This is a genomic window from Photobacterium pectinilyticum (genome assembly GCF_024357955.1).
Classification (GTDB): Bacteria; Pseudomonadota; Gammaproteobacteria; order Enterobacterales; family Vibrionaceae; genus Photobacterium; species Photobacterium pectinilyticum.
Genome location: NZ_JANEYT010000008.1, coordinates 32,762 through 90,100 on the forward strand (window position 1 = coordinate 32,762; position 57,339 = coordinate 90,100).

General features: G+C 51.0%; 56 protein-coding genes, 14 tRNA genes and 1 other RNA gene (1 of these 71 running past the window's edge). 14 read left to right on the forward strand and 57 right to left on the reverse strand.

The genetic code is table 11. The annotated features are described in order from the left end of the window. Positions 1-2: 2 nt before the first annotated feature. From NHN17_RS05335 to pncC, 20 genes are all read right to left on the reverse strand, one after another. A tRNA-Arg gene (locus NHN17_RS05335) sits at positions 3-79 on the reverse strand. Positions 80-126: 47 nt separating this feature from the next. Next, positions 127-203: transfer RNA gene (locus NHN17_RS05340), tRNA-Arg, on the reverse strand. A 41-nt stretch (positions 204-244) separates the two neighbouring features. Further along, a tRNA-Ser gene (locus NHN17_RS05345) sits at positions 245-337 on the reverse strand. Between the two features lie 10 nt (positions 338-347). Beyond that, positions 348-424, reverse strand: a tRNA-Arg gene (locus NHN17_RS05350). Between the two features lie 87 nt (positions 425-511). Then, positions 512-588: transfer RNA gene (locus NHN17_RS05355), tRNA-Arg, on the reverse strand. Between the two features lie 50 nt (positions 589-638). Beyond that, a tRNA-Arg gene (locus NHN17_RS05360) sits at positions 639-715 on the reverse strand. A gap of 53 nt (positions 716-768) precedes the next feature. Further along, positions 769-845 (reverse strand) — tRNA-Arg (locus NHN17_RS05365). A 41-nt stretch (positions 846-886) separates the two neighbouring features. After that, positions 887-979 (reverse strand) — tRNA-Ser (locus tag NHN17_RS05370). 10 nt (positions 980-989) lie between these two features. Beyond that, a tRNA-Arg gene (locus NHN17_RS05375) sits at positions 990-1,066 on the reverse strand. Positions 1,067-1,119: 53 nt separating this feature from the next. Further along, positions 1,120-1,196, reverse strand: a tRNA-Arg gene (locus NHN17_RS05380). 41 nt (positions 1,197-1,237) lie between these two features. Continuing rightward, a tRNA-Ser gene (locus NHN17_RS05385) sits at positions 1,238-1,330 on the reverse strand. A 10-nt stretch (positions 1,331-1,340) separates the two neighbouring features. After that, positions 1,341-1,417: transfer RNA gene (locus tag NHN17_RS05390), tRNA-Arg, on the reverse strand. A gap of 53 nt (positions 1,418-1,470) precedes the next feature. Beyond that, positions 1,471-1,547 (reverse strand) — tRNA-Arg (locus tag NHN17_RS05395). Positions 1,548-1,579: 32 nt separating this feature from the next. After that, positions 1,580-1,672: transfer RNA gene (locus NHN17_RS05400), tRNA-Ser, on the reverse strand. Positions 1,673-1,877: 205 nt separating this feature from the next. Further along, on the reverse strand, positions 1,878-2,075 hold the full coding sequence (gene csrA, locus NHN17_RS05405; protein ID WP_107349901.1) for a carbon storage regulator CsrA: 198 nt from the start codon (positions 2,073-2,075) through the stop codon (positions 1,878-1,880). Positions 2,076-2,160: 85 nt separating this feature from the next. Further along, the gene (locus tag NHN17_RS05410) at positions 2,161-3,351 is read right to left on the reverse strand and encodes an aspartate kinase (RefSeq protein ID WP_255041096.1); all 1,191 of its coding nucleotides are present in this window, start codon (positions 3,349-3,351) and stop codon (positions 2,161-2,163) included. 16 nt (positions 3,352-3,367) lie between these two features. Then, complete coding sequence (gene alaS / locus NHN17_RS05415; protein ID WP_255041097.1) at positions 3,368-5,992, reverse strand: alanine--tRNA ligase; 2,625 nt, start codon at positions 5,990-5,992, stop codon at positions 3,368-3,370. Between the two features lie 270 nt (positions 5,993-6,262). Beyond that, a complete protein-coding gene (recX, locus tag NHN17_RS05420) occupies positions 6,263-6,724 on the reverse strand; it encodes a recombination regulator RecX (protein ID WP_255041098.1) in 462 nt (153 codons plus the stop codon). 86 nt (positions 6,725-6,810) lie between these two features. Next, positions 6,811-7,857 (reverse strand): recombinase RecA, encoded by a 1,047-nt coding sequence (recA, locus tag NHN17_RS05425; RefSeq protein WP_255041099.1) that lies wholly within the window; start codon positions 7,855-7,857, stop codon positions 6,811-6,813. 134 nt (positions 7,858-7,991) lie between these two features. Then, positions 7,992-8,468, reverse strand: a complete 477-nt coding sequence (pncC, locus tag NHN17_RS05430) for a nicotinamide-nucleotide amidase (protein WP_255041175.1) — start codon at positions 8,466-8,468, stop codon at positions 7,992-7,994. 278 nt (positions 8,469-8,746) lie between these two features. On the opposite strand from pncC, the gene mutS reads away from it, so the two are divergent. Further along, positions 8,747-11,323: a DNA mismatch repair protein MutS gene (gene mutS / locus NHN17_RS05435; protein WP_255041100.1), complete on the forward strand. Its 2,577-nt coding sequence runs from the start codon at positions 8,747-8,749 to the stop codon at positions 11,321-11,323. 92 nt (positions 11,324-11,415) lie between these two features. Here the strand turns inward: mutS and rpoS are convergent, their stop codons facing one another. The 13 genes from rpoS to rlmD all read right to left on the reverse strand — a co-directional run bounded on the left by rpoS (position 11,416) and on the right by rlmD (position 25,335). Next, positions 11,416-12,408 carry an RNA polymerase sigma factor RpoS gene (gene rpoS, locus NHN17_RS05440; protein WP_255041101.1) on the reverse strand — a complete coding sequence of 331 codons (993 nt, stop codon included), beginning with the start codon at positions 12,406-12,408 and terminating at the stop codon, positions 11,416-11,418. A gap of 56 nt (positions 12,409-12,464) precedes the next feature. After that, entirely contained in the window at positions 12,465-13,364 is a 900-nt protein-coding gene (gene nlpD, locus NHN17_RS05445) for a murein hydrolase activator NlpD (protein ID WP_255041176.1), read from the reverse strand. Between the two features lie 65 nt (positions 13,365-13,429). Beyond that, complete coding sequence (locus tag NHN17_RS05450) at positions 13,430-14,059, reverse strand: protein-L-isoaspartate(D-aspartate) O-methyltransferase (protein WP_255041102.1); 630 nt, start codon at positions 14,057-14,059, stop codon at positions 13,430-13,432. Positions 14,060-14,064: 5 nt separating this feature from the next. Continuing rightward, on the reverse strand, positions 14,065-14,811 hold the full coding sequence (gene surE / locus NHN17_RS05455; RefSeq protein ID WP_255041103.1) for a 5'/3'-nucleotidase SurE: 747 nt from the start codon (positions 14,809-14,811) through the stop codon (positions 14,065-14,067). Further along, positions 14,792-15,856, reverse strand: coding sequence for a tRNA pseudouridine(13) synthase TruD (truD, locus tag NHN17_RS05460; protein WP_255041104.1), 1,065 nt, complete (start codon positions 15,854-15,856; stop codon positions 14,792-14,794). Before truD ends, surE begins: the two co-directional genes overlap by 20 nt. A gap of 63 nt (positions 15,857-15,919) precedes the next feature. Beyond that, a complete protein-coding gene (gene ispF / locus NHN17_RS05465; protein ID WP_255041177.1) occupies positions 15,920-16,393 on the reverse strand; it encodes a 2-C-methyl-D-erythritol 2,4-cyclodiphosphate synthase in 474 nt (157 codons plus the stop codon). After that, on the reverse strand, positions 16,393-17,091 hold the full coding sequence (gene ispD / locus NHN17_RS05470) for a 2-C-methyl-D-erythritol 4-phosphate cytidylyltransferase (RefSeq protein WP_255041105.1): 699 nt from the start codon (positions 17,089-17,091) through the stop codon (positions 16,393-16,395). Before ispD ends, ispF begins: the two co-directional genes overlap by 1 nt. Positions 17,092-17,133: 42 nt before the next feature. After that, on the reverse strand, positions 17,134-17,406 hold the full coding sequence (gene ftsB / locus NHN17_RS05475) for a cell division protein FtsB (RefSeq protein ID WP_255041106.1): 273 nt from the start codon (positions 17,404-17,406) through the stop codon (positions 17,134-17,136). Positions 17,407-17,646: 240 nt separating this feature from the next. After that, positions 17,647-18,948, reverse strand: a complete 1,302-nt coding sequence (eno, locus tag NHN17_RS05480; RefSeq protein WP_255041107.1) for a phosphopyruvate hydratase — start codon at positions 18,946-18,948, stop codon at positions 17,647-17,649. Positions 18,949-19,027: 79 nt separating this feature from the next. Continuing rightward, complete coding sequence (pyrG, locus tag NHN17_RS05485; RefSeq protein ID WP_255041108.1) at positions 19,028-20,668, reverse strand: CTP synthase; 1,641 nt, start codon at positions 20,666-20,668, stop codon at positions 19,028-19,030. A gap of 198 nt (positions 20,669-20,866) precedes the next feature. After that, on the reverse strand, positions 20,867-21,676 hold the full coding sequence (mazG, locus tag NHN17_RS05490) for a nucleoside triphosphate pyrophosphohydrolase (RefSeq protein WP_255041109.1): 810 nt from the start codon (positions 21,674-21,676) through the stop codon (positions 20,867-20,869). Between the two features lie 81 nt (positions 21,677-21,757). After that, the gene (gene relA, locus NHN17_RS05495; RefSeq protein ID WP_255041110.1) at positions 21,758-23,983 is read right to left on the reverse strand and encodes a GTP diphosphokinase; all 2,226 of its coding nucleotides are present in this window, start codon (positions 23,981-23,983) and stop codon (positions 21,758-21,760) included. Between the two features lie 32 nt (positions 23,984-24,015). Next, entirely contained in the window at positions 24,016-25,335 is a 1,320-nt protein-coding gene (gene rlmD, locus NHN17_RS05500) for a 23S rRNA (uracil(1939)-C(5))-methyltransferase RlmD (protein ID WP_255041111.1), read from the reverse strand. A gap of 153 nt (positions 25,336-25,488) precedes the next feature. Between rlmD and barA the strand changes: the two genes are divergently transcribed. Further along, on the forward strand, positions 25,489-28,281 hold the full coding sequence (gene barA, locus NHN17_RS05505) for a two-component sensor histidine kinase BarA (protein ID WP_255041112.1): 2,793 nt from the start codon (positions 25,489-25,491) through the stop codon (positions 28,279-28,281). 193 nt (positions 28,282-28,474) lie between these two features. On the opposite strand, the gene acpS is transcribed toward barA, so the two are convergent. The 11 genes from acpS to rpoE form a co-directional block, all read right to left on the reverse strand. Then, positions 28,475-28,855, reverse strand: a complete 381-nt coding sequence (gene acpS, locus NHN17_RS05510) for a holo-ACP synthase (protein ID WP_255041113.1) — start codon at positions 28,853-28,855, stop codon at positions 28,475-28,477. Beyond that, complete coding sequence (gene pdxJ / locus NHN17_RS05515) at positions 28,855-29,586, reverse strand: pyridoxine 5'-phosphate synthase (protein ID WP_255041114.1); 732 nt, start codon at positions 29,584-29,586, stop codon at positions 28,855-28,857. The genes acpS and pdxJ overlap by 1 nt, the downstream gene beginning before the upstream one ends. After that, positions 29,583-30,293, reverse strand: a complete 711-nt coding sequence (gene recO / locus NHN17_RS05520; RefSeq protein ID WP_255041115.1) for a DNA repair protein RecO — start codon at positions 30,291-30,293, stop codon at positions 29,583-29,585. Before recO ends, pdxJ begins: the two co-directional genes overlap by 4 nt. A gap of 8 nt (positions 30,294-30,301) precedes the next feature. Further along, entirely contained in the window at positions 30,302-31,207 is a 906-nt protein-coding gene (gene era / locus NHN17_RS05525; RefSeq protein WP_255041116.1) for a GTPase Era, read from the reverse strand. Continuing rightward, positions 31,204-31,878, reverse strand: coding sequence for a ribonuclease III (rnc, locus tag NHN17_RS05530; protein WP_255041117.1), 675 nt, complete (start codon positions 31,876-31,878; stop codon positions 31,204-31,206). The genes era and rnc overlap by 4 nt, the downstream gene beginning before the upstream one ends. A 10-nt stretch (positions 31,879-31,888) precedes the next feature. Further along, entirely contained in the window at positions 31,889-32,788 is a 900-nt protein-coding gene (lepB, locus tag NHN17_RS05535) for a signal peptidase I (RefSeq protein WP_255041118.1), read from the reverse strand. Between the two features lie 163 nt (positions 32,789-32,951). After that, positions 32,952-34,748: a translation elongation factor 4 gene (gene lepA, locus NHN17_RS05540; protein ID WP_255041119.1), complete on the reverse strand. Its 1,797-nt coding sequence runs from the start codon at positions 34,746-34,748 to the stop codon at positions 32,952-32,954. 78 nt (positions 34,749-34,826) lie between these two features. Next, positions 34,827-35,321 carry a SoxR reducing system RseC family protein gene (locus NHN17_RS05545; RefSeq protein ID WP_255041178.1) on the reverse strand — a complete coding sequence of 165 codons (495 nt, stop codon included), beginning with the start codon at positions 35,319-35,321 and terminating at the stop codon, positions 34,827-34,829. Continuing rightward, positions 35,321-36,295, reverse strand: a complete 975-nt coding sequence (rseB, locus tag NHN17_RS05550; RefSeq protein ID WP_255041120.1) for a sigma-E factor regulatory protein RseB — start codon at positions 36,293-36,295, stop codon at positions 35,321-35,323. Before rseB ends, NHN17_RS05545 begins: the two co-directional genes overlap by 1 nt. A 14-nt stretch (positions 36,296-36,309) precedes the next feature. Continuing rightward, complete coding sequence (locus tag NHN17_RS05555; RefSeq protein ID WP_255041121.1) at positions 36,310-36,969, reverse strand: RseA family anti-sigma factor; 660 nt, start codon at positions 36,967-36,969, stop codon at positions 36,310-36,312. Positions 36,970-36,992: 23 nt separating this feature from the next. After that, on the reverse strand, positions 36,993-37,571 hold the full coding sequence (gene rpoE, locus NHN17_RS05560) for an RNA polymerase sigma factor RpoE (protein WP_255041122.1): 579 nt from the start codon (positions 37,569-37,571) through the stop codon (positions 36,993-36,995). A gap of 409 nt (positions 37,572-37,980) precedes the next feature. Here rpoE and nadB point away from each other — a divergent pair, with 409 nt between their 5' ends. Further along, a complete protein-coding gene (nadB, locus tag NHN17_RS05565) occupies positions 37,981-39,597 on the forward strand; it encodes an L-aspartate oxidase (protein ID WP_255041123.1) in 1,617 nt (538 codons plus the stop codon). A 77-nt stretch (positions 39,598-39,674) separates the two neighbouring features. On the opposite strand, the gene NHN17_RS05570 is transcribed toward nadB, so the two are convergent. Both NHN17_RS05570 and NHN17_RS05575 read right to left on the reverse strand, forming a co-directional pair. Beyond that, on the reverse strand, positions 39,675-40,103 hold the full coding sequence (locus NHN17_RS05570; protein ID WP_255041124.1) for a protein YgfX: 429 nt from the start codon (positions 40,101-40,103) through the stop codon (positions 39,675-39,677). Next, positions 40,072-40,332, reverse strand: coding sequence for an FAD assembly factor SdhE (locus NHN17_RS05575; RefSeq protein WP_255041125.1), 261 nt, complete (start codon positions 40,330-40,332; stop codon positions 40,072-40,074). The genes NHN17_RS05570 and NHN17_RS05575 overlap by 32 nt, the downstream gene beginning before the upstream one ends. Before the next feature lie 285 nt (positions 40,333-40,617). Between NHN17_RS05575 and ygfZ the strand changes: the two genes are divergently transcribed. From ygfZ to NHN17_RS05590, 3 genes are read left to right on the forward strand one after another with little or no spacing between them, the layout of a single operon-like run. After that, the gene (ygfZ, locus tag NHN17_RS05580; RefSeq protein ID WP_255041126.1) at positions 40,618-41,598 is read left to right on the forward strand and encodes a tRNA-modifying protein YgfZ; all 981 of its coding nucleotides are present in this window, start codon (positions 40,618-40,620) and stop codon (positions 41,596-41,598) included. Between the two features lie 3 nt (positions 41,599-41,601). Continuing rightward, entirely contained in the window at positions 41,602-42,063 is a 462-nt protein-coding gene (locus NHN17_RS05585; RefSeq protein WP_255041127.1) for an aminoacyl-tRNA deacylase, read from the forward strand. Positions 42,064-42,074: 11 nt separating this feature from the next. Continuing rightward, positions 42,075-43,013: a LysR family transcriptional regulator gene (locus NHN17_RS05590; protein ID WP_255041128.1), complete on the forward strand. Its 939-nt coding sequence runs from the start codon at positions 42,075-42,077 to the stop codon at positions 43,011-43,013. Between the two features lie 82 nt (positions 43,014-43,095). Here NHN17_RS05590 and nqrM read toward each other — a convergent pair whose 3' ends face one another. Genes nqrM through NHN17_RS05605 form a run of 3 tightly spaced genes read right to left on the reverse strand, consistent with a single transcriptional unit; the run spans position 43,096 to position 44,071 of the window. Beyond that, positions 43,096-43,293 carry a (Na+)-NQR maturation NqrM gene (gene nqrM, locus NHN17_RS05595; RefSeq protein WP_255041129.1) on the reverse strand — a complete coding sequence of 66 codons (198 nt, stop codon included), beginning with the start codon at positions 43,291-43,293 and terminating at the stop codon, positions 43,096-43,098. Then, positions 43,290-43,766 (reverse strand): NifB/NifX family molybdenum-iron cluster-binding protein, encoded by a 477-nt coding sequence (locus tag NHN17_RS05600; protein ID WP_255041130.1) that lies wholly within the window; start codon positions 43,764-43,766, stop codon positions 43,290-43,292. The genes nqrM and NHN17_RS05600 overlap by 4 nt, the downstream gene beginning before the upstream one ends. Continuing rightward, on the reverse strand, positions 43,757-44,071 hold the full coding sequence (locus NHN17_RS05605) for a DUF134 domain-containing protein (protein ID WP_255041131.1): 315 nt from the start codon (positions 44,069-44,071) through the stop codon (positions 43,757-43,759). Before NHN17_RS05605 ends, NHN17_RS05600 begins: the two co-directional genes overlap by 10 nt. A gap of 463 nt (positions 44,072-44,534) precedes the next feature. Here NHN17_RS05605 and NHN17_RS05610 point away from each other — a divergent pair, with 463 nt between their 5' ends. Further along, positions 44,535-44,735: a DUF1107 domain-containing protein gene (locus tag NHN17_RS05610; RefSeq protein ID WP_255041132.1), complete on the forward strand. Its 201-nt coding sequence runs from the start codon at positions 44,535-44,537 to the stop codon at positions 44,733-44,735. A 67-nt stretch (positions 44,736-44,802) separates the two neighbouring features. Here NHN17_RS05610 and gcvH read toward each other — a convergent pair whose 3' ends face one another. The 4 genes from gcvH to NHN17_RS05630 all read right to left on the reverse strand — a co-directional run bounded on the left by gcvH (position 44,803) and on the right by NHN17_RS05630 (position 48,585). Then, positions 44,803-45,189 (reverse strand): glycine cleavage system protein GcvH, encoded by a 387-nt coding sequence (gcvH, locus tag NHN17_RS05615; RefSeq protein WP_373689543.1) that lies wholly within the window; start codon positions 45,187-45,189, stop codon positions 44,803-44,805. A 327-nt stretch (positions 45,190-45,516) separates the two neighbouring features. After that, positions 45,517-46,725, reverse strand: a complete 1,209-nt coding sequence (locus NHN17_RS05620; protein WP_255041134.1) for an FAD-dependent 2-octaprenylphenol hydroxylase — start codon at positions 46,723-46,725, stop codon at positions 45,517-45,519. A 2-nt stretch (positions 46,726-46,727) separates the two neighbouring features. Next, the gene (gene ubiH / locus NHN17_RS05625; protein WP_255041135.1) at positions 46,728-47,915 is read right to left on the reverse strand and encodes a 2-octaprenyl-6-methoxyphenyl hydroxylase; all 1,188 of its coding nucleotides are present in this window, start codon (positions 47,913-47,915) and stop codon (positions 46,728-46,730) included. A gap of 34 nt (positions 47,916-47,949) precedes the next feature. Continuing rightward, positions 47,950-48,585, reverse strand: a complete 636-nt coding sequence (locus tag NHN17_RS05630; protein ID WP_255041136.1) for a UPF0149 family protein — start codon at positions 48,583-48,585, stop codon at positions 47,950-47,952. 264 nt (positions 48,586-48,849) lie between these two features. Between NHN17_RS05630 and zapA the strand changes: the two genes are divergently transcribed. From zapA to serA, 5 genes are all read left to right on the forward strand, one after another. Then, entirely contained in the window at positions 48,850-49,152 is a 303-nt protein-coding gene (gene zapA / locus NHN17_RS05635; RefSeq protein WP_255041137.1) for a cell division protein ZapA, read from the forward strand. Between the two features lie 7 nt (positions 49,153-49,159). Next, positions 49,160-49,342, forward strand: a non-coding RNA gene (gene ssrS, locus NHN17_RS05640) — 6S RNA. 84 nt (positions 49,343-49,426) lie between these two features. Next, positions 49,427-50,029 (forward strand): 5-formyltetrahydrofolate cyclo-ligase, encoded by a 603-nt coding sequence (locus tag NHN17_RS05645; RefSeq protein WP_255041138.1) that lies wholly within the window; start codon positions 49,427-49,429, stop codon positions 50,027-50,029. A 230-nt stretch (positions 50,030-50,259) separates the two neighbouring features. Beyond that, positions 50,260-50,919, forward strand: a complete 660-nt coding sequence (rpiA, locus tag NHN17_RS05650) for a ribose-5-phosphate isomerase RpiA (RefSeq protein ID WP_255041139.1) — start codon at positions 50,260-50,262, stop codon at positions 50,917-50,919. A 274-nt stretch (positions 50,920-51,193) separates the two neighbouring features. Further along, a complete protein-coding gene (gene serA / locus NHN17_RS05655) occupies positions 51,194-52,423 on the forward strand; it encodes a phosphoglycerate dehydrogenase (protein ID WP_255041140.1) in 1,230 nt (409 codons plus the stop codon). 81 nt (positions 52,424-52,504) lie between these two features. Here the strand turns inward: serA and NHN17_RS05660 are convergent, their stop codons facing one another. Together NHN17_RS05660 and NHN17_RS05665 are read right to left on the reverse strand one after the other, a co-directional pair. Further along, positions 52,505-53,203: an oxidative stress defense protein gene (locus NHN17_RS05660; RefSeq protein WP_255041141.1), complete on the reverse strand. Its 699-nt coding sequence runs from the start codon at positions 53,201-53,203 to the stop codon at positions 52,505-52,507. 109 nt (positions 53,204-53,312) lie between these two features. After that, positions 53,313-54,209, reverse strand: a complete 897-nt coding sequence (locus NHN17_RS05665) for a LysR family transcriptional regulator ArgP (protein WP_255041142.1) — start codon at positions 54,207-54,209, stop codon at positions 53,313-53,315. A gap of 176 nt (positions 54,210-54,385) precedes the next feature. Between NHN17_RS05665 and NHN17_RS05670 the strand changes: the two genes are divergently transcribed. Together NHN17_RS05670 and NHN17_RS05675 are read left to right on the forward strand one after the other, a co-directional pair. Further along, on the forward strand, positions 54,386-55,018 hold the full coding sequence (locus NHN17_RS05670; protein WP_255041143.1) for a LysE/ArgO family amino acid transporter: 633 nt from the start codon (positions 54,386-54,388) through the stop codon (positions 55,016-55,018). Beyond that, the gene (locus tag NHN17_RS05675) at positions 55,008-55,502 is read left to right on the forward strand and encodes a YbaK/EbsC family protein (protein ID WP_255041144.1); all 495 of its coding nucleotides are present in this window, start codon (positions 55,008-55,010) and stop codon (positions 55,500-55,502) included. Before NHN17_RS05670 ends, NHN17_RS05675 begins: the two co-directional genes overlap by 11 nt. A gap of 97 nt (positions 55,503-55,599) precedes the next feature. Here the strand turns inward: NHN17_RS05675 and mscS are convergent, their stop codons facing one another. Next, entirely contained in the window at positions 55,600-56,523 is a 924-nt protein-coding gene (gene mscS, locus NHN17_RS05680) for a small-conductance mechanosensitive channel MscS (protein WP_255041145.1), read from the reverse strand. Positions 56,524-56,799: 276 nt separating this feature from the next. Next, a protein-coding gene (gene fbaA, locus NHN17_RS05685) for a class II fructose-bisphosphate aldolase (RefSeq protein WP_255041146.1) crosses the window boundary here: on the reverse strand, positions 56,800-57,339 show its 3' portion. Its footprint extends 537 nt past the window's final position; only the last 540 of its 1,077 coding nucleotides appear in the window; the start codon falls outside the window, past its right edge — the gene reads right to left on this strand; the stop codon is at positions 56,800-56,802.

A 57,339-nucleotide genomic window follows, 5' to 3' on the forward strand; every position in this document is an offset into this window, starting at 1 on the left:
AATGGCGCGCTCGGGAGGATTCGAACCTCCGACCGCCTGGTTCGTAGCCAGGTACTCTATCCAGCTGAGCTACGAGCGCGCAAAATCTGTTTTATCGTATCGCCTTTCGACAATATATTGAAATAATGGCGCGTCCGGGAGGATTCGAACCTCCGACCGCCTGGTTCGTAGCCAGGTACTCTATCCAGCTGAGCTACGGACGCGCAGGCATTCTTTATCAAGTAGAACTTGAACAAGAAAAGAATGGCGGTGAAGGAGGGATTCGAACCCTCGATACGGGTATAAGCCGTATACTCCCTTAGCAGGGGAGCGCCTTCAGCCTCTCGGCCACCTCACCACACAAATTATGGCGCGCTCGGGAGGATTCGAACCTCCGACCGCCTGGTTCGTAGCCAGGTACTCTATCCAGCTGAGCTACGAGCGCGCAGAATCTTTTTGGTTAGGAAACACCTAACGACCAATGCGTTTCCGTCATTGGCATAAGTAACAATCCGTTGATACTTAGAAATAATGGCGCGTCCGGGAGGATTCGAACCTCCGACCGCCTGGTTCGTAGCCAGGTACTCTATCCAGCTGAGCTACGGACGCACACTAATTCGGTTTTATAGCATCGCCTCTCGGCAATACGTTGTAAATAATGGCGCGCTCGGGAGGATTCGAACCTCCGACCGCCTGGTTCGTAGCCAGGTACTCTATCCAGCTGAGCTACGAGCGCACACTTAATTCGGTTTTATATAGTACCGCCTATTGGCAATACATTGTAAATAATGGCGCGTCCGGGAGGATTCGAACCTCCGACCGCCTGGTTCGTAGCCAGGTACTCTATCCAGCTGAGCTACGGACGCGCAGGCATTCTTTATCAAGTAGAACTTGAACAAGAAAAGAATGGCGGTGAAGGAGGGATTCGAACCCTCGATACGGGTATAAGCCGTATACTCCCTTAGCAGGGGAGCGCCTTCAGCCTCTCGGCCACCTCACCACACAAATTATGGCGCGCTCGGGAGGATTCGAACCTCCGACCGCCTGGTTCGTAGCCAGGTACTCTATCCAGCTGAGCTACGAGCGCACACTTAATTCGGTTTTATATAGTACCGCCTATTGGCAATACATTGTAAATAATGGCGCGTCCGGGAGGATTCGAACCTCCGACCGCCTGGTTCGTAGCCAGGTACTCTATCCAGCTGAGCTACGGACGCGCAGGCATTCTTTATCAAGTAGAACTTGAACAAGAAAAGAATGGCGGTGAAGGAGGGATTCGAACCCTCGATACGGGTATAAGCCGTATACTCCCTTAGCAGGGGAGCGCCTTCAGCCTCTCGGCCACCTCACCACACAAATTATGGCGCGCTCGGGAGGATTCGAACCTCCGACCGCCTGGTTCGTAGCCAGGTACTCTATCCAGCTGAGCTACGAGCGCACACTTAATTCGGTTTTATATAGTACCGCCTATTGGCAATACATTGTAAATAATGGCGCGCTCGGGAGGATTCGAACCTCCGACCGCCTGGTTCGTAGCCAGGTACTCTATCCAGCTGAGCTACGAGCGCGCAATGCAAGCCCATTCATTAATAATAAGGAATGGCGGTGAGGGAGGGATTCGAACCCTCGATACGGCTATAAACCGTATACTCCCTTAGCAGGGGAGCGCCTTCAGCCTCTCGGCCACCTCACCGTCTTGCGGGGGCCCATATTACTGCCAGCCGAAAATAAGTCAAACACTTTATCGTGAAAAAATGACATCCACTGCGCGGATGCACACTTAATAGCCAACACGGCATATTATCGCGCGTAATGGCCCAGTATCTCTTCTAGATTCAAGAATATGGCGCGGCAGGCAATAACAAAAAAGGCCAGCATAAATGCTGGCCTTCTTCGAATTAGTAGTTACCAGAACCCTGGGAACCTGATTCTTTTTCCGCTTGAATACGCATGTAAATTTCTTCGCGGTGTACAGAGACTTCTTTCGGTGCATTTACACCAATTCGAACCTGATTACCTTTAACGCCAAGAACAGTAACGGTGACTTCATCACCGATCATTAGCGTTTCACCTACGCGTCGTGTCAAAATTAGCATTCGTGTGCTCCTTGAGTAATCTCAGTATTATAAGTGTTAACGTTTATTATCCAACAATATTTACAATTACGTAAATGTTCACTGCTCAAGAAACAGCGAGAAGTGGTCGATTATCCAGACTTTCTGGCTCAACCACAAATTTTTTGTGGATGTGTTCTACGGCTAACTGTAAATGTTGCCCATTGATCAATAGTGAAACACAACGAGCAGTACTTTTTTGTTGATATACCCTCATCCCTTTTTCTGTCAGCGAGGCAGCCACTTGCGTGCTATCCCCTTCTATTCCTTCCCCGACAAGAGTCAGTATAGCGACGGAGGGTTGAGTTAATTCTGTTTTTTCTAAGATAACATTCAGTCGGGCCAATTCATCATCAGCCGCAACTATATAGGTTGCAGGATAGGTTGCTTGCTGGCTATCACCATAGCACCAAGCATCTACCCCTAACAGGCCAAGTTGTTGCTCCACCTTCTCAAGCGGTTGTGCAACTCGGTATAATGCCTGCCTGCCTTTGACAGCAACCCCGGCGGCACCATGGGATGATACCGTCGAGAAATCGACCAAGGTTCCTTCCCCTTCAGCGAATGATGAAAGGACCCTCAACGGAACCTGATGTTGCTCAGCATATTCAACCGACTGTAATTGTAGCACTTTTGCGCCGTGACGTGCCATTGCCGTCATATCATCGAAATGAATCGTCGATAAACGAGCCGCTTCACTGACTAAACGGGGATCAGTCGTATACACCCCGTCAACATCCGTGAAGATTTGGCACTCATCGGCAGCCAGAGCGCCAGCGATAGCAACAGCGGTGGTATCAGAACCTCCGCGTCCTAGGGTTGTGATGTTATTTTGACTATCTCGACCCTGGAAGCCCGCGACAACAACAATGTGGTCACGCTCAAGCAGTTCTGTTACCACCTCAGTCTCTACTTCGGTGATGGTGGCATTATTGAATACAGTATCAGTGCGGATGCCTAACTGCTCACCAGTCAATGATGTTGCCTGGTACCCCCGCTTGTTGAGGGCCATGGCAAGCAGGGCAATGGTGACCTGCTCGCCGGTTGACAACAATACGTCCAGCTCCCGCTGGGTCGGAACGGCATCAATCTGTTTTGCCAGTCCCAACAAACGGTTGGTTTCACCAGCCATCGCTGAAACGACCACGACAACCTGATGACCACGCTGGCGCGCCTGAATAACGCGCTCAGCCACCGCTTCAATACGTTCGATACTCCCGACCGACGTACCACCAAATTTTTGCACCAATAGTGCCACTTCACCTCTCCAACTATTACAGTTTTTCAATCAACCAAGGGGTAACAGACTCAAGTGCTGCAGGTAATGCTGCCGCATCAGTGCCACCAGCTTGCGCCATGTCCGGGCGACCGCCGCCCTTGCCGCCAACTTGCTGGGCAACCAGGTTAACCAACTCGCCTGCTTTGACTTTACTCGTCAAATCTTTGGTTACACCGGCAATCAGGCCAACCTTATCACCGCTGACATTGCCCAACACGACAATACCGCTACCTAGCTGGTTCTTCAGCTCATCAACCATACCGCGAAGGGCTTTGTTGTCGGCGCCGTCAAGCTTGGTGACCAACACCTTAACGCCGTTGATTTCCTGAGCTTTGTTGATCAGGCCTGCACTTTCTTGTGCTGCCAGCTTGTCTTTTAGTTGCTGAATTTCTTTTTCCAACTGCTTGCTGTGAGCAACCAGCGCACTGACTTTAGTTGCCACTGACGCGGCATCAGATTTCACAAGGCTTGCTGTTTCAGCCAGAAGTACTTCCTGATCGTGCAGTGTTGCGATAGCCGCTTCCCCCGTAACCGCTTCGATACGGCGGATACCAGCAGCGATCCCCCCTTCTGAAACGATTTTAAACAAACCGATATCACCGGTGTTAGCAGCATGGATACCACCACACAGTTCAACAGAGAAGTCACCCATACTAAGGACACGAACTTCGTCATCATATTTTTCACCAAACAACGCCATAGCGCCTTTTTCTTTGGCTGAATCGATGTCCGTTACAACAGTATTGATCGCGTGGTTAATACGGATTTGTTCGTTCACCACACGTTCGATTTCACGTAGCTCTTCCGGCTTAACCGCTTCTAAGTGAGAGAAGTCAAAACGTAAACCTTCCGGCTTAACCAGTGAGCCTTTCTGGGTCACGTGCTCACCAAGCAGGTTACGCAGTGCAGCATGTAGCAAGTGTGTCGCTGAGTGGTTCAGACTGGTCGCTGCGCGACGTGCTGCGTCAACGGTTGCTGTCAGCTTGTCACCCACTTGCAGTGAACCTTCAGCCAGCTTACCGGTGTGACCGATAGCGTTGCCGAACTTTTGGGTATCTGCAACCACAAACTGAACACCGTCAGCGGTCATTGCACCTGTGTCACCACACTGACCACCAGACTCGGCATAGAACGGTGTGTTGTCCAGAACAATCAAGGCTTCTTCGCCAGCATTGATAGCATCAACCGCTTCACCTTCACGGTAAAGGGCAACTACATTTGCTTGGCCTTCGGTTGCACCGTAGCCACAGAATTCAGTCTCCGCGTCTACTTTGATCGCGTCGTTATAGTCAACGCCGAACTGGCCTGCATCACGAGCACGCTGACGCTGTGCTTCCATCGCATTGTTGAAGCCTTCTTCATCAATAGAGAAGCCACGTTCACGCGCGACATCATTGGTCAGATCCGCAGGGAAACCGTAGGTATCGTACAGCTTAAACACGGTCTCGCCGTCAAGCACTTTGCCGTCAAGGTTATCCAACGCTTCAGCCAGAATCGTCATGCCGCGGTCCAGGGTACGACCGAAGTTATCTTCTTCGATCTTCAGTACTTTCTCGACCATTTCCAGCTGCTTCTTCAGCTCTTCACCGGCGGTGCCCATGATTTCAGCTAGCGGAGCAGCCAGTTTGTAGAAGAAAGCCCCCTTGGCACCTAGCTTGTTACCATGGCGAACCGCACGACGGATGATACGACGCAGAACGTAACCACGACCTTCGTTTGACGGCATCACACCATCAGCAATCAAGAACGCACAAGAACGGATGTGGTCAGCAACAACACGTAGCGACTGGTTGCCCAGATCGTCGTGGCCAATCACAGCTGCCGCTTCTTTGATCAGCGTCTGGAAGATATCGATTTCGTAGTTAGAGTGCACACCCTGCATGATGGCAGAGATACGCTCGATGCCCATACCGGTATCTACCGACGGCTTAGGTAGCGGATCCATCGTACCGTCAGCCTGACGGTTGAACTGCATAAATACGTTGTTCCAGATCTCGATGAAACGATCGCCATCTTCTTCAGGTGTGCCCGGACGGCCACCCCAGATGTGATCACCGTGGTCGTAGAAAATTTCAGTACAAGGACCGCAAGGGCCGGTATCACCCATCTGCCAGAAGTTGTCTGACTCGAATGGCTTGCCACCTTTCTTGTCACCGATACGCACGATGCGATCAGCCGGTACGCCAACTTCTTTGTTCCAGATGTCAAAGGCTTCGTCATCGGTTTCGTAAACGGTAACCAACAGACGATCTGCTGGCAGTTTCAGTGTGACGGTAAGGAATTCCCAAGCAAACTTAATCGCGTCTTGCTTGAAGTAATCACCGAAACTGAAGTTACCCAACATCTCGAAGAACGTGTGGTGACGAGCGGTAAAGCCAACATTTTCCAGGTCGTTGTGCTTACCACCGGCACGAACACAGCGCTGAGCGGTTGTTGCTCGAGTGTAGTTGCGCTTTTCCAGACCTAAGAATGTATCTTTGAACTGGTTCATACCCGCGTTGGTGAACAACAGCGTAGGGTCATTGGCAGGCACAAGAGATGAACTCTCAACTATCTGGTGGCCTTTACTCTCAAAAAACGCAAGAAACGCACGGCGAATCTCATCAGTGCTCATGTACATTGGCAAATCCTGAATAATGCTTTTATGTAAACTGAATGGTCGAATTTAACTGTCTTTATCACCTGCCCTGAGTTCCACCATGCCCTCGGCAGGACAATTTGGGCAGGCAGTGATGAGACTAAAATAAATTCTTTGGCGGTTATTGTAAAACAACGGTAGCCAATACGGGAAATGTTATGTTCAGAAATAAGGCAATTTATCCCCGCCATGCGGATAACAGAGGGGGATATGGTGGTTTTTGGCGGTGTTTAGGGGAAGAGGAACACCTGGTCAGTATTCATCGTCAACATCGAGGGCATATTGGATCTGCTCTAAGTCAAACCCTCGGTACTGCATAAAACGCAGTCGTCGGGCTTTTTCTTTCTCGCTCTCCATCGGACTTTCGCCGAATTTTTTCAGGGCAACCTCACGGGCGTGCTCATACCAATCAAACTCATCATCTTCGAACAACTGGCGGATAATCTCTTCGTGTATCCCCTTGAATTTCATTTCTTGGCGGATACGCAGCAGCCCCCAGCCCTTGGCGATACCATTACCTAACAAGCGCTCGGCAAACCTTGCATCATCCAGCCAGTTATAATCCTGGCAAAGCGCCACCGCGTCATCAACTTCGGCCAGCTCGTAGCCACGGGCCAGCAGCTTTTGCTGCAGCTCTTTCTCGGCATGGTCACGGCGTGACAGATACCTGACCGCCAATTGCGTGGCACTTCGGGCCGGTTTCTTCACTTTCATTATCCTCTCCAGTAAAAAAAGCGGGCGTGGTAATCATACCCGCCCGCTCTTCTATTCTGTCATTCAGCCTTGCTGGCTAAGCATGATTAAAATGCCTTATCTTCGGCATCTTCTTCCGCTTCAGCTGCCGCTTCTTCAAGTACAGCCGGCGTTAGCAGTAGCTCACGCAGTTTAGCTTCAAGCTCTTCAGCAATATGGCGGTTTTCCTCGATGTACTTACACGCATTTGCCTTACCCTGACCGATCTTGTCACCCTGGTAGCTGTACCATGCACCCGCTTTCTCAACCATCTTGTTCTTCACGCCAAGGTCGATCAGCTCGCCGTAGCGGTTGAAACCTTTACCGTAAAGGATCTGGGTTTCAGCTTGTTTGAACGGTGCCGCAATCTTGTTTTTCACAACCTTGATACGGGTTTCGTTACCTACCACTTCATCACCTTCTTTGACAGCGCCGGTACGACGGATATCAAGACGAACAGAAGCGTAAAATTTCAGTGCGTTACCACCGGTTGTGGTTTCTGGATTACCGAACATCACACCGATCTTCATACGGATCTGGTTGATGAAGATACACATGCAGTTCGACTGCTTCAGGTTACCGGTGATTTTACGCATAGCCTGAGACAGCATACGTGCCTGCAGACCCATGTGTGAATCACCCATCTCACCTTCGATTTCGGCCTTAGGCGTTAGGGCAGCAACGGAGTCGACAACCAGAATATCAACCGCGCCAGAACGAGCTAGGGCATCGGCAATCTCCAATGCTTGCTCACCAGTATCTGGCTGGGAAACCAATAGCTGGTCGATATCTACACCTAGTTTCTGCGCGTAGATTGGGTCAAGCGCATGCTCAGCATCGATGAAGGCACAGGTTTTGCCTTGACGTTGGGCTGCAGCAATAACTTCTAGTGTTAACGTGGTTTTACCTGAAGATTCAGGACCGTAGATTTCAACGATACGGCCCATTGGCAGACCACCAGCACCCAAGGCGATATCTAGAGACAGAGAACCGGTAGACACGGTTTCGACATCCATAGTGCGGTTGTCGCCCAACTTCATGATCGAGCCTTTACCGAATTGCTTTTCAATTTGACCTAACGCGGCGGCGAGTGCCTTCTGCTTGTTGTCGTCCATTAGACTCTCCAAGGGATGCTTAATTAATGCTTAAACTAAGTACTGATATTGATGATTAGTATACTGTCTATTCATACAGTGTCTAGCACTGGATGAATTTTTTTTCGCCAAATTGCTCTCGGCTCATGAACGCCTCAGGATTGTGCCATCAGCGCAAGCAACCCAGATAGCGCTTTGTCAACGGCTTGTTGCCGTACCTCTGGCCGGTCGCCATCAAAAAGGCAGGTTTCCACCTTTAGCTTGCCTGTTTGATCAGCCCAGCCAAAACACACGGTACCGACCGGCTTCTCTTCGCTACCACCGCCAGGCCCAGCAATACCGCTGATGGCAACGGCGATGTCGCCACGCGAATGAGCCAGTGCCCCCGTTACCATTTCAGCCACGACCTGCTCACTGACAGCACCATACTGGGCCAATGTTTGTACGCTCACGCCAAGCATCTCCTGCTTGGCCTCATTACTGTAGGTCACAAATGCCCGGTCAAACCATGCCGAGCTGCCGGCAATATCCGTGATGGCGGTAGAGACCCCGCCCCCGGTGCAGGACTCGGCGGTGACTGCCACCCAGTTACGCTGGGCCAGGGCCAGCCCGACCTGTTGTGCTAATGCCATCATCACTCCCTAGTTAATACGGCCAACCTAAAACGATAAAGCTAGTATGACGAGATTGTTCCGTGTCACTGAATACGCCACTAGCCATCCACTGCGTACACATTACTTAGCTCACCCACAGCGGGCAAGCCTGTTGTCCACCACAATTATTGCTGCGGGAAAAATACACGCTCTCCCCTTTGCCGAAAGGTCGGGATCACGTATCCTAAGCGACCAGAAACTTCCCCCGGATATAGTAGGGTCACCCAGCCCTCCGGCACAATGTAGCAGGCAACAACGTGACAATAAAAGGCTTAGAAAAACATACACCTATGATGCAGCAATTTTTACGGATCAAAGCAGAGAATCCGGAGGTCTTGCTGTTTTATCGGATGGGTGATTTCTACGAACTATTTTTTGATGACGCAAAGCAGGCTTCGCAACTGCTGGATATCTCGCTGACCAAGCGTGGCTCTTCCAATGGCCAGCCGATCCCGATGGCAGGTGTCCCCTACCATGCCATTGAGGGCTACCTTGCCAAACTGGTTCAGCAAGGTGTCTCCGCGGCTATCTGTGAGCAAATTGGTGATCCCGCGACCAGCAAAGGGCCGGTCGAGCGTAAGGTAGTGAGAATTATCACGCCGGGTACCGTCAGCGACGAAGCACTGCTCAGCGAGCGCCAGGACAACCTGATTGCCGCCATCTACCATGAAGGCAGCAAGTTCGGTTACGCCACGCTGGATATTACCTCGGGTCGCTTTATGCTCGCCGAGCCGGAGACTGAAGAAGCCATGCAGGCCGAGTTGCAGCGTACCAGCCCGGCTGAATTGCTGTATCCGGAAGATTTTGACCTGCCAGGCCTGTTCCACGGTATGAAAGGTGCCCGACGCCGTCCGGTCTGGGAGTTTGATCTCGAGACTGCGCGCCAGCAACTGACCATGCAGTTCGGTACCCGTGATCTGGTTGGCTTCGGGGTCGAACAGGCCGAGCACGGTCTATGTGCGGCAGGCTGCCTGATGCAATATGTCAAAGATACCCAGCGCACAGCCCTGCCTCACATCCGGGCGATCACCCTAGATACCAAGGATCACTCGGTGATCCTGGATGCTGCTACCCGCCGTAACCTCGAGTTAACCCAGAACTTGGCTGGCGGCTTCGACAATACCTTGGCTTCCGTTCTTGACCAAACAGCCACGCCAATGGGTAGCCGCTTGCTAAAGCGTTGGTTGCACCAACCAATCCGTGACCGCCAGCAGCTCAACGGTCGCCTTGATGCCATTGCCGCTTTTAAGGACACCGGACTATTTTTGGATCTTGCAGGCGTATTGCGCCACATGGGTGATCTAGAACGTATCCTTGCCCGCCTGGCTCTGCGCTCTGCTCGCCCTCGCGATCTCGCTCGTATGCGGACTGCGCTCCAACACCTGCCGGAGCTGGCTGAACTACTTGGTGAGATCAACCAGTCCCGTATTGGTGAATTAGCTGGCCTTGCCGCCCCGATGGACGAGCTGTGCGAACTGCTTGAGCGCGCCATTATCGACAACCCACCAGTGGTAATTCGTGACGGTGGTGTACTGGCTCCGGGCTACAATGCCGAACTGGACGAATGGCGAGATCTAGCCGACGGCGCAACCAAATTCCTTGAAGAGATGGAAGCTAACGAACGCGAACGCCATGACATCGATAGCCTGAAAGTGGGCTTCAACAATGTTCACGGCTTCTATATCCAAGTCAGCCGTGGCCAGAGCCACCTGGTGCCGAGCCACTATGTACGCCGCCAGACCCTAAAAAATGCTGAGCGTTACATCATCCCTGAGCTCAAGGAACACGAAGACAAGGTACTGAACTCGAAATCTAAAGCGTTGGCATTAGAGAAGAAGCTTTGGGAAGAGCTGTTTGATCAACTGCTACCGTACCTTGAACAACTGCAAAATACGGCTAATGCCCTGTCGGAACTAGATGTCCTTGCCAACTTGGCCGAGCGTGCTGATACCCTGAACTACTGCCGCCCTGAACTAACAGAAGCCACCGGAGTTGAAATCACCGCCGGCCGCCACCCGGTGGTCGAACAAGTACTGAGCGAACCATTTATCGCTAACCCGATTTCACTCCACCATGACCGCCGGATGTTGATCATCACAGGTCCGAATATGGGGGGTAAATCGACCTACATGCGCCAGACGGCTTTGATCGCTCTGCTTGCCCATGTCGGTTCTTTTGTGCCGGCCGAAGCCGTTAAGATCGGTCCGCTGGATCGGATCTTCACCCGTATCGGTGCTTCCGATGACCTGGCTTCGGGCCGCTCGACCTTCATGGTAGAAATGACCGAAACTGCCAATATCTTGCATAATGCCACGCAGAATAGTTTGGTACTGATGGATGAGATCGGTCGCGGTACCAGTACCTATGACGGCCTGTCGCTGGCATGGGCCAGTGCCGAATGGCTAGCCGATAAAATTTCGGCCATGACCTTGTTCGCGACCCACTACTTTGAACTGACAGAGTTACCATCGCTGATGGACGGTTTGGCCAATGTCCACCTTGATGCCGTAGAGCACGGTGATGAAATCGCCTTTATGCACGCGGTACAGGAAGGGGCAGCCAGCAAGTCTTACGGCTTGGCCGTTGCTAGCTTAGCCGGTGTCCCTAAGTCGGTGATCAAACGTGCCAAGTTCAAGCTTCAGCAACTCGAAGCCAGTGGCCACCAGCAAGCTGTTTCACCTAGCGCCAACAGCCAAGAACCGTTAGTCGAACAGCAGCTGAGCCTGCTGCCGGAGCCAAGCGAAGTCGAAGAAGCACTGGCGCGGATCAACCCAGACGAAATGACACCACGCCAAGCACTGGATGAGTTGTACCGCTTGAAAACCCTGATGTAGCCGGGCTGGTAGAGATAAAGGAAAATAAAAGGGATGCCATTTGGCATCCCTTTTTGATTGAACCGGAAAAAGTAAAGTTAAAGTGGACCGGTTTACAATTGTTCCTGATTGAACAGCGACTCAATGCTCAACCCTTGATGAGTTAGCATATCGCGTAAACGGCGTAAGCCTTCAACTTGGATCTGACGCACTCTTTCACGGGTCAGGCCGATCTCACGACCAACATCTTCCAATGTCGACGCTTCATAACCAAGCAAGCCAAAACGGCGTGCCAGCACTTCACGCTGCTTAGGGTTAAGTTCCTGTAGCCAGTGGACAATAGATGCTTTGATGTCGTCATCTTGAGTTGATGTTTCGGGACCGCCGCTCTTTTCATCCGGAATGATATCAAGCAGGGCTTTTTCGGAATCACCACCGATAGGATTATCTACCGAACCCACACGCTCATTGAGACGTAGCATCCGGTTGACGTCATCAACCGATTTGTCCAGTTTCAACGCAATGTCTTCCGCCGTTGGCTCGTGGTCCAGCTTCTGTGCCAACTCACGGGCAGTGCGGAGATAAACATTCAGCTCTTTAACGACATGGATAGGCAGACGGATAGTCCGGGTCTGGTTCATAATTGCCCGTTCAATAGTCTGACGGATCCACCATGTTGCGTAGGTTGAAAAACGGAAACCACGCTCCGGATCGAATTTCTCAACCGCACGGATCAAACCAAGGTTGCCTTCTTCGACCAAGTCAAGCAGAGCCAAGCCACGGTTACTGTACCGGCGAGAAATTTTGACCACGAGTCGAAGGTTACTTTCGATCATGCGCTTGCGGGCAACTTCATCACCACGAAGAGCACGTCGGGCGTAGAGGACTTCTTCCTCTGCGGTCAACAAAGGTGAAAAGCCAATTTCCCCAAGGTAGAGCTGGGTCGCATCAAGAGCTTTCTGCGTAGCCCCATATTGCGACATATCGACATCATCGTCACTAGCACTAACATCTTCGGCTTTGGTTTCAACGGTTGCGGATTCAGTCTCCGCTTCTTCATCGAATTCAAAGTCTTCAATATCTGCAGCAGTATTGCTTCCACTCATAGCGCCTCCCAGATGGCGAGTTAGCAAGACATTACAACTTTACTATGCCATGTTATCTATTTGGGTAAGTACCGCATTGGATCGACGGACTTACCCTTGTAACGGATCTCAAAATGCAACTTCACAGTACTTGTGCCTGAGCTTCCCATAGAAGCAATTTTCTGGCCAACCGATACCTTTTGCTGCTCCTTGACATAAACTTGGTCGTTGTGGGCATAGGCACTGAGATAATCATCGTTATGTTTGATAATCACCAAATTGCCATATCCCCGAAGCGCGTTACCGGCATAAACCACCACCCCATTGGCAGACGCATTGACAGATTGTCCACGCTGCCCAGCGATGTCGATCCCTTTATTGCCATTCTCCGAGTTGGAGAACTTGGCAATCACACGCCCCTTCGACGGCCAAGACCATTTAGCCACTTTGGCGTTGCTAGATTGCGGCTTAGATGTAACAACTTTGTTACTTTTGGTTTTTTGAGAGTACTCTTTTGTGGGAGCCGGATCAACATTTTTATTGGCGACTTTTTGCTCGCTTTGCGTCTTGCTTGCCGCTGACTGAACCGGTTTCTGGGAGGCCGGTTGCGTCACAGGCTGCGCCTTAGCCGCTGGTTTTGGTTGAGCAGGTTTTGAGACTTTTGTTTTTGTTGGAGTTTTAGCTGCCGGTATGGCAGCTACAGCAACCGGTGCAGCCTGGCCATATTTGGGGGCAACGTATTTTGGCCGCCACAATTGCAACCTTTGACCAGGAAAAATGGTATAAGGCTTCGACAATTTATTACTTGTAATAATATCGTCGACATCCCGTCCAGTAATGTAAGAAATGAAGTAAAGCGTATCGCCCTCCCGGACTTGATAATAGCTACCGCGGTAGCTACCACGCTCCAGGCTGTTGTAGTCCTTGCCAAGGCTCATCACCGGAGCAGGACTATGATTACTACAGCCAAACAACATCAGGCTGACAGCTATCGCTGCCAGCTTCCGCGTCCTTGCTGAAGACAACACCCTTATCATATGACCTATGCCAACTCCCCGGCGACAAGAGGGACAAATCGTACCGCTTCAATATCGCGGTATGCAAAACGCTCTCCTTCGCGAACAATCACTTTCAATACCTGTGCATGCTCACCCACAGGGATCACCAAGCGGCCCCCATCAGCCAACTGATTGAGTAGCTCCATGGGAATTTCAGCGGCCGCCGCCGTCACAATGATGGCATCGAACGGGCCCTTTCCAGCCCACCCCAACCAACCGTCACTGTGCTTGGTCGAGACATTATGCAGCTCAAGCTGTTTTAGACGTCGTTTGGCCTGCCATTGCAGTGCCTTGATCCGCTCAACCGAAAACACATGGTTAACCAAGTGTGCCAGCACCGCCGTTTGATAACCTGAGCCAGTACCGATCTCCAGTACTCTTGAGTCAGCAGACAGGGCCATTAACTCCGTCATTTTGGCGACAATGTACGGCTGCGAGATGGTCTGCCCACTACCGATAGGCAGAGCATTATTTTCATAAGCTTTGTGTGACAGGGCTTCATCGATAAACCGCTCCCGCGGGACAGACGCCATCGCCTGGAGCACCTTATCATCACAAACCCCCTGCTGATGTAAATAGTTCAGCAAAAGCGTCCGCTCGTCCACATTGCGCATTGCGACTATCTCTCCTGTTGCTCAACCCACATACTGATCCCTTCCAGCGCATCATGCGCGGTGAGATCTACCTGTAGTGGGGTAATCGATACACATTGTTGCTCAATAGCATAAAAGTCCGTTCCCGGACCAGCGTCCTGACAAGGTCCCGGCGGCCCCAACCAGTAAAGCTCTTTGCCTCGCGGATCCGTACCCTTAACCATATTCTCAGCACGGTGACGGGCACCTAGACGTGTCACCTGCCAGCTTCCCAATTGAGAATAAGCGACATCCGGCACATTGATATTCAATATTTTATTGCTTGGCAATGGCTGTGACTGTGCTTTTAGCAGCAAATCTTTGACAACCCGCGCTGCCGTCTCAAAGTGCTGATGTCCCACCAGCGAAACAGCAACTGCCGGCACACCGAGGAAGTGGCCTTCAGTTGCAGCGGCAACCGTACCCGAGTACAGCACATCATCCCCCAGGTTTGCCCCGTGGTTGATACCTGCAACAACAACATCCGGACGTTCATCCAGCCATTCATTGAGTGCGAAATGGACACAGTCAGTCGGCGTCCCTTCCACCGAAATCCGCTTTTCACCTTCCTGGCGGATCCGCAACGGGTTATCCAGCGTCAGCGAGTTGGATGCACCAGAACGGTTACGGTCCGGTGCAACCACCGTGACCTCACCGATATCGCTCAATACCTTTGCCAAGGTGTTGATCCCCTCGGCAAAGATACCATCATCGTTACTGATCAGAATTCGCATCGTGTCCTTCCTGTTGTTCCTGCTCAACCATGAGCTCGCGAACGACCGCGGTGGCAAAACAGCCCGCAGGCAGCGCAAAAGAAACGGTGACGGTATCGCCATCTTGCTGCCATACCATCTGCTTAGGTTTCAACAATAGCGAGCGACGCTCGTGGCGCATTCGGTTGTCACGGATCAGCTTGAGTAGCAAAGGCTCCTGCTCGACAATAGCCATTTCAAAGGCTTCTGCCTGGGCTGTGGTCGGTAGGGCATTATCACCCATCATAGGTGCAGTAATGCTTGCTGTGCCATTATCCACCGCCTGCTGCCACTGCTCGGGGTTTGATTCCACCAAGCGGCCGCGATCGTCTTCTTCCGTTTCTAACAGATCACCGGCGACCACCGTATGGACAGTTTGCTGCTCGATACGCTCTGAAAGCACCATATTGAACAACCACGAGCGTGCAGCCGATAGGTAGAAGCTACGCTTACTCTTGTCACGAACGCGGAATTCATCATTCCCCCAAGCACGGGCCTTGATGACATTGTTACCGCCATGGCCAAAACGCTGCTCACCGAAATAGTTCGGCACACCCAGCAGCTTAACCTGCTCCAAGCGCGCCATTACGTCGTCGGCTAGATCCAGATCGCGCAAGGTCAGCTGAAACCAGTTACCCGCCAAATCACCAGGACGTAGCTTTTTATCATGGCGGGCGGTTTCCAACACTTCGACACCCGGATGTTCGGCAACAAATTGTGCCAAGTCCGGATCCGGTTTACCTGGCAGGTGCACACTGAGCCACTGCTCAGTCACCGCATGGCGATCCTTCAAACCAGCCCAGCTTACATCGCGCGACTTAACACCGCAGGCTTTGGCCAGTTCATTGACCACATACTTGGTGTTTTCCCCGGTCTTGCGGATCTTCACCATAAAATGCTCGCCCACTCCGGCAAACTCGAAGCCAAGGTTTTCCTTTACTACAAAATCTTCAGGTTCAACCTTAATGCGGCCCTGACAGCTTGGTTTTCCATACAACCAGCTGAAGTTGTCCATTACCGTAGACATAATTACACCATTCTTTAGCAGCACCGAGATGCCAGAAGGCAAGGCTACATAGCCCTGCCTGATTTATTCCTTACTGATCAGCACAACCGCTTCACAGGCAATGCCTTCTTTGCGTCCGGTAAAACCAAGACGCTCCGAGGTGGTCGCTTTTACATTGATGTTCTCAACGTCCGTTTCCAAATCCTCGGCAATAGCTTGGCACATCGCACCGATATGCAGGGCCATTTTCGGCGCCTGGGCAATGATGGTGACATCAAGGTTCCCCAAGCGATAACCTTTTATTTTTATTTTGCGGTATACGTCGCGCAGCAACATACGGCTGTCAGCCCCTTCCCACTCGGCATCGGTATCCGGGAAATGGCGGCCAATATCGCCAGCGCCAATGGCACCCAGCAATGCGTCACATACCGCGTGTAGAGCCACATCACCATCGGAATGGGCAATCAGACCCTGCTCATAAGGAATCGCAACGCCACCAATAATTACCGGGCCTTCGCCACCAAATTTATGGACGTCAAAACCGTGTCCAATACGCATCATTGCTCATCCTTCAATAAATGTTGCAAATAAAACTCCGCGAGCGCGAGATCTTCAGGTTGGGTAACCTTTAGGTTGTCGGCACGCCCGGTGACCAATTTAGGCGCCATGCCACAATGCTCCAGCGCCGAGGCCTCGTCTGTGACCACCGCCCCGTCGGCCAGCGCCTTTTTCAGCGCGAGCGTTAACTGACCAGCACGGAACATCTGCGGCGTCAGGGCATGCCAAAGATCACTACGCTCAACCGTGACGGCTATCGCTTGCTGGCCATTACCACGTTTCATGGTGTCGCGAACCGGTGCTGCTAAAATAGCACCGAATTCGCTCGCCTGCGCCTCGAGGATCAACCGGTCGAGATCCTGCTGACGTAAACAAGGACGTGCGGCATCATGGACCAGCACCCAGGCATCAGGATCACCAATAGCGGCCAAGCCGGAAAATACGGAATCAGCCCGCTCTGCACCACCATCAACCCGGGTCACCTGCGGGTGATCCGCCAACGGTAAGGTTGGGAAATAGGGGTCATGCTCGCTGATCGCGACCACCACCCGTTCAACCTTTGGGTGTTGGAGCAAACGGTCAATGGTATGTTCAAGAATCGTCTTGCCAGCGATGTGCAAGTACTGTTTTGGGCGGTCAGCCGCCATTCGACTACCGACACCAGCAGCCGGTACGACTGCGATCAATTTTTCATTCATGCATATTAAAAAGCTGGCTCACGCCAGGCAAGTCTCTGGAGTTCAGTCGCTGACAATACGGAAAAATGTTTCATCCGTTCCAATCATTCCCAGCTCGTTGCGGGCGCGTTCTTCAACGGCTTCCTGACCACGGTGCAAGTCATGAATTTCGAAATACATCTGCTGGTTCCGTTGAACCAGTTCGGCATTAGCCTGTTGTTGCACCGCTACATTATCGCGCACCGCTAAGTAATCGACCATGCCATTCTTGCCGAGCCAGAAGTCATACTGTAACCAGCTGAGGATGACCAACAGCAGGAGGTTTAACAATCGCATTGCACCCTCTTGGCAATGGTATAAGAAATTAAGCTAATCATAACAGATTGAAACACAAAGACGTGTCAAGCCGCTGGTAAAAATACCAAACTGAACATTGCTCAGTTTGGTATATTCCCATAACTTGTAGTTTGACACTAGGGTCAGTTAATACCCAACCGACTATTCGCCCATAAAAAAACCGCCCTTAAAGGACGGTTTTTAGTATCAGCTCGGGTAACCCCGATGCGCAGCTTTTAATTAAGCTTGGCCTTTAACTTCTTTAAGACCGTTGTAAGGTGCTTTCTCACCTAACGCTTCTTCGATACGGATTAGCTGGTTGTACTTAGCAACACGGTCAGAACGGCTCATTGAACCAGTTTTGATTTGGCCAGCAGCAGTACCTACCGCTAGATCAGCAATAGTTGCATCTTCAGTTTCACCAGAACGGTGAGAGATAACTGCAGTGTAACCAGCATCTTTAGCCATCTTGATTGCAGCTAGAGTCTCAGTTAGAGAACCGATCTGGTTGAACTTGATAAGGATAGAGTTAGCTACGCCTTTCTCGATACCTTCAGCAAGAATCTTAGTGTTTGTAACGAATAGATCGTCACCTACTAGTTGAAGCTTGTCACCTAGTAGTTCAGTCTGGTGCTTGAAGCCATCCCAGTCAGACTCGTCAAGACCATCTTCGATAGAAACGATTGGGTACTGGTTAGCTAGATCAGCTAGGTAGTGGTTAAACTCTTCAGAAGTGAAGATTTTACCTTCGCCTTTCATGTTGTAGTTGCCAGCTTCTTTGTCGAAGAACTCAGATGCAGCACAGTCCATAGCAAGAGTAACGTCTTTACCAAGTACGTAGCCTGCAGCTTCAACAGCTTCTTTGATTGCAGCTAGTGCAGCAGCGTTTGACTCTAGGTTAGGAGCAAAACCACCTTCGTCACCAACAGCAGTGCTTAGGCCTTTAGCCTTAAGTACTTTAGCTAGGTTGTGGAATACTTCAGCACCGATGCGTAGACCTTCTTTAAGAGTTTTCGCGCCAACTGGCTGGATCATGAACTCTTGGATGTCAACGTTGTTATCAGCGTGCTCACCACCGTTGATGATGTTCATCATTGGTAGAGGCATAGAGAACTGACCAGCAGTACCGTTTAGCTCAGCAATGTGCTCGTATAGAGGCATGCCTTTAGCAGCTGCAGCAGCTTTAGCGTTCGCTAGAGATACAGCTAGGATTGCGTTTGCACCGAAGTTAGATTTGTTTTCAGTGCCGTCTAGGTCAAGCATGATCTGGTCGATGTCAGCTTGAGCTTTAGCATCTTTACCAACAAGAGCTTCCGCGATTGGGCCGTTCACAGCTTCAACAGCTTTAAGAACACCTTTACCTAGGAAACGAGACTTGTCACCGTCGCGTAGCTCAAGAGCTTCACGAGAACCAGTTGATGCGCCAGATGGAGCAGCAGCCATACCTACGAAACCGCCTTCTAGGTGAACTTCAGCTTCTACAGTTGGGTTACCACGTGAATCAATGATTTCACGACCTAGAACTTTAACGATCTTAGACATTGTGTTTCCTCTTGCTTTATCTTGAAATTAAAAGCTAAAAAATAGCTGCAGCTATCACGGCTACAGCTATCCGTAATCCTTACTTGTTAAGCTCACCGCGCTGGTTGGAGCCAGCAGCCTTCACGAACCCTTCAAACAGAGGGTGACCATCGCGAGGGGTAGAGGTGAACTCAGGGTGGAACTGAGCAGCCACAAACCATGGGTGGTTAGGGATCTCGATAATTTCCACCAATTTCTTGTCTGCTGACAGACCAGAAACCTTCAGACCTGCTTTCTCTAGACGAGGAAGTAGGTTGTTGTTTACTTCATAGCGGTGACGGTGACGCTCATGTACTGTTGGGTTACCGTATAGCTCACGCGCTTTAGAACCTTCAGCCAAGTGACATAGCTGAGAACCCAGACGCATTGTACCGCCAAGATCCGATTTTTCAGTACGCTCTTCCACGTTACCTTCGCCGTCAACCCACTCAGTGATCAAGCCGACCACTGGATGCTTAGACTGGGCGTCGAACTCTGTCGAGTGCGCGCCTTCAAGGCCTGCCGCATTACGAGCAAACTCGATAAGGGCAACCTGCATACCTAGGCAGATGCCAAGGTACGGAATTTTGTTTTCACGGGCGTATTGTGCAGTTTGGATTTTACCTTCTACACCGCGGCCGCCGAAGCCACCAGGAACCAAGATAGCATCAAGGCCTTCCAGTACTTCTGTACCTTTAGACTCAACATCCTGAGAATCAACATACTTGATCTTCACTGACAGACGGTTCTTAAGACCGGCATGCTTCAGTGCTTCATTCACTGACTTGTATGCATCTGGTAGTTCGATGTACTTACCCACCATACCGATAGTCACTTCGGCTGTTGGGTTGGCTTCTTCGTAGATCACCTGTTCCCACTCAGTCAGGTCAGCTTCTGGAGCTGTAATACCGAAGCGCTGACAAACCAAGTCATCCAGGCCTTGAGCCTTGATAAGTTGTGGGATCTTATAGATAGAATCTACGTCTTTCATTGAGATAACTGCTTTTTCCTGCACGTTACAGAACAGGGCGATTTTCGCACGCTCGTTAGCAGGGATGTTACGGTCAGAACGACATACAAGGATGTCAGGCTGGATACCGATAGAAAGCAGTTCTTTCACTGAGTGCTGAGTTGGCTTGGTTTTCACTTCGCCAGCTGCTGCCAAGTATGGAACAAGTGTCAGGTGCATGAACATTGCGCGTTCACGGCCTAGCTCAACCGCTAGCTGACGGATTGCTTCCATAAATGGTAGAGATTCGATATCACCTACAGTGCCGCCAACTTCGACGATAGCTACGTCGTGGCCTTCTGCACCTGCAATAACACGTTCTTTGATCGCATTGGTGATGTGTGGGATAACCTGAATCGTTGCACCTAGGTAGTCACCACGACGCTCTTTACGCAGTACATCAGCGTAAACACGTCCCGCAGTGAAGTTATTGCGCTTGGTCATCTTGGTACGGATGAAACGCTCATAGTGGCCTAGGTCAAGGTCAGTCTCTGCACCGTCTTCCGTTACGAATACTTCACCATGCTGAATTGGGCTCATTGTGCCTGGGTCAACGTTGATGTAAGGGTCTAGCTTCATCATGGTCACGTTAAGACCACGCGCTTCTAGAATAGCCGCCAGCGATGCTGCAGCAATACCTTTACCTAGTGAGGATACGACCCCGCCCGTAACAAAAATGTAATTCGTCGTCATGTTTTACCTGGAAGATTGGTATAGAGGATAAAATGTATCTGGACGGGAAATTAGTATACCAGACACACTTTATTGCCACAACGTGAAAACTATCACAGCACGTTTGGTTTTTTTTTGTCTCAAATCAATTCTACTAAACTAGATGACTATAGATTGAGCATTCACCCGTGTGACTGCCCTTAACTCCCCCCACCTCGCTTACTTTGTCTTCAGCTCGCTACGCTTGACCTCATCCCAGATAGCATCCAAATATTCCAGGGAGCAATCGTCAATACGCTTTCCTCTTTCTAGCACAGTTTTCTCCACTTCGCGAAAACGACGCTCGAATTTCTGGTTGGCTTTCTTCAGTGCCACTTCCGGTTTGACCTGCACATGACGGCTGAAGTTGGCGACAGCAAACAACAAATCCCCCACTTCTTCTTCGATTTTACTTTGATCAGGTGACACTTGAATGACTTCTTCCATCACCTCTTCAATCTCTTCATGCACCTTATCGACAACCGGCCCTAGGGTATCCCAATCAAATCCGTGCTTGGCACAGCGCTTCTGGATTTTATCGGCCCGGATGAGCGCAGGCATCGCTTGCGGGATGTTAGCCAGCACACTGGAATCCTCCCCTTTGACTGAACGCTCCTTGGCTTTCTCCGCTTCCCAGTTGGCATTGATCTCGGCCTCATTGGCAAACTCAGTATTAGCAAACACATGCGGATGACGACGGGTCAGCTTCTCGTTGATACCACGGACCACATCATCAAAATCAAACAGCCCCTGCTCTTTGCCAAGCTGGCTGTAGAAAATCACCTGGAACAACAGATCACCGAGCTCCTCACGCACATCATCCCAATTCTGCTGCTCGATAGCATCAGCCACTTCGTAAGCTTCCTCCAGAGTATGCGGCACAATGGACGCGAAGGTCTGTTTCAAGTCCCAAGGGCACCCCTGCTGTGGGTCGCGCAACGTGGACATAATCTCAACCAATTGCTCAATGGGCGCTTTGTTCTCGCTCATACTGTGATTTCCTTTCTTTGGCTAAAAAAAAGCGGGTCGCCTTCGCTTCCCGCTTCAAATAGTTATGTTCTGATTGCCATTTTAGTGCAATCGCTTGGCCTCGGCGACGTCTCTGACCTGCTCGATACGCTTGAGTACCCGGCTCAAGACCTCAAGATCGGTTAATTCGAGATCGAAATCCATGATCGACATCTGCTTCTTGTAATCGACTCGGCTCTTCATTCCGGCCACTTTGACTTTTTCGTTGGCCAAAGTGTTGGTGAGCTCTTTGAGCAGACCGTTGCGCTCAGCGGCCGTCACTCGGACCGTGATATGGTAGTTGCCAACAAAGCCACCACCCCATACCGTGTCGATGATCCGCTCAGGTGCTACATGGCGCAGCTCCTCAAGCTGTTCACAGTCACTGCGGTGAACCGAGATCCCCCGGCCCTGCGTAACGAACCCCTGGATATCATCGCCTGGGATAGGCTGACAGCAGCGAGCTAGGTGGGTCATCAGGTTATCGACCCCTTCCACCACCACCGCATCACGCTGTGGCTTTTTGCTCGTCGCCGGCTTGCTGCCTGCTTCGGTCAATTTCTCCAGCAACTGCTGATCTTCCTCCTCAGCCGTCGGCTTGTTGACCAGAGCATTGATATGGTTGATGACCTGGTTAATACGCAGATCACCGCTACCGATCCCGGCAAACAACTCGTCAGCCGAATTAACATTAAAACGCTTGAACCCATAGGCCTCAGCATCTTTCATGGTCGCACCGATTTTCACCAGCTCGGTTTCCAATATCTCCCGGCCTGCTGCAATGTTCTTGTTCCGATCCTGTTTGCGGAACCACGCATGCACCTTGGAACGGGCACGGCTCGACGTCACAAAACCAAGATTAGGATTCAGCCAGTCGCGCGATGGGTTCGGCTCTTTCTGAGTGATAATTTCGACCTGCTCGCCCATTTGCAGGTGATAGGTGAAAGGCACAATGCGCCCTTCAACCTTCGCGCCAATACAACGGTGACCGACTTCGGAGTGAATGTGGTAAGCAAAATCCAGCGGGGTCGCATTCAATGGCAGGTCGACCACATCCCCTTTCGGCGTAAAGGCATAAACACGATCATCAAACACCTGACTGCGTAGCTCATCGAGCATCTCGCCCGAGTCAGACATCTCTTCCTGCCAGGCAAGAAGTTTACGTAACCAGTTGATTTTTTCATCATAAGACGATTTCGCGCCCCCTGATGAACCTTCTTTGTACTTCCAGTGAGCAGCCACCCCCAGCTCCGACTCTTCATGCATCTGTTTGGTACGGATCTGGATTTCTATGGTTTTACCTTCCGGTCCCAATACCACGGTGTGGATCGACTGGTAACCATTCGGCTTGGGGTTGGCGACATAGTCATCAAACTCTTTAGGCAGGTGGCGGTACTTGGTATGTACCACCCCTAACGCGGCATAACAGTCTTGCAGCTGGTCGGCAATAATACGGACGGCACGGACATCGAACAGCTCATCAAACGCCAAGTTTTTCTTCTGCATTTTTCGCCAGATACTATAGATGTGCTTCGGTCGACCATGCACCTCGGCTCTGATCTGTGACGCCTTCATCGATTCGGCCAAATCTGTCACGAAATGTTCGATATAATATTCACGATCTATTCGGCGCTCAGACAGCTGCTTGGCAATCTGTTTATAGGTGTCGGGGTGATTGTAGCGAAAAGCATAATCTTCAATCTCCCACTTGAGCTGACCAATACCTAATCGGTTGGCCAGCGGCGCATAGATATTGGCACATTCCTTCGCCGCAGCCCGACGCACCGCATCCGGCTCGTCTTTCACTTCACGCAGGTTACAGATCCGCTCGGCAAGCTTGATCACCACACAACGGAAGTCATCGACCATCGACAGCAGCATCCGGCGGATATTATCCACCTGCGCCGACTGCTCTGCACCTTCCGTCGTTGCATTCAGTTGTCCGATGGCCGCCATTTGGCTTACCCCGACCACCATCTGTAAAATCGTGCCTTTGTAATCTTCTTTCAATTGGTCTGGCTGATAAACCCCAGCCTCAAACAGTGGAAATAACAACGCTGCCACCAGCGTGTCTTTGTCCATGCTTAAAGTCACTAAGATTTCCACCATCTCGCGGCCACGCCATAGCAATAATGGCGCGGACTCTTCCACTGATGTCAACTCGATACATCGCTGATAGGTCTTGGTCAGATGCTTCGCAACCTTGGCATCCTGCTGTAGGCTGTCAACCCAAGAACTTAGCTCAAATGTATCATTTTCCTTTAAATGCGCACCGCGAACTGCGACCATTTTTCTATCCTGTTTACTCTAATAATGTGAGCCTATCGCTTTATAAATAATGCCATCGACTCCAAATGCCCGGTATGAGGGAACATATCCATCATACCCAACCGTTCCAACTGATAACCTTGTTTCAGTAGCTCCTGACTGTCTCGTGCCAGCGTTGCTGGATTACAGGAGACATACACCACTCGCTCCGGCCCCAGGTTCACCACGTGCTGCATAACACCAGCCGCACCGGCCCGGGCAGGGTCGAGCAATACCTTACTGAATTTTTCTTTCGCCCACGATTTGGCCGTGACATCCTCTTCCAGGTTCGCCTGATAAAAATCAGCATTAACCTGTTGATTATTTTTTGCATTCTCTGATGCACGATGCACCATCTCGTCGACACCTTCAACACCAACCAGTGCTTTTGCTCGCTTTGCGAGCGGTAAACTGAAATTACCAAGTCCACAGAATAGATCAAGTACCCGGTCATCAGATCCGACAGCCAGCCAGTCGATAGCCTGGGCCACCATTTTCTGGTTCACCTCGCGATTGACCTGAATAAAATCTTTTGGCGAAAAGGCAAGCTGCTGTCCATCCAGCTCATAATAAGGGACCGGCCCGGAAAGACTATCTAGGGCATCCGAAGTGGCCGCTAGGTATAACATTAGCTGGTGTTGGTCAGCAAACTGACGGAGGGTGGTCATGTCTTTGTCAGAAAAAGGTTGAAGATGACGAATTAGCACCACCCGGCCGTTATCAGCCTCAACCAGTTCAACATGGCCTAGGTGCTTACGCCCTTTCAACCCAGATAACAACGTGCGCAAAGCGGGTAACAGTTCATTCAGTGACTGCGCCAGCACCGGACAGTGCTCGACATCAACAATTTCCTTGCTCTGCTTCTTACGAAAACCAATCTTCAGCTCTCCGCCCTTCGGCATGATGCTGAGGCGCGCACAGCGGCGATATTGCCACTCTTCGCTAGTTATCGGGGCTGCCTGTTCAATGTGATCGCCAGTACGGGCAAACTTGCCCATCAGCTCTCCCAGCGACTGCTGCTTGGCGGCAACTTGACCCTGATGGGATAAATGCTGCAAGTTACAACCGCCGCATTGGTCGTAGATAGGACAAGCTGGGGCCACCCGCTCGCGACTGTCACTCAAGCGACGGATCACTTTAGCGCGGGCAAATTGCTTTTTATCGTCCGTCAGCTGGATAATTGCCTTTTCCCCAGGCAATAGCCCCTCGACAAACACCGGCTTGCGGTCGAGGTGACCAATACCGGCACCAAGGTGGTCGAGACGGCTGATGGTAATTTCTTTATGCTTGGTATCGGTTAATTTTCGTTTCTGAGGCTTGAAAAAGCGTGCCATAGTAATTGGATCCACGGAGCAATTGGTCCAAACTGGTGATTTCAACAACAGTTTGAGATGAGTTGATTGTCGAATAGCCTGACTTTCATTAAGCTAGCGGCCATAGATGGGATAATTGTCCCATAGAATCGCATTCTTGTAATTAAGAGAACCATGACCAAATATGGACTTCGTGCCAGGGTATTCACCCTGACATTAGCACCGACGCTGATTATTGGCCTGCTTTTGAGCACATTTTTTACCATGAGCCGATATCGCGATCTAGAACACCAGCTGATCTCTACCGGTGCTAGCATTATCGAGCCTCTGGCGATCTCTACCGAATATGGCATGGCCGACAAGAACCGCGAGCCGGTTCGGCGGTTGATCAGCTACGCCCATCGTAAGCATTCGCAAATCGTGCGCAGCATTGCGGTTTTCAATACCGAAAATGAGCTGTTCGTTACGTCGAATTTCCACCGCAACTTCGAAGCGTTGATGTACCCCGATGATCAGCCGATCCCCATGCTGCTGGAAACCCGGCTCAATGAAAATTCGCTGATCCTACGGGCGCCGATCCTCAAAGAGGGGCAGTTTAGCAACTCGTCTATTCCCGGCTACCAGGACGAAGTCCTTGGCTACATCGCCCTAGAACTCGACTTGAGTGCACTGCGCCTACAGCAATACCATGAGGTGTTCACCGCCTTGATGGTGCTGCTATTGGGCCTGACGCTATCATCTTTGTTTGCCTACCGGTTAATGAAGGATGTGACCCGCCCTATTTCACACATGGTAAGCGTGGTTGACCGGATCCGCCGTGGCCACCTTGATGTTCGTATCGAAGGCCAGTTGCTGGGTGAGCTGGATACCCTGAAAAACGGGATCAATGCGATGGCGATTTCATTGTCGGAATACCATATCGAAATGCAACAGAGTATCGACCAGGCCACCTCGGATCTGCGCGAAACCCTAGAGCAATTGGAAATCCAGAACGTAGAATTGGATATCGCCAAGAAGCGGGCACAGGAAGCAGCACGGGTCAAATCCGAGTTCCTGGCCAATATGTCGCACGAATTACGCACCCCGCTTAACGGGGTGATCGGCTTTACCCGCCAGATGCTCAAAACCCGCCTGAGCACCAGCCAACATGATTACCTGCTGACTATCGAGAAGTCGGCCAACAACCTGTTGACTATCATCAACGATATCCTCGATTTCTCTAAGCTTGAAGCCGGTAAGCTGCTGCTGGAAAATATCCCATTCGACTTCACTGAGTCGCTGGATGAAGTCATGAAACTGCTAGCCCCGAGCGCCCACGAAAAAGGGCTTGAGCTAACCCTCAAGGTCGATCACCGCATCCCGAGCGGTATGATTGGTGATCCACTGCGGATCCAGCAGGTACTGACCAACCTTATAGGTAACGCGGTGAAATTTACCGAGCGCGGCAATATCGATGTTTCTGTCGAGCTCAAAACCGATCGCGATGAAAGCCTGGAACTGCAATTTATGGTTCGCGATACTGGGATCGGTATTTCTGAACGCCAGCAGGCACAGTTATTCCAAGCCTTCAGCCAGGCAGATGCCAGTATTTCACGCCGCTATGGCGGTACCGGACTTGGCCTGGTGATCACCCAGAAACTAGTCAGTCATATGGGCGGTGAAGTCAGCTTAACGTCCCGCTTGCACCAAGGCTCGACCTTCTGGTTCAGCCTGCGTCTGAACAAGACCGATCTACCGGTGTCCCAGCCAATCGACACCCATTCGCTGATGAATAAGAAGCTGCTACTGATCGAGCCAAACATGCAGGCAGCTTCGGTGATCCAACAGCGCCTGGTCCGTGCGGGTATCCATGTCACGTACCGGTCAAGCATGCCAGACGATGCCGAGCACCACGACTTTACCCTACTCAACCTGTCACCCGGTGAGCAGCCACCACTTGCGACCTTGCTCGATCAGGTCTTCAAGGCCGAGCAACTGAGTGAGAAAGTGATTGTCAGCCTGCCAACCACCGAACTGGCCCTCTCCGAGCGCCTAATCAATGCCGGTGTTACCTCGTGCCTACCTAAGCCTTTGGGACACCGTAAATTATTCGAGTCCTTGGTCTGTGAACCGGATCCGTTCAGCGAGCCAGAGCCACAACCAATCAGCAACGAAGCGCCAAGTATCCAGCCGCTGACGGTCATGGCGGTCGATGATAACCCGGCTAACCTCAAACTGATCTCGGCACTGTTATGCGAACGGGTCGAAACGGTGATCACTGCCAGCGGAGGCCGCAAGGCCGTCGAATATGCCCACCAAAAAGCGTTTGATCTGATCTTCATGGATATCCAAATGCCGGAAATGGATGGAGTCATGGCCTGCCAGGCTATCCATAAAACCGATCTCAACCATGCTACCCCCGTGATTGCGGTTACCGCCCATGCCATGGCCGGTGAACGCGAGCGCCTGATTGAGGCTGGGATGGATGATTACCTGACTAAGCCAATTGAAGAGCGTATCCTGCAGCAAATTCTAGCCAAGTGGACCACGCCGCACGACAAGCCGATTACCGAGCTAGAAACCCCAAGCACCGAGCAAGCTGACACCGAACCAGAAACCGAAAGCAGTGAAACAGCCGCAGCCATCAACACCAATGTCAGCTGGGATTGGGGTTTGGCTCTGAAACAAGCAGCCGGAAAGGAAGATCTGGCCAAAGACATGCTACAGATGCTGCTCGATTTCATGCCTGAGGTCGAAATGTTGGTCAACGAAGCGATCGATGGCAAAGATATCGAGCTGTGGCCGTCAATCCACAAGCTCCACGGCAGCTGCGCCTATAGTGGCGTGCCGCGCCTCAAGAGCCTGTGCCACACTATCGAGACCGAGCTCAAGGCTGGCGCATCTACCGATGATATCGAGCCGGAACTGTTCGAGCTTATCGATGAGATGAACAACGTGGTCAAGGCATCGAAGGCGTATCGGCATTGAGGCATTGAGGCTAGAGGAAAAAGTGCAAATGCTGAAGTCGCCCACGACTAATCAAGCAATATAAAAAATCCCCGAACATCGTTCGGGGATTTTTCTTAACACTCTAGAAAACCAATAACGATTCAACCAAAGCACCGTAGCACAGCTTTTCCCGCCCATCGCCACTGGCCCCGCGCCCCTCGCCAAAATGAAACTAGCTCTCCAATACCACCGTTGCGACGGCGTATTTCTTCTCGTCGGCAATGGTCAAATGAACATGTGCCACCCCCATCGCCTCAGCAAGCTCGGCAGCTTTGCCCGATAACGCCAACAAGGGTTTACCGCGCTCATCATTGGTGACGGTGAAGTCATGGAAGGTCACCCCGCAGGCAATGCCGGTTCCCAGCGCTTTTGACGCCGCTTCCTTGACCGCAAAGCGTTTTGCCAGGTAACGGCCCTGATGCTTGAGCGATTGGAAAACGGCATACTCGCTCGGGGCTAGCAAACGCAAGGCAAAGGCATCACCAGTGCGGGCAAAGGCTTTCTCCACCCGCTCGATATCGGCAATGTCCGTTCCCAGACCAATGATAGCCATTACCGGCGCGCACTCAGCATTTCTTCGCGCATATCAGCAACCGCTTTATCCAAGCCGTCGAATACCGCGCGGCCAATAATAGAATGGCCGATGTTAAGTTCGTACAGTTCAGGTAGGGCAGCAATCGGTTTCACGTTATGGTAAGTCAAGCCATGGCCCGCGTTGACCTTGATACCCTGATCATCGGCGTAGCTTGCCGCTGCAGCGATTTTCTTCAGCTCAGCCTGCTGCTCTTCTTCCGTTTCGGCATCAGCATAGTGGCCGGTGTGCAACTCGATGTAAGGTGCACCACAGGCAACGGCTGCATCGATCTGAGCACGGTCGGCATCAATAAACAGCGAAACCTTAATACCGGCTTGCGTCAACGTCGCTGTCGCCGCTTTGATTTTTTCAAGCTGGCCCGCAACATCCAAGCCGCCTTCGGTGGTCAGCTCTTCACGCTTCTCCGGTACCAGACAAACAAACTCCGGCTTGGTGTCCAGTGCGATCTGAACCATCTCTTCGGTCACTGCCATTTCCAGGTTCATACGGGTCTGGATAGTCTCGCGCAGGATACGGACATCACGATCGGTAATGTGGCGACGATCCTCACGCAAGTGGATGGTTATACCGTCTGCTCCGGCGCGCTCAGCCACCTCGGCCGCATGCACTGGATCTGGGTAACGGGTGCCACGTGCATTACGTAAAGTCGCAATATGGTCAATATTCACGCCGAGTAAGATGTTGTTCATTTTCCGGTACTCCTTCCTCTAGGGATAAACAATTCCCTGCTTTTTAATGGTTTGCCGCCAAGATAAGGCTTTAGGGCGATGCGTGTAAAGCGCTTTGCCGCCCGGAGCTGGTCTGGGGTTTCGAAGCGGCGGGCCGCAACAGCTTTTAGCTGTTCACCGGTAAAGGTCAATTGCCCCATTTTCAGCGAGGCTATGAAGCCCAGCTGTTCACGGTAGTTATAGGTCATGGTGTCATCGACCGGCAGGCCACTGCCCGCGCAGTGGAGAAAGTCGATGCCATAACCCAAATGTTGCAGTAACGCGAGCTCGAAACGCCGCAATGCTGGCTCTGGGTTCTCCGCCTGTGCCAGTTCACGCAACACATTCAGGTAATCCAGAAACAACACAGGGTAAGGGGTATTCGTTTCCAGTACGCGAGCTAGCAACTCATTGACGTACATGGCTGAATACAAGATATAACTGCGCATCGGCAGACCGATACTGATTGGCTCGGCATGCGTTAATATGGGCATACTGCCCTTGCCGGACCATTTCATGAACAGAGGAGTGAAGGGCTGGAGTGCCCCTTTGAGGTTAGAGCGCTTGCGGCGCGCTCCTTTTGACAGGAGAGTAAGACGGCCCGAGTCCTCGCTGAAGACGTCGAGGATCAGGCTCGTCTCGCTATAAGGACGAGAATGAAGGACAAAACAACGCTGAAGCCCTTCCATTCGCTACCTTATAGATCGTCAATATAGCCTAGGCTACGCAGGGCACGTTCATCATCTGCCCAACCGGATTTCACTTTCACCCACAGCTCAAGGTACACCTTGCGCTCGAACAGATCTTCCATATCAATACGGGCTTCACGGCCGATGACTTTCATCTTCTCACCGTTTTTACCGATCACCATTTTCTTCTGGCCTTTACGTTCAACCAGAATCAAACCATTGATATCAAAACCGTTAGTACGTGGATTGAAATCGAAACGTTCGATTTCTACCGTTACCGAGTATGGCAGTTCATCACCCAAGAAACGCATAAGTTTCTCACGGATAATTTCTGAAGCCATAAAGCGCTGTGAACGGTCAGTGACATACTCTTCCGGGAAGTAATATTCGCCTTCAGGAATGTGCTCACGTACGATCTTCTCAACGGCATCTACGTTAGTACCGCTTTTCGCTGAAATAGGCACAACATCAACAAAGTCCATCTTCTTAGACAATGCATCTAGATGCGGGAATAACTCGCCTTTTTCTTTAACGTTATCAACTTTGTTGATCAACAGTACTGTTGGTAACTCACTCTTTTTAAGCTTGTTCAGTACCATCTCATCATCGTCAGTCCACATCGTACCGTCGACCAAGAACAGCACCAACTCGACATCAGTCAGCGAGCTGCTGGCCGCACGGTTCATCAAACGGTTGATAGTCCGCTTTTCTTCAATGTGCAGGCCTGGGGTATCAACGTAAACCGCCTGGTAGCCATCGCGGGTATCGACACCCATGATACGGTGGCGCGTGGTTTGCGGTTTACGCGAAGTAATAGAAAGCTTCTGTCCGACAAGACGGTTCAGGAGTGTCGATTTGCCTACATTCGGGCGACCGACAATGGCAATAAAGCCACAGTGTTGCTTATCTGTCATGATTCCAACTGCTTAAGTGCAATTTCTGCCGCTGCCTGCTCTGCCTTGCGCCGACTGCCGCCTTTACCGATAACAGGCTTCTCCAAGCCTGCCACTTCACACTGCACCGTAAACTCTTGGTTATGTGCCTCACCATGCACCTTGGTCACCGTATAGGCTGGCAATGGCTGGCGACGCCCTTGCAGGCATTCCTGCAGGCGGGTTTTCGGATCTTTCTGGTTAATGCCCGGCTTGATTGTTTCAAGGCGAGACTGGTACCAGCTCAGCACGATGCCACGGACTTTCTCAATATCGCTATCGAGGTAGATAGCGCCAATGATTGCCTCGACACAGTCAGCCAGAATCGAATCACGGCGGAAACCACCGCTCTTCAACTCGCCAGGACCAAGCAACAAGTGATCACCAAGATCAAACTCGCGGCCTAACTCAGCCAGTGTCTTACCGCGTACCAGCGTGGCACGCATGCGGCTCATGTCGCCTTCATCCACTTCAGGGAAGCGGTGGTAGAGATCATCAGCAATCACGAAACTGAGTATCGAATCACCCAGAAATTCCAGGCGTTCGTTGTGTGTCCCATTGGCACTGCGGTGTGTCAGTGCCAGGGTCATCAAATCAATATTGTTAAATTGGTAGCCCAGCTTACGCTGGAGCCTGTTTGCAGGAGTGGTCATTTTTTCCCGATCAGTTTATGCCACCGATGCGGCTAAAGCGCACACCGGTAGGAATCCAAGATGGAAGTGCACTGTCAGCACCTCGTTCAAACTCAAAGCTGATCCAGATCCCGACCGCCTTGCCCACTAGGTTAGCTTCAGGTACGAAGCCCCAGTAACGGCTATCTGCACTGTTGTCGCGGTTATCACCCATCACGAAATACTGGCCTTCAGGCACAACCCACTCGCTGCTCCCCGGGCGTGGCTGGTAGGCCAACGTACGGTCGCGTTTCAGTGGATGTACCAGGATCTGGTGTTCTTGCTCGCCCAACTGCTCGTTGAACTGCACCAGACGGGTCATACCCTGGCTAAATTCGCTATCGGTCATCTCTGTCAACGGTACCGGCTTGCACTCGTTTGATCCTTTCGTCGCCACACAAATTTGTTTGTGGGCACTGTAACGAACGGTATCGCCCGGTAAGCCAACGACACGCTTGATGTAATCGATGTTCGGCTGAGGCGGGTATTTAAATACCACAATGTCACCACGTTCTGGCTCACCGGTTTCAACCATCTGATGACGGAAAACCGGGTCTTTCAGACCATAGGCGAACTTCTCAACCAGGATGAAATCACCGACTAGCAAGGTCGGCATCATCGAACCGGATGGGATCTGGAACGGCTCATAAATAAATGAGCGAAATACCATAATGAGCGCGATCACCGGAAACATCGAACTGGCAGATTCTACCCAGCTCGGTTGCGGTGCCACGGTCTGTAGAGTTTTAGCATCCACCTGATCGCCGGCATTGGCTGCCGCTGCTTCAATTTTTAATTGGCGCTTCGGCGCCCAGATAAATTTATCCAGAGCCCAAATGATCCCAGTCACCAATGTTGCCAGTACCAGGATAAGCGAAAAAGTATTTGCCATTATCTTCCCTACTTATATCAATTACCAAGTCAGCCATAAATTACAGCCCACTCGATATAACAATGCAGCAAGACGAGCCTGCTGCATTGCTTCTGTTATCAATGTCTTTGCTTATGGTAGCAAGCTGGACACAAAAGCGTCCAGTGATAACAATAAGTTATAATTATTTGTCTTTACCCACATGCAAAATAGCAAGGAAAGCTTCCTGTGGCAGTTCGACGTTACCGATCTGCTTCATTCGCTTCTTACCTTCTTTCTGCTTCTGCAGGAGCTTTTTCTTACGGCTAATATCACCACCGTAACACTTCGCGATTACGTTTTTGCGTAGCTGCTTAACAGTGGCACGAGCAATGATCATGCCGCCAATCGCAGCCTGGATCGCAATATCGAACATCTGGCGAGGAATGAATTCCTTCATTTTATCAACCAAATCACGACCACGACCATTCGCATTGTCTTTGTGCGTAATAATAGCCAGCGCATCAACACGCTCACCATTGATCATCACATCAACACGAACCATGTTAGATGGCTCATAGCGTTGGAAGTTGTAATCAAGCGATGCATAACCGCGAGACGTCGACTTCAGACGGTCGAAGAAGTCCAATACCACTTCAGACATCGGAATGTCGTATGTCAGGGCAACCTGGTTACCGTGGTAAACCATATCAACCTGCATACCACGCTTCTCAACACACAAGGTGATCACGTTGCCGAGGTATTCACTTGGTACCAAGATATTACAGCGTGCAATAGGCTCGCCGATCACTTCGATATCGTTAACTGGTGGCAGTTTCGATGGGCTATCAACATAGATCATCGAACCATCAGATTTCTCGACCTCGTAAACTACCGTCGGTGCCGTGGTGATCAGCGCAAGGTTGTATTCACGCTCAAGACGCTCTTGAATGATTTCCATGTGCAGCATACCAAGGAAGCCACAACGGAAACCAAAGCCCAGTGCCGCCGAGCTTTCTGGCTCGTAGAACAAAGAGGCATCGTTCAGGCTTAGCTTGCCAAGTGCATCACGGAAGTTCTCGTAGTCATCGGAAGAGACCGGGAACAAACCTGCGTATACCTGAGGCTTCACTTTTTGGAAACCTGGAAGCGCTTCTTCGCAACCATTTTTCGCCAAAGTCAGGGTATCGCCCACTGGCGCGCCCAGGATATCTTTGATACCACAAACAACCCAGCCTACTTCGCCAGTATTCAACTCTGTGGTATCGATTTGTTTTGGTGTGAAGATGCCGAGACGGTCAACACCCCAAACCTGGTCGGTACTCATTACCTTGATTTTGTCATTTTTCTTCAGTTTACCGTTTTTAATACGGACCAAAGAAACAACACCAAGATAGTTATCGAACCAAGAATCGATGATCAGTGCTTGCAGCGGCGCTTCCGGATCGCCTTCCGGCGCAGGAATGGCTGATACAATATTTTCAAGAACATCATCAACACCTAGGCCTGTTTTCGCCGAACAGCGAGTTGCTTCCAGGGCATCGATACCAACAATGTCTTCAATTTCTTCTGCTACGCGCTCAGGATCGGCCGCCGGTAAGTCAATCTTGTTCAAGATTGGCACTACTTCTAGGTCCATTTCCATCGCTGTATAACAGTTTGCCAGTGTTTGAGCCTCAACCCCCTGACCGGCATCGACAACCAACAGCGCACCTTCACAGGCCGCCAAAGAACGCGATACTTCGTATGAGAAGTCCACGTGTCCCGGGGTGTCGATAAAATTCAACTGGTAGGTTTCACCATCTTTAGCCGTATAGTCGAGCGTCACGCTCTGGGCTTTGATAGTGATACCGCGTTCGCGTTCAAGATCCATGGAATCCAGAACCTGCGCAGCCATTTCACGATCGGAAAGGCCGCCACAGACTTGGATTAGGCGGTCGGATAAGGTCGACTTACCATGGTCGATATGTGCAATAATCGAAAAGTTACGAATGTGCTTCATGAATTGGCGTGACTAACTCGTGATTAAAAATGAATGGGATCTACAGATCAAGTTGACGGATTCTACCGAATTTCGCCGCTAGCCGCTATCTTTCGATGCGCCATTTATTGCTAACGCTGCTGAAACAGGACTTCCGAGTACCCGGATCAGGTGAGGTTTATAGGCTGAGGTCCCCTCTACCCGCATCGCCAATCGGCGTGCCAAACCCAATCCAAGGGCCGCGCTCACTAGTGCCGTCAAGATCACTCCCAGCTCTTCGCCACCTGCCAATGTCACAAACCACCATTGGCCAAGCGCCGTTCCTAGCACTAAGCATAGCAAAGGCAGCACATAAACTAAGGTTGCTGAGTGAAGCATGCTGCGTTCGGACAAGCCGATCTCAACCACATCACCGACCTTGACTGGTTTATCGGTCGCAATTTTGAGCTGATGCTGACGCCCCGGTAACGCCTTGCTGACGATACCAGTACCGCAATTGTCACGAGAGGCACAACTACCGCAACTGGTTTGTTGCTGACAACTAACAGTGATTTCGCCGGGTTTGACGGCGATCACTTCAGCCAGTGAACGCATCACGGGGCTTTGCTCCCAGTCGCGTCAAACACCACCGATTCTGCCACCCGTCGCGCTGTTGCCGGCGGAATATCACCGACCACGGTCACTTCTTTGTCATTGAGCAGATAGCTATGCAGCGTCCTGCGGCCTTGACGCACCAGTTGCTCCCTGACAGTAAAGTTATCGGCTGATGAAATGTAAATCGAGAAACTGAACAAACCATCACTGAACATTTTGCTCTCAACCGGACGCTCGGTCATCATCAACCGGTGTCGATTGCGCGAGATGGATTCAAACCCTTGCGGCAACCAGCTAACCTGCCAATCAAGTTCAGCCTGAGGCTGAGGTGGCAGTTGCACTACGGCTGGCAGCTCGACGGTCTTGAGGTTTTTTAAGACATCTGCGACCTTCGGATTGATGACATAGGATACCGCACGGTATTGCTCCAGCGGCTCACCGTCACGGTCGAGCAAGTCGGCGCGCATCACCAGCTTGCTGCGGGTATCAATCCACAACAGGTAAGAATAGCGGGCACCATCTTTAGGGGCAATCCGTACTACGTCACAGGCAACACCGGCCTCGCGGGCACGGCCCATCGAAATAAAATCGTAGTAGCCAGCCAACTCATTGATGTCGGTTTTCATGATTGGCGGCAGTGGGGCCACCATTTTATTGCTATCGATGGTGAACGGGTCCAACCCCGGCTCGAAGTAGCTCACTTCATCACCACGCTGAATCACCTCACGCGGTGGCCCGCTGAGATAAACCAAATGCGCATAGGTCTCGCCATCTTCCAATGCATGACGATAGCGCAGCGGTTCAATACTGTTTTTCTTGATTAAGATATATGACAACTCATAACTGAGTTTTCGGCTCGCCTCGTCCATTTGATGTAACAAAGCCTCGGCAGAAGAAACCGGTTCTTCAGCAGAGGCTTGGCACGGCATTACGAGGCTGACCAGTGTCAATACACCGACCAGAAGTCTCTTCATTTTTCCGCCATCGATTAATTCACTTCGAGCATCGTACGGTCAATTGATCCGTCTTCAGCATTGAGTCGAAGCTGTAATTCATAATCTTGCAGCATGGCATTGATACGGCGACGTTGTTCCATCACCTGATCTTCGCTCGGGCCAGCATGTCGACTCGAACGTACTGAATCACGAGTCAAACTCACAGGTTCTGCCGTTCCCGCAAACGGGATGGTTTCCAGTACAGGTAACTGTTCTTCTCCAGACGACATGGTTAGTGAGCTATCACCACCATTGTATTGCTGGACACCCACAATCACTGCCAAAGACACGGAAGCGGCGACCGCCACCTGCCCGAACTGGGTAAGCCAAGACGGCATCTTGCGTTTAGCTTGCTGAGGTGTCGGCTGGGATTCTTCAACCCGCACCTCACGCGCCGTTGCAATAGAGACCACAGAGGCTGAATCTGTCTGTACGGTTCCCGTATGAACAGGTTCATCCTCCAGCGCCAGTGCTACCTTAGCCGCAATGTCCCATTCCTTGTTTTGCGGTGCTTCCCCGCGCATCACATCACCTATGAGGTTGAAGTTCTGCCAGGTCTGCTGACTATCGTCATCGACAGCCAATGCATTAATAATGCTCTGATCCAGCTCTTCGCCATCAAGCAATGACGAGATTTTTTCTTTATCAGCCATCTTTTTCACCGTTTGGCCCAACACTATCGCTGTGTAAGAGGTCGAATTCGTTTTTCAACCGCCTCTCGCGCTCGGAATATACGGGAGCGTACTGTACCGACTGGACACCCCATGACCTCTGCAATTTCCTCATAGCTTAAGCCTTCCAGCTCACGCAAGGTGATCGCAGTTTTGAGATCATCCGGTAATCCTTCAATGGTACTGAAAACTACCCGCCTTAATTCATCAGACAACATTTGGTTCTCAGGGTTCGAAATTTCTTTCAGTGCACTACCACTTTCATAATATTCCGCATCCTCCGCATCCACATCCGATGCGGGCGGGCGACGCCCTTGAGCCACCAAATAGTTTTTCGCCGTATTAACAGCGATTCGATACAACCATGTATAAAACGCACTCTCACCCCGAAAAGTCGGCAGTGCCCGGTACGCCTTAATAAATGCTTCCTGAGCGACATCCGGTACATCGCCGGAGTTGCTGACATATCTGGCAACTAAGTTGCAGACTTTATTCTGGTATTTCACTACCAATAAATTGAATGCCTGCTTATCACCACGCTGTACCCGCTCAATTAATACCTGATCAGTTTGCTGCTCGCTCATTCGAGCGTGTACTCCTATATCAAATTCACCCGCATTTTTATCTGTTGTTACGGCTGGGCCCCAAAAACAAACGTTTCTAGTGGGTGCTCCTTGTGCCGAACTCGTCTAGCTATAACGAGTATGCTCAATCAAAACAGTATGATAAAAATGTATGAGCGTGAGCACTATTTAAGACCTAGGGGAACTAGCAAAGTTCCCAAGGAAAATATTATTTCTCAATAATAGTGCGCGATTCTTCCATTGTATTAAAGCAGTATGTCTGCTGTATGCACGCTTTAGTCACGCTGATTTGTGCATTATATCGCTTAAGGCGGGGTATTTGTGAACCATCCGTCAAAAATGAACAAAATGAACAAAATGAAAGGAATTTGGTAATATAACGACATTACCACAGGGATATGAAATCATTATGAACGAAAACCGTGAACATCAATGCGACGTGCTTGTTGTTGGTAGTGGTGCAGCAGGACTATCATTGGCCCTTCGGCTGGCACCCATGGGCAAAGTGATCGTACTGAGCAAAGGACCGCGCAGCGAAGGGGCAACCTTCTATGCCCAAGGGGGGATCGCAGCCGTCTTTGATGAATCAGACAGCGTCGATTCCCACGTCGAAGATACCCAGATAGCAGGGGCCCACTTGTGTGATGAAGACGTTGTCCGCTTCATTGCCGAAAATGCCAAGCACTGTGTCCAATGGCTGATCGATGGCGGGGTACCGTTTGACCGCGAAGAGAGCGACAATGACGAAGCCCCGCGCTATCACCTGACCCGCGAGGGCGGGCACAGCCACCGCCGTATCCTCCATGCCGCCGATGCCACAGGTATGGCTGTGCAAAACTCATTGCAAGACAATGTTCACAACCATCCGAATATCGAGGTACTCGAGCGCCACAATGCGCTGGATCTGATCACCTCCCACAAGCTGGGCAATACCGACCAACCAAACCGCATTCTGGGTGCCTATATATGGAACCGTAACCTTGAAGCGGTAGAAACCGTTCGCGCCAAGTTTGTGGTGCTGGCAACCGGTGGGGCATCGAAGGTTTACCAATATACCTCCAACCCGGATGTCTCCTCCGGTGACGGGATCGCCATGGCATGGCGTGCTGGCTGCCGGGTTGCCAATCTGGAATTCAACCAGTTCCATCCCACTTGCCTGTTCCATCCTGACGCACGCAACTTCCTGCTGACCGAAGCCCTGCGTGGCGAAGGCGCGTATCTGCGCCGCCCTGATGGTTCGCGGTTTATGACTGATTTCGATAAGCGTGGGGAGCTAGCACCGCGTGATGTGGTTGCCCGGGCTATCGACTTTGAAATGAAGCGCCTCGGTGCCGATTGCATGTATTTGGATATCAGTCACAAACCGGCCGAGTTTGTCACCAAGCACTTCCCGACCATATACGAGAAGTTGCTAACGTTTGGCATTGATATTACCAAAGAGCCGATCCCGATTGTCCCGGCCGCCCACTATACTTGTGGCGGCGTGGTGGTCGACAAGCAGGGACAAACTGATCTCGATGGCCTTTATGCTATCGGCGAAGTCAGCTACACCGGCCTGCACGGCGCCAATCGTATGGCTTCCAACTCCCTGCTGGAGTGCGTGGTCTACGCGTGGTCAGCGGCAGAAAGCATTGCCAAGGACATGGACAGCGTCGAGTTACCACCTGCGCTGCCTTCTTGGGATGAAAGCAAGGTCAGCTGCTCTGATGAAGAGGTCGTGATCCAGCATAACTGGCACGAACTGCGCCTGTTTATGTGGGATTACATGGGTATTGTCCGTACCACTAAACGTCTTGAACGCGCGATGCGCCGTATCCAGCTGCTAAAAGACGAAACCGATGAGTACTACAGCAATTTCAAAGTTTCGAACAACCTGCTGGAACTGCGTAACCTGCTCCAAGTTGCTGAACTCATGGTTCGTTGCGCCCTAGAGCGGAAAGAAAGCATCGGCCTGCACTATACCCTCGACTACCCTGAAGCCGTTGACCAGGCCAAGCCAACCGTGCTGATCCCAGACCAGCTGTAGTCGTAAAAGCAATGCCAGAACCCAAAGCGAGGGCCCAATGGCCCTCGCTTTTTTGTTGCCATCTACAACTCCCCTGTTCAACCGGATATTGACCTATGATGGTGGGAATACAGTGCCAGAGTGCGGTAGCCAGAAAGAGAGCACGCATCGGGACAAATTGGCAGCCATATTTGACCTGTAATGCCCTCAAGGCGCCATAGGAGGATCTGGTTTGAGCGAATACGTGCGGTCTGCAGTCGCCATTGTTGACCTTGCCAACAGATATTTCCTTGTTGGGATATCTGCAACCGGCCAGTCAAGTGACAAATGTCGGCGAAACGCCTTTCACACTCATCAAGTAACCACCAACCAGCAGCGAAGGATACTGGCCAAGGAATAAACTGGAACCCGGCACTGAGCAACAGCAGAATAAGCACACTGGCATACAGTAATGCCAATGCGCCCGTTAAACGGTAGGAAGGTGTAAGGGTAAGATCAGCGAAGTTTGCTGTTGTTGTGGGCGACAATTTTATCGACCATTGAAGCATGGGCCGGGTTTTCGCTGCGGCCATGCTGCATCATCCAAGTGAACAGATCAGGATCGTCGCACGTCAGCAGCGAGACAAAATCCTGCTGCTCTTGCTCGGCAAGATCATCAAAACACTCTTCGAAAAACGGCATAATGAGCACATCCAACTCCAGCATGCCGCGACGGCAAGCCCACTTAACCCGTGCTTTTTCGTCTGCACTTAACATTTTACAACCTCATTACTGATCCCGGAGCAACCGTAGAAAAACGTAATCCGATAAAAGTTGCCCCGGACGTTAACAATGCCCACCATACTAGCAGCCCGTTTTGCCAGCGACCATGAGGTAGCACAAACATTACCCCAAGTTGAGAGCTAGGATCTATTTTGTTGCACCGGTTATGGCACGCAACCACGAACAGCAATATCTGACCAACTTCCTCAAGTAATATTGCTGACAAATCACAACCAGCGCTTTAACATAGACATAAATGATTTCTCAACTGGACGTCCCATGAGCAACTGGTCTGAAAACCTCAATTTTGATCGCCTTTCCCTAGCAACTGGCGATGCCCTGCCTTCTCTTGCCTTGGTCAATCTTGCCAACTGGGCACTCGTAACCCTGATCGGCGACGACAAAAAATCGTACCTACAAGGTCAGGTAACCTGTGACGTGGTAGGCCTTACCGCAGATCAAAGCACCCTTGCCGGCCACTGTGATGCCAAAGGTAAACTGCGTACCGTTTTTCGTTTATTCCACCACAATGATGGCTATGGCTTTTTGCAGCGCCGCAGCATTATGGATAGCCAACTGCCCGAGTTAAAGAAATACGCCATTTTTTCCAAAGTCGATATCGAAGCCAGCGACGATATCCTATTGGGTATTGCGGGTAGCGATGCCGATGCACAGGTGGCACAACTATTCGGTGGTGAAGGTGATGTCCGCGCTATCCACGGCGGTACAGCGGTCAAGATTGACAGCCAACGCTGGCTGCTGGCACTGAACGCCGTCGCGGCCAATGACGTTGCCAGCCAACTCGCGGACAAAGCGACGCTGAGCGATGACAGCCTGTGGGATCTTTATGACATCCACGCCGCGATCCCGTGCATCGATGCGGCAACCGAGTTGGAATTTATCCCGCAAGCGGTCAACCTGCAGGCGCTGGATGGGATCAGCTTCACCAAAGGTTGCTACACCGGTCAGGAAACCGTGGCACGCGCTAAGTACCGTGGTATCAACAAGCGCGCAATGTACATCGTCAGCGGCTCTGCCGAACACTGCCCGCAAGCGGGCGACAGTCTGGAGCGCAGCGTGGGTGAAAACTGGCGCAAAGGCGGTACCATCGTCGCTGGTTACCAATTTGCTAATGGCCAAGCAATCGCATTGGTCGTATTGCCAAACGATCTGGATGAAAACACAGCTTTCCGCCTAGCTGGCACCGAAGGCGTATGGCATCAGCAAGCACTGCCATACTCACTGGATGACAACCGCTAAGCCATGAATACACCGGTTACCCATTACCTAGACAGCGAAGGCGTGGAATACCGCCTTCTTCCTCATAGCCAACCGGCCAAGACCATCGAGGAAGCCGCCCGCGAACGGGGCGTTAACCCTCAGCAGATGGTGAAATCCATCTTGCTACGAGATATGGGCGGATTCCATGTGCTGGCATGTGTTCCCGGCCCGGCCCAAGTAGATCCGAAAAAAGTCCGAGCCATGTTCGGCTGCCGCCGGATGACCTGCGCCGATGCCAGTGATGTCGAAAAAGTTACCGGCCTGGTGATAGGGACGGTTGCACCGATCGGGCTCAAACGCCCGCTTCCGGTTATATTCGACCACCTGATCACCGCCCACACTTTGGTCAATATCAGTAGTGGCGACCGAATGGCCGGCGTCGAGTTGGCAACCGATGATCTTCTGGTGCTGTGTGATCCTATGTTTGCCGATATCTGCCGTTAACTGGGAGCTGAATGAACAATATCAACTGGCGAGGTATTGACCTCAACCTACTGGTCGCCTTTTCTGCCCTGATGGAGACCCACAGTGTCACCAAAGCCGCCGCCAAGCTGTCGATAGGCCAATCAGCCATGAGCCACAACCTATCACGGTTACGCGCCTTGCTTGATGATCCGTTGTTCGAACGCCGTGGCCACCAGATGATTGCCACCGAAAAAGCGATCGAACTCACTCCAGTGGTCGAACATGTCCTCCAGCTGATTACCAGCGAAATCCTCCAACCGAATAAGTTCTCAGCCGCAGACTATCAAGGAACTCTAAGGATCGGCCTGACCGACTATGCCGAGTTGCTGTTCGCCCCAGCACTGTTCGATGCGATCCGCAAAGCGGCACCGCACAGCCAGCTCAGCTTTTGCAATGTTGACCGCAACAACTACCAGCAGGCAACCGAGACCCAGAAAATTGATCTTATCATTGGCTCGATGACCAACTTGCCCCATGAGTTCGACAGCCAGTACCTGTATACCGAAGATCATGTCTGCCTGTTTGATGCCAAAGCGACCGGTTTATCCTCACCCATTGATCTGGCTAGGTATATCCAAACGCCGCAGGCCTTGGTCTCCCCGGACGGCAAGCTGATGACCAGTGTTGACAGCCAGCTACAGCAACAAGGTTTCCAGCGCCACATTGCGGTCGGCTCTAGCAGCTTTCTGACCATCCGCCACCTGCTCAGTGGACGAAACTTGTTATGCGTGGTGTCGACCCTGATGGCCAAGCTTGATGTATTCAATGATGAGTTGAACCAATGCCGTCCGCCGGTCGATATTCCCGACTTTGATATCAACATGCTATGGCTTCGCCGCAATACCAACCACCCTCGTTTGGAATGGCTGCGCCAGTGCGTCGGCGGCGCTGTCACCCAACGGGTTGAAGAGCTACGTAAAGCTCATTGATATCGAGAAGCAACAGCGAAAGAGTGAGACTAAAAAGCGCAGACGGGGATCTGCGCTTTTTCTTTACAACTGCGACTACGAGTTAGCGTTTTGATTCAGGCTCGCTGATTTGATGAAGCTTGTGCTCATCACAAGGCTCCTTACAGCCACACTCCTTATCGACCCCAACATTGGCAAGCCCACCACAGCTCCCTTGGATGGCTTTTTTGCGAAATATCCAACCGATGGCCATCGCCCCTATCACCAGCATAAAAATCAGTACGGTGAACAAATAGGTCATAACTTAACCCCTCCAATCTTGGTCAGTCCCTGCAGGTTGGCATTACCTTTAGTCATCATTCCAATTTTAGCGGGTTTCACTGTTTTTTTGCTGCCGCAACCACAGCCACAGCCGCCTTTCTCTCGCTTACATGGGCGCCCCTGCTCAGCAGTCAGCAAGGGTTCGCGGCTAACGCTGCCATTCAATACATCTTGCACCGCCGTACGATTAGGAACCCTAAACACTGAAAAACCAGCTCGTAGCAAGCGAGCTAGCGAACGCTGACCGACATTGCCAAGCAATAACGTTTTAACATTGTGCTCTGCCAATTGTGCCTGAAGCTGCTTTTTATGCTTGCATCCCACTTCTTTGCGGCCTTGGTTAATCAATTCGGCAATCTGCTGCCCTTGTTCATCATAAACAACAAAACCGGCAGCTTTACCGAAATGCCCAGCCACTTCATGATGTGGCGTGACGGCGATGGCTATTGACATGATGGCTCCTTTTGATTGTTTGGATGGCTAACAGTATCCAGCTCTAATGCCATACCCTTGACCAAGGCGCTCGCCACTTTATGTCTTGCAGCAGCAACAATATTGCCCAAGGTCTGGCGGGATACCTCCAGTTCCTGCGCGGCAGCCTGCTGGCTCAGTCCAATAAGGTCGACCAGCCTTAACGCTTCTAACTCATCGGCAGCCAAAGAAAGGGAGGCGAGTTCAGACATCGGCACCCCATTGGGCTTGAAACAGCTATAAGCTGGGCGACAACGGATCCGTCGCTGGATTTTTGGTCTAGGCATGGCTCACTGATAATGTCATCGCTAAAAAACACCATTATTGGCATATGCCAATAATAATCTTTGATCAAAAACATTATTCATTCAGATCCGTCCAGTCGAGACAATCAGCATTTTCATCTGTACAGCACGACTTGCGACTTTTTTGCTGGTGAATTTCTAGGCTCTTTGGCCATCGGGATATTGGCTAGCGCTTTTCATTTTGAGTCAACACCACGACCTAAGTGACTAAAAGTATTTAATTTAATGCAAATAATGCAATAGGCCATGAATAATATCTCATCCAGGCAACTTAATTTTAATCATAAACCAAAAGTATAAAACTCTGACTTACTCATTCAACATAAAAGAAATGGCAATTATTAAGTTATTTAACATCCATATTATGCTGAAGACATCACAAAAGTATCATGCGCATTGTTTTATAATTCCGGCCGTCAAATACAAAAGGAAAGGTTGGCTAACTATGCGGATGTTCAAACGCTACGTGCCGAAAATGATCGCAAAGCACGTAAGTCGTTTATTCAGTGGAAGGATCTACATTGACGGTCGGGGCGGCTATGAGTTCAACAATGGTCAATTGCTGGTGCCAATGAAGGCCCAACATCGCCATTACCAAACGGTAAGTGAAATCAATCAGGAAATTCGTCGCCTCAAAGACTGCTAATCTCGCAGAAAAAGAAAAGCCCATGACGGGCTTTTCTTTTATCAAGACAATGAAAGGTTAACAGGCCCTAGTCACTGTCCTCATCAACCAAGTCCGAGTAGCTATCGGCATCGAGCAAATCGGCAAACTCTCCCTCATCCTCGACCTTTAGTTGGAACAACCAACCGTCACCATAAGGGTCACTATTGACCAACTCTGGTGAGCCTTCCAAGTCTTCATTAATGGCAATCACAAATCCGGATAACGGCGCATAGATATCAGACGCAGCCTTCACCGACTCAGCAACCGCACAGTCTTCACCCGCTTCCGTTGCGGCATCAATTTCCGGCAAATCAACAAACACCATGTCACCCAGCAATGATTGGGCATGATCGGTTATACCCACCGTATATACCCCATCACCTTCGGGACGGATCCATTCATGGGTATTGGTAAACTTCAACTCAGAGGGAATATCGCTCATAGTGAAACGTCCTTATGAAAGCCTGCCTATCGCACTCTCAATGCGGCCAGCAGAATCAGTTATCGCAGGGAGAGCAAAAGCCAGTATTTGTTCGGCTAACAAGATGAAATCTAACGCCAGGGCCAGTTACTAGCAGCTCTGTTTTTTACCTGATATTTAATGTAGGAGAAAATCGCCAAATTGGATAACAATTTTTTGTCATTTCCGTGAATCCCCACCTTTCACCACACCTTGGTTTCTGAACTGGCTTCCTTGATATAAAAAAACCGCCAGTTTGAACTGACGGCTCTTTCGTTGGCGAGGCTGGTGGATATTCGCTTAGTATCGGGCTAACTCTGGTAATTCACCACTGAGTCCCAAGGCCCGGCGCATAAACTCATCCTTCACACCCGGCGCCTTATCGGCAAACAGCATCCCCAAATCACGGATCAGCTTTTTAGCCGGGTGACTGCCGTCGAACAGATCCCTAAACCCCTGCATCGCCACAATCATTTTCGCCGCTTCGGCTTTACGCCAACGCTCATAGTTACGCAGGTGGCTCTGACGCCCGATATCTTTTTCAGCCAGCCATAGTTGTTTAAGCTCTTGCGCTAAACACGCCGCATCCAGCAAGCCAAGGTTGACTCCCTGACCAGCAAGCGGATGGATCGTATGGGCAGCATCACCGACCAGAGCGACACGCTCACGGACAAAGTCACGGGCATAGCGCATCTTGAGTGGGAAGGCCTGTCGCTCGCCTTCAACACAGCACAGACCAAGGCGATTATCGAACGCAGCGGTCAGGCGTTTGTTGAACTCCAGCTCTGGCATTTCGCACAGCTGGTTTGCCTCTTCGGGCGGTAGTGACCAAACAATCGAGCACAGATCCGGCTCAGCCAGTGGCAAGAAGGCCAATGGCCCTTCTGGGCGGAAGATCTGACGTGCCGTGTCTTGGTGCGGTTCACGGCACCGGATATTGGCAACAATTGCGCTGTGGCCATAGTCCCAGTGAGTCAGAGGTATATCTAGCTGCTGGCGCAACCAAGAATTGGCGCCATCGGCACCAACTACCAGCTTCGCTGTCAAGTTACGGCCAGATTCCAAACTCAGCCAGGCTTCACTTTCGCCAAAAGCAATACTCTGACAACGCTCCGGCGCCATCAAGGTGACATTAGGCAGTTGCTTAACACGATCCATCAACGATAATTGAATGACTCGGTTCTCAGCAATATGCCCCAAATCCGGCTGGGCCAGTCGCGCGGCATCAAAAGCAATATTGGCAAAGCTGTCCTGCTCCCATACCTGCATTTTGCTGTACGCCGCCATTCGGCGAGCAGCAATACCCTCCCAGGCACCCACTCGGCGCAGGATACGCTCACTGGCCCGGCTCAGTGCCGAAACGCGGACATCCGGGAGTGGAGCAAGTTCCGGATCAGGCAACTTACCTTCAATCACCGCAACCCGTAGTTCGGTATCAGCCAAAGCAGCCGCCAAAGTAAGGCCGACCATACCACCGCCGATAATAGCGACATCAACACTTTGCATCATGATTATCTATCTACCTGTCCCATCGCCCGCCGTACCAGCGGGGCTTTCAATACATCTACACATTCCATCGCCATCAAACCAAGGTTACGGCCAGCAACAAAAGGCAAGCTATCGTTGGCAAAAATACTGACCAAGCTAGCGGTCATGCCAACCGTCGCGTCACGATCCGGCTCACGGCGCTGGCGGTAACGGCTCAAAACCCGAGTATGTCCGGCATCACCGGTTCGAGCCCACTCACGACAGATTTCCTCGGCCAGGCTCATGACATCACGCAGGCCGAGGTTGAACCCCTGACCGGCAATCGGGTGTAGCGTTTGAGCCGCATTACCCACCACGGCGACCCGGTGAGAAACCAGGCGTTGGGATTGGCGCAATAACAATGGATAGGCATGCCGTGCACCGGTATGGCTCAAGCGACCGAGACGCCAACCGAATGTTTGCTGAAGCTTGGCAAGAAACGTCTCGTCACTCCAGCCCATCACTTCAGGTTGGTCCTCAGGACTTATACACCACACCAATGAACTCCGGCCTTCCGACATCGGCAGCAAGGCAACCGGCCCATGTGGGGTAAAACGTTCAAACGCTCTGCCCTGATGCGCCTCATTTGTGGTTACATTCGCAATCACCGCTACCTGCTCGAAGTCATACTCGCTGCGACCTAAGTCCAGCATGTCACCAACAGATGACTGGGCACCATCAGCGGCAACCACTAAGCGACTGTATAACTGGTCACCATTGTCCAAGATCATATCTACACCGTGCTGATGACGTTCGATCTCAGCGATCTTAGCCGGACAAATCAGATCAACATGATCCAACTTAGCCAGTTTGTGATGGAAGACCCGCCCGGCATCAGCCAATTCAACCACGTAACCCAACGCTTCCACAGCCCGTTCACGGGCATCAAGGTGGACAATACCGGCGTGGCCGCGATCTGAAACATGGATCTGGGAAATGGCGGTCGCCACACCAGAAAGCGCCTGCCAGCAACCGATACTGTCGAGCTGCTGGGCCGAGCCTAGAGAAATGGCAATGCTTCGCGCGTCATAGCCAGGGTGAAGATCCAGCTTCGGCTCTACCGCTTCGATAACGGCAATACGAAGCCTCCCTCCCCCCAGTTTATCCAATGCAACTGCCAAGGTTGCGCCGGCCATTGCACCACCGGCTATCACGACATCGTACTGCTTCACATTTGTCCCTTAAATGAAAGTACTGTGCATATGCTTAGTGAAGAGTTGGCTTGTCTGCTGGATCAGCCGTTTCCTCTTCAGCTTCACCGCGCTGGCTCAGACCGATCAGACACGTCAACACGCATTCCGGCACATAAGCCACCACGTTATCAAAAAGCATCGCCTGCTCTTGCATATCTTCGTCTTCATCAACACCAAGCTGAGCAATTTCTTCCAACGCCGCCACCGCCTCGGTGACATCATCAGACAACTGCTGCTTGTTCATCCCCATCAGACCAAGGCCAGAAATAAAATTGGTCACCCATTCACTGAGTGCTTCGGCACGGAGCATCAGCTCAGCGTCTTCGCCTGGAAGCAACAATTCAACAGTGAAATCAACGTCAGCCAGCTCGGCAGCCGTCGAGGTGAAAAGGGTTTGGGTCAGGCCGCCCAGCTCGCAGGCTGCCGCGTCAAACACCGAGCGCACAACCGTTTTGGCCCCATCAGTCATCGCGTCGCCCTGGTTGGCATAGTCACAAATAGGTGCCAGCCACTGCTCACCGTCAACAGCCATACCACCGCAAATCATCCCGCAGATCAGGCCATGCAGCTCTGACGGGGTAACGGCCAGGCCTTGCTCTTTCAGCATTGGTTCTAGGGTTTCATAGGCAGGGAGTTTTACGTCGCTCATGGGCTGTTCACCTTATTATCATAGGGGTAGATCGTCTTTATGGTATGCTACCATTTATACAAAAGATCAGTCACTCGCCATTTCAGATCTGAGGCTGATGTTTACCTCAATCTGGTTAATATCTGATTAATTAGACACAATTAGTTCTAAAGCATGACGGGCTCACTTGCATGTTGATAGGGCTTTTTCTATATTGGGCCTCCTAGCGCAAATCGCAGCGGAATGCCAAATTGGACGATCTGGCACGGAGCAGATTAAACATTTATGAGTAACCAGGCAGTAGAAATTCAGGTATATGGCCGCAGCTTCAAGGTGAACTGCCCAGCAGGCCAGGAAGACGCTCTGCGTGCAGCAGCCGCCGATTTTGATCAACGCTTAAAAGATCTTTCTGAGCGGACTAAAATCACCAACGCCGAACAACTGCTAATGTTTACCGGTTTGAACATTTGTAACGAGTTGCATAGTGAGCGCCAAGAACAACAGCGTAATGCTGAAAAACTATCCAATAGAATCAGCGAGATGGAAGATTTATTGGAGAAAGCATTGCAATATCAGCCAAAGCGTTGATAATGAATTGACCCTGGGGTGTGCGTCAGCGGATTAACGTCCCCGAGCCGATAAGCAAAAACCCAGGATCAGCTTTGATTAACTATTGAGCAAGCTCGGCCCGTACCGAGAAGCCTGCGGTTAATGTTGCTGATCCACCTTGAACATCTGGTTCAAGGGCCACAATGCGCAACGGCACCTTGGGGCATACCTTTTACGATAAACTTGATGAGCAAACGCTGCTGACAGTTATCGACTCCTCAACTCCTCAGAACCTTTTGTCATTGGACGAGCTATGAGATCTGCGGTCCCTGCATCAGCCACCCGGCAGCAACTTCGCACACAAACCCGTGAACATCGACGGCAGTTAACATCCGTCCAGCAGTCACTTGCCGCGCGCGATTTACTCGAACACTGCAAGCAGGCTACCAGTCTACTCGACGCTCAACATATTGCCCTCTATCTCGCCAACGATGGTGAGCTCGATACCACCCCGGTGATCGAATGGCTGTGGCAGCAAGGAAAAGAGGTCTACCTACCGGTACTCCACCCATTTAGCAAAGGCCATCTGCTGTTCCTCCACTACACGCCAACCACGAGGATGAACCGCAACCGCTATGGTATTCAAGAGCCGGTTTTGGATATCCGACTCGTCAAACCGGTCATTGAGCTCGATACTATCTGCACTCCTCTGGTTGCTTTCGACAATACCGGCCAACGCCTAGGTATGGGGGGAGGCTATTACGACCGAACCTTGAGCCTGTGGCACAATGAACGACGTGGTCCGCGCCCCGTTGGTTTGGCCCATGATTGCCAACAAGTCGACAGCCTGCCGTTTGAGACCTGGGATGTCCCACTCCCCGAGATCATCACCCCGTCGTACCATTTTCACTGGTAAGTACTGACAAACAGGGCTTAAAAGTGGTGATATTGACAAAAAATCACCATCTAGACGCAAACGTTTGTCTTTTCTGTACCACAGCCATCACTTAAGCCTATGTTATTAATAGGGTTGTCTTTTTATCCAACTTAGGGTGCATTTATCCGGCCAGATAACGACTGACGCCAGACCGCTATTTGGCTATAATCAGCGCTCCGCGCAACGTTTGTCATCACGAGGAGATAAGCATGACACAAGATGAAATGAAGAAAGCTGCTGGCTGGGCTGCTCTAGAGTACGTAAAGAAAGGCAGCATTGTAGGTGTCGGTACTGGCTCGACGGTTAATCACTTCATCGATGCTTTGGCTACCCGCAAAGAAGAAATTAAAGGTGCAGTATCAAGCTCTGTCGCTTCTACTGAGCGCCTTGAGCAAATCGGTATCCCTGTATTTGATGCCAACGAAGTCTCTAGCCTAGATATTTATGTAGACGGTGCTGACGAAATCAACGGCGAATACGACATGATCAAAGGCGGCGGCGCAGCCCTGACCCGCGAAAAAATCGTGGCAGCGATTGCCAAGCAGTTTATCTGTATTGTTGATGACACCAAGCAAGTTGATGTGCTGGGTCAATTCCCGCTACCGGTTGAAGTGATCCCGATGGCACGCTCATACATCGGCCGCGAGTTGGTTAAGCTTGGTGGTGACCCTGAGTACCGCGAAGGCTGTGTCACCGACAACGGCAATATTATTCTGGATGTCCACAACATGGCTATCACCGACCCGAAAGCAATGGAAGAAAAAATCAACGCCCTGCCGGGTGTCGTGACTGTTGGCCTATTTGCCCACCGCGGTGCTGATGTTCTGCTTGTCGGCAGCCCTGAAGGCGTGAAAAAATTCGAAAAGTAATCACTTAGCCCTTTTTTACCTTGGCTGACAAAGAAAAAGGCGCTTTTAGCGTTACTCACTTTCAAAACGGCATAATATATGCCGTTTTTTATTATCAATCCTGTAATATTCTTACCCATTCTGGTCAATTTTTGATAACTTAACTGGCAGCATGTAAGCAAACCGAATGTGGTGCTCATGGGTTGCCCGTATACAGGAAATCTATTCCTTCCTTTTCCTGCCTCAGCCCAGCTCCCATGAGCCCCTCAGCCACCAGCGTTAAGGATGAATATCAATGGCTAAAGTTTCACTGGAAAAAGACAAAATAAAGATCCTGCTGTTAGAAGGCGTCCACCCTTCAGCAATTGAGGTACTTCAGCAGGCAGGCTACAGCAACATCGAATACCACAAAGGATCCCTTTCCGGTGACGAACTGCTTGCAGCCATTGCAGACGCCCATTTCGTTGGCATCCGCTCCCGCACCCAACTGACAGAGGAAGTTTTCTGCGCTGCACAAAAACTGATTGCGGTCGGTTGCTTCTGTATTGGCACCAACCAAGTTGAATTGAGTGCCGCCGCCAAACGGGGGATCCCGGTCTTCAACGCCCCATTCTCCAACACCCGAAGTGTGGCTGAACTGGTACTGGGTGAGATCCTGTTACTGCTTCGTGGTATTCCAGAAAAAAATGCCAAGGCTCACCGTGGCGAATGGTTAAAATCTGCCGACCAGTCTTTCGAAGCCCGTGGCAAACGCCTCGGTATTATCGGTTACGGCCATATCGGTACCCAGCTTGGGATCTTGGCTGAAAACCTAGGCATGAAGGTATACTTCTACGATATCGAAAACAAACTATCACTGGGCAATGCAACCCAAGTACCATCGATGACCGAGCTGCTAAATAAGTGTGATGTGATCAGCCTGCACGTACCGGAAACTCCAGATACCCAAGATATGATGGGTGCCGAAGAGTTTGCCCGCATGAAGCCGGGTTCTATTTTCATCAACGCGGCCCGTGGTACGGTCGTCGATATCGACTCACTGTGCAGCGCGCTGGAGAGCAACCACATTGCCGGTGCTGCTATCGATGTGTTCCCGGTTGAGCCTAAAACCAACAACGATCCGTTCGAGAGCCCATTGGCCAAGTTCGACAACGTGCTGCTAACACCGCACATCGGTGGCTCGACCCAGGAAGCACAAGCAAATATTGGTATTGAAGTGGCTGGCAAGATGGCCAAGTACTCAGATAACGGCTCTACCCTATCTGCAGTTGGATTCCCTGAGGTATCCCTGCCTGAGCACAGAGAGTGCTCACGCTTGCTGCACATTCACGAAAACCGCCCGGGGATCCTCAACCAGATCACCACAATCTTTGCTTCCGAAGGGATCAACATCGCTGCCCAGTACCTGCAAACCGGGGCTGAGATCGGCTATGTGGTAATTGATGTCGAGACCGAGCGATCGGAAGAAGCTCTGTCGAAGCTAAAATTGATCGACGGCACTATCCGCGCCCGTATCCTGCACTAAGCGCGAACGGCTGCCGAAAACAACAAAGGAGAGCAAATGCTCTCCTTTTAAATTCTGGCTATTGCCTCGCGCCAAATAAGCCTATTCCTCAAGCTTAAACACGACCTCAACACGATCACGGATGGTGATCTGGGTATCCTGATAGCTGACGGCATTCTCCGGTGCAGCGTCCATTGCCATGCGCATCACCATAGGACGAGACTGGCTGACCTGATAAGAGATCTGCCATACTCCATCCAAGGACTCACCAAACCCTTTAGCGAGCGATTCCGCCTTGGCAATGGCATCTTTGATTGCAGCCTGACGCGCTTGCTCCATATACTCGTCTTCGTTGCTAACCTTAAGCTCAATATTGTTGATGCGGTTGATACCGTCACCCAACGCGCTATCAAGGTAAGTATTAAGGTTCCCCAGCTCATTCACCGTCACCGTTACATGGCGGCTAGCACGGTAGCCCTTGAGCTCCGGCTCTTTGTCTTTAGGGTAGCGATACTGAGGCTGCAGGCTAATATTGGCGCTTTGGATTTGATTGCGATCCAAGCCCTGCTCCAGCAAGCGCGCCACAAATGCTTCAACGGCTTTATCCACTGCCTGCTTGGCGTCTTTTGCCGTTGGACGGATCTCTTCGACAGCAACGGCAAACACCGCCATATCCGGCAGGGCTGTGATCTCGCCATTACCGGTTGTCTGCAAATGCGGAACACTCACCGTGGCTGCAGCCATACCACTGGTACCCAACAAACCCAACCCCAACATTACTGCGACAAGTTGTTTTTTCATCTGGCCTATTCCTATTTTATTAATCTATTTTTTCATGCGTTGTCCATACGACAACGGACAGAGACAAAAAATTCCTTTGATTGATAACTTTTTGTACATTGTTTTATATTTATTGTGGCAGGACCTTCCCAGCATAATGAGTCATCTGTTCAGACAAGTCAGACAATACCCCACTTTCCAGTGCCCAGTGATGCCAATACATTCTGCGAGTCAAGAAAGTATCCGGAGTCAGGTTAACCAATGTTCCTGCATCAAGCTCCTGCTGGATTTGGATCCGAGGAATAAGGCAATAGGCGATGCCCTCCACCGCCATCCTGACAAAGGCCTCCGACGAACGCACCGTGTGCTTCATTACACTGCCAAAAGGCAGATTGAAATGCTGATGGATAAATCGCTCGTGCACATCATCGTGATAATCGAATGCAACACTGGGTGCGGCCAGCAAGGTGTCGCGGTTTACCCCTTGGGAGAAATACTTATCAGCGAATGACGGACTGGCCACGCAGAGGAAATCCACCCTGCCAAGATAATCAGCCACACATCCCGGCATCGGGGTAGACTCCATACTGATCGCCCCAACCACCTCGCCACCGCGCAGCTTATCCAGAGTTCGGGATTCATCTTCGATCATCAGATTGAGCTCAATCCGCCTTGAGCGCAACAAAGGACTCAGTGCAGGTAACAACCAAGTGGCCAGACTATCGGCATTGGTCGCGATAGACACCGACAATGGCTGGCTGCTTTCATCCGGTGTCAGCTCGGGTAACAGCTCTTGCTCGAGCAGGCGCACCCGACGATACAGCCCCAGCATTTTTTGTCCTGCCGCTGTTGGGCGTGGCGGCTGCTCCCTGACCAGCATGGGTTGGGCCATCAACTTTTCCAACTGCTTGATCCGCTGTGACACCGCCGATTGGGTAATACACAAGTACTCTGCTGCCCGCTCAAATCCCCGTTGGGATATCACCGCATCAAGCGCTTCAATCCATCGATAATCCAGTCCTCGCACCTTTTTTCACCTACTTTGTATCTGTATCGCGCCTTCATTAGAAAGTCTAATATTACATAAATTTTATTAGTTGTACTTAACAGTAGTGGCAAGAGTATGCTTGCGCCAACACTTTCAATCCGGCCTCCCAGATACAGGGAGAAACCGAAATATCAGATAATAAGGTAAGCAGTAAAATGAGCATTTGGGCGTTATTACAAGGATTTGGACTAGGCGCATCGATGATTATCCCGATAGGGGCACAGAACGCCTTCGTGCTCAATCAGGGAATAAAGCGCAATCACCACCTCACCACCGCGGCCATCTGCAGCGTACTTGATACCTTGTTTATTAGCCTAGGCATCTTTGGTGGCGGGGCATTACTATCCAGCAATGAAACCTTGCTGACCAGTGTCACTGTCGGCGGGATCCTGTTCTTGACCTTTTATGGCTGCTTGTCATTAAGTAGCGCCCTTAGCAAGCCTTCCAAGCAAGAGCAGAACAAAGAGGTATTGGCCCACGGCCGCCGTGCCGTGATCCTCGGTGCACTGGCTGTCACCGTGCTTAATCCACACATGTACCTCGACACTGTGGTCATTCTGGGCTCTATCGGCGGCCAATTTGAAGGCAATGACCGCGTGGCCTTTGCCATCGGTACCATCCTGGCATCGTTTGTCTGGTTCTATACGCTATCGCTGGGCGCCGCTAAATTAGGGCCGGCATTGTCAAAACCCAAAGTAAAAGGCGGAATCGACCTCGCCGTTGCCGCTATGATGTTCTTCATAGCCAGCCGTCTGGTACAAGAATTATGGAGCCAATATGCAATCTGAGAAGTTAGAACAAATTTACCTGAGTAATCTGGCCTTGTTTGGGCAAACCAGTGTCAGCTACCAGCAGTGGCAGCATGAAGCCATTTTGGATTATGAGACCGATGAGAAAATTGCCAACGAGCTTGGCTGGACAGCCGCTCCGACCAAGAGTCTGTTCATGCGCCTCAAGGGCGGTGGCCACAGTCTGTTGCTGACTCACCGCGACAGCCGGCTCGACAGTAAACTAGTCAAGCAGGTACTGGGAAAGAAGGTGTCAGTGTGCAGTCATGAAGAAATGACTGAGGTGATAGGCTGTATACCCGGCGCAGTCTGTCCGTTCGGCCTGCCGGAAGAGATCTCCCTGTTGATAGATCCGGTTCTTTACCAGCATGACGAGCTGATGTTTACCCCGGGCAAGCCGGAGCTAACCTTTGCCTTTGCCAGCCGCGATCTCGACAAGCTACTGTCGGCACTGCCAAATACAGTGATCCCGCTGCCGAGTTAATAATTCCAACCTACATAAATATTTGATCAGTATTGCTAGTTAAAATCGCACATAAAAAAATGGAGCCTTGCGGCTCCATTTTTTGTTGGTATCGATATTACTGCTCGAGAGCCTTGTTGAGGTGGACATCCATCTGCGGATACGGGATCCCGATGTTTTCTTTATCCAACTCTTCTTTGATAGCCTGCATCAAATCGAAGTATACCGCCCAGTAATCTGCGGTATTCACCCAAGGACGTACCGCGAAATTAACGGAGGAATCAGCCAGTGCCAATACACCCACCGTTGGCTCAGGATCTTTCAATATACGCGCATCGGCTTCTATCACCCTAGTCAGCACCGCTTTGGTATGCTTGAGATCGGCATCATAAGAAACACCAATCACCAAGTCGATACGGCGGGTTTTATGGCGTGAATAGTTGGTGATTGGGCCACCAATAACCCCCGCATTCGGCACTACCACCATTTTATTGTCAGGGGTTTTCAGGATGGTAGAGAACACTTGGATCGACTCGACCGACCCAGATACCCCACCAATCTCAACAAAATCGCCCGACTTGAACGGACGGAAGGCAACGATCAATACACCGGCAGCGAAGTTTGACAGCGAGCCCTGCAAAGCCAAGCCAACGGCCAAACCGGCGGCACCGATCACGGCAACGACGGATGCCGTCTGTACACCGACGCGGCCCAAAGCAGCAATCAGTACAATCACAAACAACAGGTAACGCACCAGCGATTGGAGAAACTCAACAACCGCCTCGTCCATATCTTTTCTGCGCAGCATTTTTGCCACGCCATTGGCAATGCTCTTGGTGATGATATTACCAATAAACAGGATCAACAACGCAGATAGGATGTTCACCCCGTACTGGATCAGTAGTTCCTGATTGTCAGCCACCCAAGTACCGGCATTGAGCACGCCATTGGTCAAATCATTATCTTTGATGGTATCCACCACCGTATCTGCAACACCTGTGACGGTATCCGTTACGGTATCTGTAACACTACTCTCACTCATACCTTTCTCATCCTGCAAATATTATTTCCTTTCCCATCCCTAAAACTCGCGGGAGCACAAATAATCATAGGCTTAATTATGAAAATTACTTATGCAATCACCACTATAACAGTGATTAATTGATTTTGCTGAGCACTAAAAGCGATTTTTCGCACCGAACAATATTGCTCGTCTAAAAAATCGCCAACAATAAATTGGGAGGGTTCACAAACAAATGACAGGCATAAAAAAACCCGCCGTAGCGGGTTTTTTCTTAGCTTAGCGCAGGACGTAAAATTATAGTACGTCGATAGCGTTAAGGTCAGAGAATGCTTTCTCTAGGCGAGCAACCATTGAAGACTGACCAGCACGTAGCCATACGCGAGGATCGTAGTACTTCTTGTTTGGCGCAGCTTCACCAGTTGGGTTACCGATCTGGCCTTGTAGGAAGTCACGGTTTGCAGCTTCGTATTGACGAACGCCATCCCAGTTAGCCCACTGAGTATCAGTATCGATGTTCATTTTGATAACACCGTAGCCGATAGACTCTTGGATTTCTGCTTCAGAAGAACCAGAACCACCGTGGAATACGAAGTTTAGAGCGTTAGGTGCAATACCGAACTTCTCTGCACAGTATGCTTGAGAGTCACGTAGGATAGTTGGAGTCAGTACAACGTTACCCGCTTGGTAAACACCGTGTACGTTACCGAAAGATGCCGCGATAGTGAAACGAGGGCTGATAGCAACTAGCTTCTCGTAAGCGTAAGCTACATCTTCAGGAGAAGTGTATAGCTCAGATGCGTCCATATCAGAGTTATCAACGCCGTCTTCTTCACC

Bases quoted from the DNA above. Each gene is read 5' to 3' on its own strand.
- NHN17_RS05600 (WP_255041130.1), bottom strand. From the start codon at position 43,766: ATGTCAATAGCCATCGCCGTCACGCCACATCATGAAGTGGCTGGGCAT.
- recX (WP_255041098.1), bottom strand. From the start codon at position 6,724: ATGAAAGTGAAGAAACCGGCCCGAAGTGCCACGCAATTGGCGGTCAGG.
- NHN17_RS05630 (WP_255041136.1), bottom strand. From the start codon at position 48,585: ATGAGCGACGTAAAACTCCCTGCCTATGAAACCCTAGAACCAATGCTG.
- NHN17_RS05605 (WP_255041131.1), bottom strand. From the start codon at position 44,071: ATGCCTAGACCAAAAATCCAGCGACGGATCCGTTGTCGCCCAGCTTAT.
- NHN17_RS05670 (WP_255041143.1), top strand. From the start codon at position 54,386: ATGAGCATTTGGGCGTTATTACAAGGATTTGGACTAGGCGCATCGATG.
- lepA (WP_255041119.1), bottom strand. From the start codon at position 34,748: ATGAAGCACATTCGTAACTTTTCGATTATTGCACATATCGACCATGGT.
- era (WP_255041116.1), bottom strand. From the start codon at position 31,207: ATGACAGATAAGCAACACTGTGGCTTTATTGCCATTGTCGGTCGCCCG.
- zapA (WP_255041137.1), top strand. From the start codon at position 48,850: ATGAGTAACCAGGCAGTAGAAATTCAGGTATATGGCCGCAGCTTCAAG.
- rpoS (WP_255041101.1), bottom strand. From the start codon at position 12,408: ATGAGTGGAAGCAATACTGCTGCAGATATTGAAGACTTTGAATTCGAT.
- NHN17_RS05545 (WP_255041178.1), bottom strand. From the start codon at position 35,321: ATGCGTTCACTGGCTGAAGTGATCGCCGTCAAACCCGGCGAAATCACT.
- alaS (WP_255041097.1), bottom strand. From the start codon at position 5,992: ATGTACATGAGCACTGATGAGATTCGCCGTGCGTTTCTTGCGTTTTTT.
- ftsB (WP_255041106.1), bottom strand. From the start codon at position 17,406: ATGCGATTGTTAAACCTCCTGCTGTTGGTCATCCTCAGCTGGTTACAG.
- nlpD (WP_255041176.1), bottom strand. From the start codon at position 13,364: ATGTTGTTTGGCTGTAGTAATCATAGTCCTGCTCCGGTGATGAGCCTT.
- lepB (WP_255041118.1), bottom strand. From the start codon at position 32,788: ATGGCAAATACTTTTTCGCTTATCCTGGTACTGGCAACATTGGTGACT.
- eno (WP_255041107.1), bottom strand. From the start codon at position 18,948: ATGTCTAAGATCGTTAAAGTTCTAGGTCGTGAAATCATTGATTCACGT.
- NHN17_RS05575 (WP_255041125.1), bottom strand. From the start codon at position 40,332: ATGTTAAGTGCAGACGAAAAAGCACGGGTTAAGTGGGCTTGCCGTCGC.
- nqrM (WP_255041129.1), bottom strand. From the start codon at position 43,293: ATGACCTATTTGTTCACCGTACTGATTTTTATGCTGGTGATAGGGGCG.
- NHN17_RS05555 (WP_255041121.1), bottom strand. From the start codon at position 36,969: ATGGCTGATAAAGAAAAAATCTCGTCATTGCTTGATGGCGAAGAGCTG.
- NHN17_RS05610 (WP_255041132.1), top strand. From the start codon at position 44,535: ATGCGGATGTTCAAACGCTACGTGCCGAAAATGATCGCAAAGCACGTA.
- serA (WP_255041140.1), top strand. From the start codon at position 51,194: ATGGCTAAAGTTTCACTGGAAAAAGACAAAATAAAGATCCTGCTGTTA.
- ispF (WP_255041177.1), bottom strand. From the start codon at position 16,393: ATGCGTATTGGACACGGTTTTGACGTCCATAAATTTGGTGGCGAAGGC.
- rpoE (WP_255041122.1), bottom strand. From the start codon at position 37,571: ATGAGCGAGCAGCAAACTGATCAGGTATTAATTGAGCGGGTACAGCGT.
- pdxJ (WP_255041114.1), bottom strand. From the start codon at position 29,586: ATGAACAACATCTTACTCGGCGTGAATATTGACCATATTGCGACTTTA.
- acpS (WP_255041113.1), bottom strand. From the start codon at position 28,855: ATGGCTATCATTGGTCTGGGAACGGACATTGCCGATATCGAGCGGGTG.
- ygfZ (WP_255041126.1), top strand. From the start codon at position 40,618: ATGAGCAACTGGTCTGAAAACCTCAATTTTGATCGCCTTTCCCTAGCA.
- pncC (WP_255041175.1), bottom strand. From the start codon at position 8,468: ATGGCATTAGCACAACAGGTCGGGCTGGCCCTGGCCCAGCGTAACTGG.
- rlmD (WP_255041111.1), bottom strand. From the start codon at position 25,335: ATGGCACGCTTTTTCAAGCCTCAGAAACGAAAATTAACCGATACCAAG.
- ispD (WP_255041105.1), bottom strand. From the start codon at position 17,091: ATGAATGAAAAATTGATCGCAGTCGTACCGGCTGCTGGTGTCGGTAGT.
- surE (WP_255041103.1), bottom strand. From the start codon at position 14,811: ATGCGAATTCTGATCAGTAACGATGATGGTATCTTTGCCGAGGGGATC.
- NHN17_RS05590 (WP_255041128.1), top strand. From the start codon at position 42,075: ATGAACAATATCAACTGGCGAGGTATTGACCTCAACCTACTGGTCGCC.
- NHN17_RS05450 (WP_255041102.1), bottom strand. From the start codon at position 14,059: ATGCGCAATGTGGACGAGCGGACGCTTTTGCTGAACTATTTACATCAG.
- nadB (WP_255041123.1), top strand. From the start codon at position 37,981: ATGAACGAAAACCGTGAACATCAATGCGACGTGCTTGTTGTTGGTAGT.
- relA (WP_255041110.1), bottom strand. From the start codon at position 23,983: ATGGTCGCAGTTCGCGGTGCGCATTTAAAGGAAAATGATACATTTGAG.
- pyrG (WP_255041108.1), bottom strand. From the start codon at position 20,668: ATGACGACGAATTACATTTTTGTTACGGGCGGGGTCGTATCCTCACTA.
- NHN17_RS05660 (WP_255041141.1), bottom strand. From the start codon at position 53,203: ATGAAAAAACAACTTGTCGCAGTAATGTTGGGGTTGGGTTTGTTGGGT.
- NHN17_RS05675 (WP_255041144.1), top strand. From the start codon at position 55,008: ATGCAATCTGAGAAGTTAGAACAAATTTACCTGAGTAATCTGGCCTTG.
- mscS (WP_255041145.1), bottom strand. From the start codon at position 56,523: ATGAGTGAGAGTAGTGTTACAGATACCGTAACGGATACCGTCACAGGT.
- mazG (WP_255041109.1), bottom strand. From the start codon at position 21,676: ATGAGCGAGAACAAAGCGCCCATTGAGCAATTGGTTGAGATTATGTCC.
- rseB (WP_255041120.1), bottom strand. From the start codon at position 36,295: ATGAAGAGACTTCTGGTCGGTGTATTGACACTGGTCAGCCTCGTAATG.
- recA (WP_255041099.1), bottom strand. From the start codon at position 7,857: ATGGACGACAACAAGCAGAAGGCACTCGCCGCCGCGTTAGGTCAAATT.
- rpiA (WP_255041139.1), top strand. From the start codon at position 50,260: ATGACACAAGATGAAATGAAGAAAGCTGCTGGCTGGGCTGCTCTAGAG.
- NHN17_RS05645 (WP_255041138.1), top strand. From the start codon at position 49,427: ATGAGATCTGCGGTCCCTGCATCAGCCACCCGGCAGCAACTTCGCACA.
- rnc (WP_255041117.1), bottom strand. From the start codon at position 31,878: ATGACCACTCCTGCAAACAGGCTCCAGCGTAAGCTGGGCTACCAATTT.
- NHN17_RS05585 (WP_255041127.1), top strand. From the start codon at position 41,602: ATGAATACACCGGTTACCCATTACCTAGACAGCGAAGGCGTGGAATAC.
- NHN17_RS05620 (WP_255041134.1), bottom strand. From the start codon at position 46,725: ATGATGCAAAGTGTTGATGTCGCTATTATCGGCGGTGGTATGGTCGGC.
- csrA (WP_107349901.1), bottom strand. From the start codon at position 2,075: ATGCTAATTTTGACACGACGCGTAGGTGAAACGCTAATGATCGGTGAT.
- barA (WP_255041112.1), top strand. From the start codon at position 25,489: ATGACCAAATATGGACTTCGTGCCAGGGTATTCACCCTGACATTAGCA.
- recO (WP_255041115.1), bottom strand. From the start codon at position 30,293: ATGGAAGGGCTTCAGCGTTGTTTTGTCCTTCATTCTCGTCCTTATAGC.
- truD (WP_255041104.1), bottom strand. From the start codon at position 15,856: ATGTCTACGGTAATGGACAACTTCAGCTGGTTGTATGGAAAACCAAGC.